The 41336-nt window shown below is 71.6% G+C and carries 31 protein-coding genes (1 of these 31 running past the window's edge); 17 read left to right on the top strand and 14 right to left on the bottom strand.

The window, feature by feature from the left end; translation table 11 throughout:
• Positions 1-520 precede the first annotated feature (520 nt).
• The 4 genes from MZC64_RS45825 to MZC64_RS49030 all read left to right on the top strand — a co-directional run bounded on the left by MZC64_RS45825 (position 521) and on the right by MZC64_RS49030 (position 9381).
• On the top strand, positions 521-2881 hold the full coding sequence (locus MZC64_RS45825) for a glycosyltransferase family 4 protein (protein ID WP_247765952.1): 2361 nt from the start codon (positions 521-523) through the stop codon (positions 2879-2881).
• Between the two features lie 108 nt (positions 2882-2989).
• Positions 2990-4246, top strand: coding sequence for a hypothetical protein (locus MZC64_RS45820; RefSeq protein WP_247765951.1), 1257 nt, complete (start codon positions 2990-2992; stop codon positions 4244-4246).
• On the top strand, positions 4243-5964 hold the full coding sequence (locus MZC64_RS45815; RefSeq protein WP_247765950.1) for a DUF2079 domain-containing protein: 1722 nt from the start codon (positions 4243-4245) through the stop codon (positions 5962-5964). Before MZC64_RS45820 ends, MZC64_RS45815 begins: the two co-directional genes overlap by 4 nt.
• Before the next feature lie 3 nt (positions 5965-5967).
• Positions 5968-9381: a glycosyltransferase gene (locus MZC64_RS49030; RefSeq protein WP_308301140.1), complete on the top strand. Its 3414-nt coding sequence runs from the start codon at positions 5968-5970 to the stop codon at positions 9379-9381.
• Here the strand turns inward: MZC64_RS49030 and MZC64_RS45805 are convergent.
• On the bottom strand, positions 9378-11291 hold the full coding sequence (locus MZC64_RS45805) for a glycosyltransferase (protein WP_247765949.1): 1914 nt from the start codon (positions 11289-11291) through the stop codon (positions 9378-9380). The genes MZC64_RS49030 and MZC64_RS45805 overlap by 4 nt on opposite strands.
• Positions 11288-12685, bottom strand: a complete 1398-nt coding sequence (locus tag MZC64_RS49025) for a hypothetical protein (protein WP_247765948.1) — start codon at positions 12683-12685, stop codon at positions 11288-11290. Before MZC64_RS49025 ends, MZC64_RS45805 begins: the two co-directional genes overlap by 4 nt.
• Before the next feature lie 80 nt (positions 12686-12765).
• Between MZC64_RS49025 and MZC64_RS45795 the strand changes: the two genes are divergently transcribed.
• The 4 genes from MZC64_RS45795 (at position 12766) to MZC64_RS45780 (ending at position 17379) form a co-directional block, all read left to right on the top strand.
• Positions 12766-14937 (top strand): hypothetical protein, encoded by a 2172-nt coding sequence (locus MZC64_RS45795; RefSeq protein WP_247765947.1) that lies wholly within the window; start codon positions 12766-12768, stop codon positions 14935-14937.
• Between the two features lie 87 nt (positions 14938-15024).
• Positions 15025-15303 carry a hypothetical protein gene (locus MZC64_RS45790; RefSeq protein ID WP_247765946.1) on the top strand — a complete coding sequence of 93 codons (279 nt, stop codon included), beginning with the start codon at positions 15025-15027 and terminating at the stop codon, positions 15301-15303.
• Positions 15296-16732 (top strand): cell wall metabolism sensor histidine kinase WalK, encoded by a 1437-nt coding sequence (locus tag MZC64_RS45785; RefSeq protein ID WP_247765945.1) that lies wholly within the window; start codon positions 15296-15298, stop codon positions 16730-16732. Before MZC64_RS45790 ends, MZC64_RS45785 begins: the two co-directional genes overlap by 8 nt.
• Complete coding sequence (locus MZC64_RS45780) at positions 16717-17379, top strand: response regulator transcription factor (RefSeq protein ID WP_247765944.1); 663 nt, start codon at positions 16717-16719, stop codon at positions 17377-17379. The genes MZC64_RS45785 and MZC64_RS45780 overlap by 16 nt, the downstream gene beginning before the upstream one ends.
• Here MZC64_RS45780 and MZC64_RS45775 read toward each other — a convergent pair whose 3' ends face one another.
• Complete coding sequence (locus MZC64_RS45775) at positions 17380-19320, bottom strand: multicopper oxidase family protein (RefSeq protein WP_247765943.1); 1941 nt, start codon at positions 19318-19320, stop codon at positions 17380-17382.
• A 173-nt stretch (positions 19321-19493) separates the two neighbouring features.
• On the opposite strand from MZC64_RS45775, the gene MZC64_RS45770 reads away from it, so the two are divergent.
• Complete coding sequence (locus tag MZC64_RS45770) at positions 19494-20906, top strand: alpha-amylase family protein (RefSeq protein ID WP_247765942.1); 1413 nt, start codon at positions 19494-19496, stop codon at positions 20904-20906.
• Here the strand turns inward: MZC64_RS45770 and MZC64_RS45765 are convergent.
• Positions 20887-23769: a BTAD domain-containing putative transcriptional regulator gene (locus MZC64_RS45765; RefSeq protein WP_247765941.1), complete on the bottom strand. Its 2883-nt coding sequence runs from the start codon at positions 23767-23769 to the stop codon at positions 20887-20889. The two genes, MZC64_RS45770 and MZC64_RS45765, sit on opposite strands and share 20 nt — an antisense overlap.
• A gap of 84 nt (positions 23770-23853) precedes the next feature.
• Here MZC64_RS45765 and MZC64_RS45760 point away from each other — a divergent pair, with 84 nt between their 5' ends.
• Genes MZC64_RS45760 through MZC64_RS45740 form a run of 5 tightly spaced genes read left to right on the top strand, consistent with a single transcriptional unit; the run spans position 23854 to position 28560 of the window.
• A complete protein-coding gene (locus MZC64_RS45760; protein ID WP_247765940.1) occupies positions 23854-24711 on the top strand; it encodes an NAD(P)-dependent oxidoreductase in 858 nt (285 codons plus the stop codon).
• Positions 24708-25463, top strand: coding sequence for an SDR family oxidoreductase (locus MZC64_RS45755; protein ID WP_247765939.1), 756 nt, complete (start codon positions 24708-24710; stop codon positions 25461-25463). Before MZC64_RS45760 ends, MZC64_RS45755 begins: the two co-directional genes overlap by 4 nt.
• 19 nt (positions 25464-25482) lie before the next feature.
• A complete protein-coding gene (locus MZC64_RS45750) occupies positions 25483-25839 on the top strand; it encodes a DoxX family protein (protein WP_247765938.1) in 357 nt (118 codons plus the stop codon).
• A gap of 43 nt (positions 25840-25882) precedes the next feature.
• Positions 25883-27352, top strand: coding sequence for an SLC13 family permease (locus MZC64_RS45745; protein ID WP_247765937.1), 1470 nt, complete (start codon positions 25883-25885; stop codon positions 27350-27352).
• 2 nt (positions 27353-27354) lie between these two features.
• Positions 27355-28560: a glycerate kinase gene (locus MZC64_RS45740; protein WP_247765936.1), complete on the top strand. Its 1206-nt coding sequence runs from the start codon at positions 27355-27357 to the stop codon at positions 28558-28560.
• Here MZC64_RS45740 and MZC64_RS45735 read toward each other — a convergent pair.
• The 3 genes from MZC64_RS45735 to MZC64_RS45725 are packed head-to-tail and all read right to left on the bottom strand — an operon-like array spanning position 28483 to position 32406.
• Complete coding sequence (locus tag MZC64_RS45735) at positions 28483-30261, bottom strand: gamma-glutamyltransferase family protein (RefSeq protein ID WP_247765935.1); 1779 nt, start codon at positions 30259-30261, stop codon at positions 28483-28485. The genes MZC64_RS45740 and MZC64_RS45735 overlap by 78 nt on opposite strands.
• A 10-nt stretch (positions 30262-30271) precedes the next feature.
• Positions 30272-31057: a siderophore-interacting protein gene (locus MZC64_RS45730; protein WP_247765934.1), complete on the bottom strand. Its 786-nt coding sequence runs from the start codon at positions 31055-31057 to the stop codon at positions 30272-30274.
• 50 nt (positions 31058-31107) lie between these two features.
• Positions 31108-32406: a UDP-glucose/GDP-mannose dehydrogenase family protein gene (locus tag MZC64_RS45725; protein WP_247765933.1), complete on the bottom strand. Its 1299-nt coding sequence runs from the start codon at positions 32404-32406 to the stop codon at positions 31108-31110.
• A 168-nt stretch (positions 32407-32574) separates the two neighbouring features.
• Here MZC64_RS45725 and MZC64_RS45720 point away from each other — a divergent pair, with 168 nt between their 5' ends.
• The gene (locus MZC64_RS45720) at positions 32575-33537 is read left to right on the top strand and encodes an aldo/keto reductase (RefSeq protein ID WP_247765932.1); all 963 of its coding nucleotides are present in this window, start codon (positions 32575-32577) and stop codon (positions 33535-33537) included.
• A 20-nt stretch (positions 33538-33557) separates the two neighbouring features.
• Positions 33558-34313: an SDR family NAD(P)-dependent oxidoreductase gene (locus MZC64_RS45715; protein ID WP_247765931.1), complete on the top strand. Its 756-nt coding sequence runs from the start codon at positions 33558-33560 to the stop codon at positions 34311-34313.
• A 34-nt stretch (positions 34314-34347) separates the two neighbouring features.
• Here the strand turns inward: MZC64_RS45715 and MZC64_RS45710 are convergent, their stop codons facing one another.
• Positions 34348-35988, bottom strand: a complete 1641-nt coding sequence (locus tag MZC64_RS45710; RefSeq protein ID WP_247765930.1) for a TM0106 family RecB-like putative nuclease — start codon at positions 35986-35988, stop codon at positions 34348-34350.
• Positions 35989-36098: 110 nt separating this feature from the next.
• Here MZC64_RS45710 and MZC64_RS45705 point away from each other — a divergent pair, with 110 nt between their 5' ends.
• The gene (locus MZC64_RS45705) at positions 36099-36536 is read left to right on the top strand and encodes a DUF6474 family protein (protein WP_247765929.1); all 438 of its coding nucleotides are present in this window, start codon (positions 36099-36101) and stop codon (positions 36534-36536) included.
• Here MZC64_RS45705 and MZC64_RS45700 read toward each other — a convergent pair whose 3' ends face one another.
• The 6 genes from MZC64_RS45700 to MZC64_RS45675 all read right to left on the bottom strand — a co-directional run.
• Positions 36537-36881, bottom strand: a complete 345-nt coding sequence (locus MZC64_RS45700) for a hypothetical protein (RefSeq protein ID WP_247765928.1) — start codon at positions 36879-36881, stop codon at positions 36537-36539.
• 109 nt (positions 36882-36990) lie between these two features.
• Positions 36991-37968 carry a glycine betaine ABC transporter substrate-binding protein gene (locus MZC64_RS45695; protein WP_374205906.1) on the bottom strand — a complete coding sequence of 326 codons (978 nt, stop codon included), beginning with the start codon at positions 37966-37968 and terminating at the stop codon, positions 36991-36993.
• Positions 37965-38711 carry an ABC transporter permease gene (locus tag MZC64_RS45690; protein WP_247765926.1) on the bottom strand — a complete coding sequence of 249 codons (747 nt, stop codon included), beginning with the start codon at positions 38709-38711 and terminating at the stop codon, positions 37965-37967. Before MZC64_RS45690 ends, MZC64_RS45695 begins: the two co-directional genes overlap by 4 nt.
• The gene (locus MZC64_RS45685; RefSeq protein WP_247765925.1) at positions 38708-39859 is read right to left on the bottom strand and encodes an ABC transporter ATP-binding protein; all 1152 of its coding nucleotides are present in this window, start codon (positions 39857-39859) and stop codon (positions 38708-38710) included. Before MZC64_RS45685 ends, MZC64_RS45690 begins: the two co-directional genes overlap by 4 nt.
• Positions 39852-40499: an ABC transporter permease gene (locus tag MZC64_RS45680; RefSeq protein WP_247765924.1), complete on the bottom strand. Its 648-nt coding sequence runs from the start codon at positions 40497-40499 to the stop codon at positions 39852-39854. The genes MZC64_RS45685 and MZC64_RS45680 overlap by 8 nt, the downstream gene beginning before the upstream one ends.
• Positions 40496-41336: the end of a BCCT family transporter gene (locus tag MZC64_RS45675; protein WP_374205904.1), read on the bottom strand. 911 nt of this gene lie beyond the right edge of the window; the window shows 841 of its 1752 coding nt (coding positions 912-1752); its start codon lies beyond the right edge, outside the window — the gene reads right to left on this strand; it ends in the stop codon at positions 40496-40498. The genes MZC64_RS45680 and MZC64_RS45675 overlap by 4 nt, the downstream gene beginning before the upstream one ends.

Below are 41336 nucleotides of genomic sequence, written 5' to 3'. Positions count from 1 at the left end.
GCTCTACTGGCTTACATCGGCACACTGTTGAGTTCTCAAAGAACACACGCACACCGCACAACCTATCAGCTACTCGCTGACAGCTTGTCCCGGGGCTTGATTGTCCTGGAAGCTAGTTTTTCCTTCGGGCGCCCACTCTACCACCTACTGGCGGGAGCTTGGTTCGCGGCCCTTCCGGCGGCCCGTTCCCGGTTATTTCCGGGGCCGTTCCGCGCTGGCAGAGAGAAAGTTACTCAGGGGCGAATGAGAAGTCAAATCGGCTGGTCAGGGGCGGTTTGGTGGATTACGGGAGGCTGCTGACCAGCAGTATCCGGCGGCAAAGTCAGGTGATGCCGAACGAGGACGGTTTCGGAGACCGCCAAGGCGGTGCAGATAGGCAGTGCGAGCCGCCAGTGCCGGCCGGTTCTGCCCTGCTGCCGAGTTACCGGTGGGAGCGCCCCAGCCCGCGGGTGCGTTCCGGACGTGCCGGCACTCGGTGGCCGATAGCATCCGGAGCAGGTTCGGCGAGGGGAAAGCTTCGATGAGCGAGAAGGCGGCGCGGCCGATCGCCTGCACCATCACCACCGCCGCCGGGATGCCCGCGGCGCGCGTGCTCGCCGGTTCCTATCTGGAGTGGAACCCGGGGCATGAGTTCGTCATCGCGGTGCTCGACGGGGACCGGGGCGCGCGGCAGGCCAACGGGGTCCGGGTGGTCGGCTGGGACGGGTTCGGGCTCGACGAGGACAGCTACCTGCGGCTGGCGACCGCGTTCCCGGCGGCCGAGCTGCGTACCGCGCTGGTGCCGTTCCTGCTGCGCGCGTTGCTGACCAGGACCGATCTGGTGACCAGCCTGAGCAGGGACAGCAAGGTGTTCGCGCCGTTCGTCCGGCTGGCCGATCTGACCAGGGCACACGGCGCGGTGCTGCTGCCCAGGTTGCTGGCGCCGCTGCCCGAGGACGGACGTTCGCCGAGTGAGGCCGAGGTGCTGGCCGGTGGCGTGTTCGACCCGGCGTTCCTCAGCGTGACCGGGCGGGCCGGGGCGATGCTGGACTACCTGTGCGAGCGGGTCGGGCGCAACGCGGTGAGCGGGGACGACCGGTGGCCGCGATGGACCGATGAGGTCGTGGCCTTGTTCCCGCACGTGGTGCTGCGTGATCCCGGGGTCGGGGTCGGGCACTGGAACGCCGGGCAGCGGCCGGTGACCGCGGATGTCAGCGGGACCGTGCGGGCCAGTGGCGAGGTGCTGCGCACGTTCGTCTTCAGCGGGTACCGGCCGGAGCGGCCGTGGCTGCTGGCCGATCTGCCGGGGCGGCCGCGGGTGCTGTTGTCGGAGCAGCCCGCGGTGCACGCGCTGTGCGAGACCTACCGGGGTGAGCTGCTGGCCGCGGGCTATCGGCCGGACACCCCTGAGCTGTGCAAGTTCGACGAGCTGCCGGACGGCACGCCGTTGACGCCGCTGGTCCGGGAGTTGTTCCGGGCGGAGTGGGGCAAGGCGGCGGCCAAGCAGTTGGCAGGCAAGGGGGCAGAGGTCCCGCCGCACGCGTTCGGGCCGGACAAGGGCGGCGCGTTCCGGGACTGGCTGGCTGGGCCGGGCAATCCGACCCAGGCGCACTCCGGGCTGAACCGCTGGGTGACCGCGATCTGGGACAGCCGGGTCGACCTGCGGGTGGTGTTCCCCCGGCCGACCGAGGGTGACAACGAGGCCTACCGGCAGTGGTGCCGGGGGGTGGCCACCGCCGAGCACGACCTGGCGGCGTGGGCGGTGCCGGAACCCGCGCTGGAGCGGCCGGCGCCGGTGGCCGAGTTCGGGGTGAACCTGCTGGGGCACCTGACCGCGGAGCTGGGGGTCGGCGAGCTGGGCCGGGCCCTGCACAAGGCGGTGCACGCGGCGGGGATTCCGACCGCGACCGTGGTCGAGGACTTCCTGGTGAACAACCGGACCGCGATCGAGCGGCCGACCTCGCTGGGCGCGCCGCGGTACCCGCTGAGCGTGCTGTGCATCAACGCCGACACCACCACGCTCGCGGTGGACCTCTACCCGCAGCTGTTCCACCAGCGGTACCGGATCGGCGTGTGGTCCTGGGAGCTGGACGAGTTCCCGCCGAGCATGCACAAGGCGTACGAGCTGGTCGACGAGATCTGGACGATCAGCGAGTTCTGCCGGGCGGCGATCAGCGCGCACACGGACAAGCCGGTGAAGGTGTTCCCGATCCCGATCAGCGACCCCGGTCCACCCAACCGCGGCCGCAGGCTGCCGGGTGCGCCGCTGCGGTTCCTGTTCGCCTTCGACTTCAACAGCATCGCGGCGCGGAAGAACCCGTGGGGGCTGGTGGCGGCGTTCCGGCTGGCCTTCCCGGCGGATCCGGACGTGCGCCTAGTGGTCAAGGCGATCAACGGCGAGCTGCACCCCGGTGCGGCGGAGCGGTTGCGCACGCTGATCGGCGACGACCCGCGGATCGAGCTGATCGAGCGGTATCTGTCGGTGGCCGAGCTGGCCGCGCTCTACGACGAGAGCGACTGCTACGTCTCGCTGCACCGCTCGGAGGGCTTCGGGTTCACCGTGGCCGAGGCGATGATCCGCGGGCTACCGGTGATCTCCACCGACTACTCGGGCACGGCCGAGTTCCTGGACGCGGTGACCGGCTTCCCGGTGCCGTTCGAGTTCACCCAGGTAGGTGAAGGCTGGGAGCCGTACCCGCCGACGGCGCGCTGGGCCGAGCCTGATCCGGCGGCCGCGGCGCGGGCCATGCGGCGGGTGGCGGATGATCCTGAGCACGCCGCTGCGGTGGGCCGGGCGGGGCGCGAGTACATTCTGCGTACCCGCACCGTGTCGGCCGCTGCGAACTGGGTGCGCGAGCAGCTCGAACAGGCGTACGGCGCTGCTCAGCGACGAGGCGCCTGATTCGCGCCGGTGGGCGCAGGGTCACGACTTGGCAGCGGCATACACCACTGACGATGGCATCGGCACAATATGCCGCGTCTTCTTTACCCAGTGGAAGGGGGTGCCAGGGTGACCTGGCATGACGAGCTCCGCAAGCTCGACGAGGGTCTGGCCGCCGGCCTGATCTCCGCCGAGGAGTACCGCGCTCGCCGCGATGAGTTGCTGTCGGCGGCGGCCGGGGCGGGTGGCTCACCCTCCTTCACCCCACCGGGTGGTCAGCAACAGAGCATCGACAGCACCCAGGTGATGCAGCCGATCCGGGACAACACCCCACCGCCGGGGAACCCGGAGGCCACCCAGGTGGTGGCCAACGGCGGCGCGGAGGCGACCCAGGTGGTGCGCGGCTGGCAGCCGCAGCAGCCCCCCGCTGGCGACGCCGACCGCACCCAGGTGGTGCCGAACGCGGGTGGGCAGCCGGGCTTCCCGCCGCCGCCCCAGCAGCAGCACCAGCAGCCGGGTTTCCCGGCCTCGCCGCCGAGCGGGTTCCCCCCGCCGCCGCAGCCGTTCCCGCAGCACCAGCAGCAGCCTCCGCAGCAGCAGCCGCAGACCCCGTGGGGCGATGAGTCCAACGCGGCCCCGCCGTGGGGTGGCGCCGGCGACCTGCCGCCGCTGCCGCCTGCCGGCAACGAGGCGTGGATCCGGCAGGGGCCGGAGGTGTTCGGCGCGCCCTCGGGCAAGTCCTCCAAGGTGCTGCCGATCATCGGCATCGTGGTGGTGCTGGCGCTGGTCGGCGCGGGGGTGTGGTTCTTCGGCTTCCGCGACTCCGGTGGCGGCGACCCGAGCAACACCGCCTCCTCGAACACCTCCAGCGCGGCGCCGACCACGACGACCACGCAGAAGCCGTTCGAGGCGCTGCCGCCGGGGCCGGGCGCACCGGACCCGAAGAGCCGGGTCTACGACGCGGGCGGCCTGCGCGCCGCCGAGCTGCTGGCACCCAAGGAGATGGACGCCATCGAGCCGCTGGCCGCCGGCGACATCAGCTACAAGGGCAGCACCAACGAGCCGTTCCAGTACTCCACCTTCGTGATCGAGACCAAGGACGCGGCCGCGGCCAAGGAGCTGCAGACCAAGCTGATCGACTTCGGCAAGGCCGACGGCCTGGTCAAGGGCGAGGTCGGCGGGCTGGCCAAGGGCGGCGAGATCCTGCAGTTCATCGACGACGCGCGGGCGCTGTACCGGATCGTGTGGACCTCGGGCAACAAGGTGATCCGGGTGAACGTGGCCCAGGTCCCGTCGCCGCCGCAGGGTCCGGACCGGGACGCGAAGCTGGTGCCGCAGTTCCACGCGCTCGCGGTGGCCGCGGCCGGCAAGTTCCCCGGCCAGTGAGTGACGAGGTAGCCACGGATCGGCGTGCGGAGCCGCGGGAACGCGGTGGCTTCACGCCGATCTCGCAGGTCGAGATGGCCGCACCGGAGTGGCTGCGCCGGATCAGCTGGCCCGCGGTGCTCATCGGGGTCTTCGGCGTGCTGCCGGTGCTCGGCGCGGTGCTGGAGATCGCGGGCGCGCCGCGGCTGCACTTCGTGGACTACTGGTACCTGCTGACGCAGATCACCAACGACGACGGTTCGCTGATCCCGCGGGCGATCCTGCAGTACCACAACGAGCACCCGATGTTCGTGCCCGCGCTGCTGTTCTGGCTGGACGCGAAGTTCCTCGGCGGCAGCAACCACGCGCTGGGGATCGTGACCGCGGTGTTCGCCGTGGGCATCGTGGTGGTGCTGAACCGGATGCTGCCGCGGTCGCTGGAGGTGGTGAAGCGGTCCGCGCTGACGGTGGCCTTCGCCTTCCTGGTGTTCTCCACCAACGCCACCGAGATGTTCGGCCAGGGCATGAGCGGGGTGTCCTGGATGCCGCAGTTCTTCTTCGCCACGCTGGCGGTGCTGCTGGCCCAGCGCGGCCGCCCGGTGTGGTCGGTGCTGGCGGCGCTGGCCGGATGCGCCTGTCACGGCACGGCGTTCGCGGTGTTCCCGGCGCTGGCGCTGGTGTTCTTCCTGCGCGGGGACAAGGCCCGCCGGGTGCTGTGGCCGCTGGCGATCGGGCTGGTCGTGGTGGTCGGCTGGGCGCTGACGGTGAACCGGAGCTGGAAGTCCTCCGGCTCGCTGCGGGCCGATGACTACCTGGCGATGGCGGCGGGCACGATCGGTCAGCTCTGGTCGGCCAAGACGCCGGAGATCGCGGTGGCGATGGGCGCGTTCACCGCGGCCGGGATCGTGACCGCGGTGATCCTGCTGCTGCGCAGGCGGGCCACGGGCGCGGTGGACGCGCCGGTGGCGGGCTGGGCCGGGCTGGGCACCTACATCCTGGCGGCGGCGATGATGATCGGGCTGTCCCGGGCGTTGCTGGGCATCGGGGTGTCGCTGGCCGGGCGGTACGCGGAGATCGCGGCGCTGGCCGCGGCCGCGTTGCTGACCCTGGCGGTGCTGTGGTTCCCCGGCTGGTCGGTGACCAGGGTGAGCGCGGTGGTGCTGGCGGTGGCCGCGGTGACCTACGTGATCGGCAATGGGCAGGCCGGGATCCAGCGGCACCTCTACGACGACCAGAAGGTCGCGGCGGTGGCGATGCGGGTGAACGCGCTGACCGAGCTGGCCCGGCTGCGGATTCCGGCCGCGGTTTTGCCCGCGGCCAAGGGCATCGGGGTCTACCCGTTCAACTCCGACTTCACGCTGGGCTGTGGGCCGGGCCGGGAGCTGGGTGACCAGGTGGCTGCGGACAAGATCGAGGAACTGGCCAATCCCGCCCCTGACCTGCCCAATGTCGGCAACATCGACAGCGGGCCGGTGCGCGGGGACGCGGCGATCAGCGGCTGGGCCCTGGTGGCCGAGCGGGCGGTGGACTGCGTGCTGGTACTGGACTCCTCGAACCGGATCGTCGGTGGCGGTGGAGTGGGCATCCGGCGGCCGGACATCGCGCAGGCGCTGCTGGTGGATGAGCAGAACAGCGGGTTCATCGCGGTGGCCGCGCCGGGGGCGAGCAATCCCCGGGTCGTGGTGTCATCGCGCGGCGCGCTGTTCCACGTCGGGGCTGTGACCGCGAAGGCGGGCTGAGTGGTGAGCGGGGACAACGAAGTGCTGTGGCGCGGGCTGCTGGCCCCGCTGCGGCTGACCGCGGAGGCGCGGCTGGTGCAGGTCGGCCCGGAGGGGCTGGCCGAGGGCGGGCCGTTCGATCTGGCGTTGCTGGACGGTTCGCTGGAGCACACCGCGGCTCCGGCCGGGCTGCTCGGCCAGGTGGCCGGGCAGTTGGCGGCCGAGGGCGTGCTGGTGCTGGCGGTGCACAACCAGCTCGGGCTGGGTCAGCTGCTGGGCAAGGCCGATCCGGTGCGGGAGCGGATGTGGCTGGGCGCGGCGGACTATCCGGGCCGTCCGGGGCCGCGGACCTGGAGCCGCCGGGTGCTGGCCGGGTTGCTGGACGGGGCCGGGCTGACCGCGCAGCGCTGGTTGCTGTGCTATCCGGACCACGTGCGGCCGCGGGTGCTGGTGGACGGCGCGGTGTTCGAGCGGGAGGACCGGCTGGAGCTGGTCGACAAGCTGGTGCGGGATCCGTTGCTGGGCGCCGCGGACGAGCAGCTGGCGGCGGCGCCTGGCCGGCGGTTGCACCAGTTGGCGCTGGCCGAGGGTTTCGCGGCGGCGGTGGCGCCCGCGTTCCTGGTGGTGGCCGGGCGGACGCCGGAGGCGGTGGCCAGGGTGGCCGCGCCGGGGCTGGCCTGGCTGGTGAACCCGAGCAGGCAGCCGCGGTGGCAGCGGGCCCGCCGGTTGAGCGCGGACCTGGTGCTGGAGACGATCGAGGGCACCGACAACACCGAGGGCTGGTTGCGGCAGCGGGTGGTGCCTGCCGAGCCGTGGTTGCCGGGGCGGTGCCTGGACACCGAGTTGCTGGCCGCGCTGGCCGCCGGTGATCTGGACCGGGCAGGCGGGCTGCTGGGTCTGTGGTGCCGGACCTGTCTGGCCCAGGCGCGGCCCTTGTCCGCCGAGGACCTGCGGCATCCGTTCCTGCCGGGCCGGGTCGGGGTGCCGGTGCTGCCGCCGGACTGCCTGGACGTGCACCCGGGGAACCTGGTGCTGAGTCCGGACCGGGAGGTGCGCCGGATCGACCTGGAGTGGGAGGCCGGGTCGGGGGTGGACGCGGAGCTGGCGTTGTTGCGCGGGCTGCGCGAGTTCGCCAGGGAGCTGCGGGATTCCGGGGCGCCGCATCCGTGGCCCGCGGAGACGAATCTGCAGAAGTTGTTGTTCCGGCTGGCTGATCTGTGCGGACTGGGTGGTCCGGCGCGGCAGCGATGGGTCGAGCTGACCTCGGCCGAGGCGTCGTTGCAGGAGCTGGTGTCGGGGGCGCCGCGGGATCAGGTGCTGGCGACGCTGGAGGCGGACGCGGTGCTGCCGGGCCGGCCGCGGGTGTGGGAGTTGCCGCCGGGGCTGGGCGAGGTGGGCCGGGCGCTAGCGGCCAAGGAGCAGGCGGAAAAGACGGCCCGCTCGCTGTGGACCGATGTGGAGGCGCTGCGCCAGCAGATCGCGCACCGGCAGGCCGAGCTGACCCAGGCGAGGGCGCAGGCCGAGGAGCTGCGGGCGGAGCTGACCAAGGAGCACCAGGCGGCCGAAGAGGCCTTGCGGGCCGCGGACGCCGAGCGGGAGTCGCTGCGGCAGGAGCTGGCGCGCACCCAGGACGAGCTGGTCGAACTGGACAACCGGGTGGGCAGCGCGTTCGCCGGGCTGGCCGAGGCGACCGAGGATTTCGAGCAGGTGCGCGCGGAGGCGGACGCGGCGCGGGCGGATGCGGCCGGGCAGGCCGGCGCCAGTCAGCAGCTGCGGGACCGGCTGGCCCGGACCCGGGCACGGCTGGACGCGCTGGAGGGGTCTTCGCTGGTGCGGGCCGGGCACCGGTACGTGTGGCCGGCGGCGCGGGCGGCCAGGGGTATGCGGGATCTGCTGCTGGGCCGGGGCGGGGCCGAGCCGGACAGCGTGTTGCGGCGGGCCAGCCGGTACGCGCCCGCGCTGACCCCGTTGCTGGCCAGGCGGTTGCGAGTGCGCGAGGGCGCGGCGCGGGAAGCCGGGCTGCGGTTCGCGGTGGACGTGCCGGGCGAGCCGGTGCACATCGGGCGTGGTCAGGTGGTGGATCTGGCCGGCTGGGCGGTGCACGCGGACCTGCCGGTGCGGGCGGTGTGGATCAAGGCTGACGGGCGGATGTGCCCGGCGAACCTGGGTTACCACCGGCCGGTGGTGCGCCGGGAGCTGGGCGCGGCCGGGTGGCATGTGCCGGAAGGCAGTGGGTTCCGGGCGCGGATTCCGTTGCCCGCCGGGCCGACCCGGCATGACCTGCCGCTGGAGCTGATCGTCGACCTCAGCGACGGCACGCGGTTGCACCGGGCGCTGCCGGGCCTGCGGACCAGGGCCGAGGTGGGGATCCGGCCGGTGCGGGTGGAGTGGCCGGGTACGGGTCCGCGGGTGGCGATCTGCCTGGCGACCTACCACCCGGAGCGGCGGTTCCTGGCCGAGCAGCTGGATTCGATTCGCAAGCAGACCCATGACAACTGGGTGTGCGTGATCTCCGACGACGGCACGGATCCGGCGGCGCGGAGTGTGCTGGCCGAACTGACCGAGGGCGATCCGCGGTTCGTTGTCGTCGAGCACGAACGGAACGTGGGCTTCTACCGGAACTTCGAGCGCGCGTTGCGGCTGGCGCCGTTGGACGCGGACGCGATCGCGTTGTCGGATCAGGACGATGTGTGGGATCCGGACAAGCTCGCGGTGCAGCTGGAGCGGCTGGCCGATCCCAAGGTGCAGCTCGTGTACTGCGATATGCGGCTGATCGACGATGACGGCAAGCTGATCGCCAAGACTTCGTGGGACAAGCGGCGCAACCAGTGGCGCGAGCTGGACGCGCTGCTGATGCTGAACACGGTGACCGGGGCGGCCTCGCTGGTCCGGGCGGACCTGGTGCGGGAGCGGGTGTTGCCGTTCCCACCGGGCACGCCGACGGCCTATCACGACCAGTGGATCGCGGCGACGGCGTTGTCGGTCGGCGCACTGTCCTTTGTGGACCGACCGTTGCAGTCCTACCGGCAGCACGGAGAGAACGTCAGCGGGTGGATGCTGCCGTGGTGGACCTCGGGTCTGCCGGGACCGGTGGGACTGGCCGAGCTGAGTCTGGGCATCGAGCGCGGGCTGACGCCGCAGCGGCGGGAGGAGCTGGAGCACGTCGTGGAGCACGAGCTGCGGCGGATCGCGCAGTTCGCGGCGGTGTTGCTGGCGCGCAACGGGGATCGGCTGGCTGCGGCGGATCGCGGTGAACTGGTGAAGCTGGCCGGGGTGGAGCGGCAGTTGTCGGTGCTGGTGGAGCTGGCGGCGCGCAATGGGAAGCGGCCGGAGACCGGTGGGACGGAGCGGTATTTCCTGACCGCGGCGTTGCGGTGGCATGCGTTGCGGCGGGCGCGGCGGCGGATGCCGGAGCGGACCGTGCCACCACTGGACTAGCGGGCGCAGGCGTAGGTCCTGGTGGGTGGGGCGATGCCGCAGTGGATGAGGACCTCGGCCATCGCGTTGCCGAACCGCGCTTCGGTGAAGTGGGTGGCGGCCAGTTCCAGCAGGGTGGCCTGGATGGCGGTCCACTTGGCGTCGTCGTCGAGCAGGCGCTGGGTCAGTTCGGCGAGTTCGGCCGGGGACTCGGCGATCAGGTGTCCGCGCAGGTCGCCGAGTGGAATGCCTTCGGCGCCCAGGGCCGTGGTGACGAAGGGCAGGCCGTGGGCCATGGCGTCCAGGAGTTTGGTCTGGGTGCCCGCGCCGCTGACGGCCGGGTTGACCAGGACTCGGGCGGTGCACAGGTAGGGGGCGGGGTCGGGGACCCAGCCGATGACGTCCACGCCGGGGGCACGCAGGGCGGCCGGGGCGTGTGCGCCGATGATGCGCAGGCGGGGGGCATCCAGCAGGGGCAGGACCTCGGTGATCAGGGTGCGCGCGGCCACCTCATTGGAGGTGGCGGTGGCGGCGAAGGCGCCGTAGAAGAGCAGGCCCTCGCGGCGGTCCGGGCCCGCGGGGGCCGGGGTGGGGTGCACCGGGTACGGGGCCAGGCGCAGGGTGGCCTGGGGGGCGTGGCGGGTGGCCCAGTCGAGTTCGGCGGTGCCGCCGACGGTGCTGAGTTCGGCCCAGGTCAGGGCTTTCTGTTCGGCTTCGCGCCAGGTAGCGGCCTCGGTGGCGCAGTGGCGGCGAGCGGAGGCGTCGGGGAGCACGGAGAAGCGGCGTTCGGCTTCGCGGTGCTGGAAGGTCTGGGTGTCGAACAGCCGGATGGCCTGCGGCTGGGTCCTGGCGACTTCCTCGGCCAGCGGGAAGCCGCGGGCGGAGAGGGCGACGATGACGTCGTAGAGTCCGGCGCGGTCGCGGCCCCAGGCGGTTGGATTGTCCACAATGGACACTTCGACGCCGGTGACGCGCAGGGCGGTGGCCTCGCCGTGGGTGGCCAGGACGGTGATCGCGGCCTCGGGGTTGGCCTGGCGCCAGTACTGGATGACCGCCCAGGCTCGTTGGGCGCCTTGGCCTTGGCTGGGGTCGGGGACCTGGTCGGCGGTGAGCAGGACCCGGTAGGGCGCTTGCTGGTCGCGTAGCCACCACAGGCGGTGCGGGTGTTCGTGCACGCCGACCGCGGGCGGTCGTGTGGCCAGGGCTTCCGGCCAGCGGCGGACGAAAACCTCGTGGTTGATGGTGGACAGCTCGATCGCACGCGGGGTGGTGCTGCTGCCGTGCCGGATGTGCCGGACCTGGGAGGCGGGTTCGACCCAGATCTGCCAGCCCAGTGAGCGCAGGTGGAACTGGAGGTCGGTGTCCTCGAAGTAGGCGATGTGGAACTCGGGGGAGAAACCGCCGGTCTCCCAGAACGCGCGCCGTCGCATGAGCAGGCAGGCGGCCGAGGAGTAGTCGGCCGAGCGCGGGTACAGCGGGGAGAGGTCAACGTCGCCGTCGCCCCAGCCGCGGCTCCAGCCGTCGCCGCCGATGACGCTGCCCGCTTCCTGCAGGCGGCCGTCCGGGAAGACCAGCACCGAGCCGACCGCGGCAGCTGCCGGGGTGGCGTCCAGGCGGGCGAGCAGCGGCTCGAACCAGCCGGGGGTGACCTCGACGTCGGCGTTGAGGAAGCAGATGAGTTCGGTGCGGGCGTGCTGGACGCCCAGGTTGCAGCCCGCACCGAAGCCCAGGTTCTCCGGCATCCGCAACACGGTCGCGCCGGTCAGGTTGGCTTCGAGCCATTCGCCGGTGCCGTCGGGGGAGGCGCTGTCGACCACCACGACCTCGTACGGGCCGGGAGTGTGCTCGGCGAGGGTGTCCAGGCAGCTGGTCAGCATGTCCTTGCCGTTGTAGCTGACCAGCACGAAGGTGACCCTGGGGATGGCGGTCACGGCTTGCGGAGCTTTCCGTAGGCGTCCCTGGCCGGCTGGGCCCAGCGCATGAGTTTGGTGTTGCGCAGTGCGGTGAGTTCCTTGCTGTCGGCGGCCAGCCGGTCGATCTCGGCGGCCAGCGCGCGGTGCCGCTCGGCGAGTTCGGCGTGCAGCCTGCGTTCCTCGGCGAGTTCGGCGCGCAAGGACTCCAGGTCCGCGTCCGGTTCGCTGTCCTGCCAGCTGTTGGTGAGCTGTTCGACCAGGCGCTGGCGTTCGATGAACATCCGTTCGCGCAGGGCGGCGTTGGCCGCGCGCAGCGCGCGGTTCTCCGCGGCGAGGTCGCGGGTCGGCGCCCGGCCGGCGGCGGCGCGCTGGGCGGTTTCGGCGATGGCGTCGAAGTGCTCGATCACCGCCTGCCGCCGGGAGGCGACCGGTTTGAGCGCGGCGTGCACCGCGTCCATCAGCTTGTTCGCCCGGTCCGCGATCTGCTTGGTGGCGCCGAACTCCAGCACCGGCCAGCGCTGTTCGCCGGTGGGGTCCAGCAGCACCCAGCGGCGGTCCAGACCGGCCGCGGCCGCGGCGGCGTGCTCGTCTGCGGCGACCACCAGGCTCGCCCCGGCCAGCACCGCGATCCGGTCCTCCAGGACCAGGTCGGCGGGCAGCCGGTGACCGTCGAGGGCGGGCGCGTCCGGGCCGGTGGGCAGCAGCACGATGTGCTCGATGGCCAGGAAGTCCTGGATCTTCTCCAGCACCGCGGGCAGCGCGGCCAGCTCGCCTGCCAGGTCGGGGGTGAGTTGCAGGACCAGGTAGCTGCCCTCGGCGGGCAGGATGCGCAGCTTGCGCAGATCGCCCTGCCGGGTGGCCAGCGCGCCCGGACTGACCAGGCTGTCGGCCAGCAGTGCCGGGTGCGGCACCACGGCGACGTCCCATTGCAGCCCGGCGTCGGCGAGCCGGTCCCTGGACCGGATGTCCCGCACCGACGGGTAGGGCTGACCGGCGAAGGCCGAGATCAGTTGCGCGCTGGGCTTCTCGGCCACGCGCACCGCGCTGACCAGCACCGGGTGCTCACCGAGGGCGTGGGTGAAGAACTCCGCGCCGGGCACCGGAGCGCCGTAGAGACCGGTCAGGTCGGCGCCGAGCGGGAAGGCCGGGGTGATCACGGTGAGATCGGCGGCGGCCAGCGCGGAGACGCGGCGCGGCCGGTACTCGCCGAGCGGTTCGGCCACCAGTCCGCCGTCGGTGCGCAGCGGGCGGGTCCAGCCGAAGGGGGCGTGGAAGGAGATCCGCCAGTCGGGCAGCCGGGTGGACAGGTGGTACTCGGTGAGCCGGGGCAGCAGTTGGTCGCCGAGCCCCGGGAGGTCGGAGCTGCTCCACACCGCAAGCGCACCGATCGTTGGCGACGTGGGCTCCTGCACGTCCCGCACTTTATCCGAGTTGTGCCGGGCAGCCGGGCGAACCGGCAACTACCCTCCCGGACCGGGACAGGGGAGGTCCGATGAGACGACGTAAGTCGCTGTTGGTGGCATTGACCGTGGCGCTGGTCGCCGGTGGCGGGCTGGCCGGGGTGGCGGTGGCCGCGCCGGGGAGCACCTATTACGTGGACAACCGGCCGGGGTGCAGCAACACCGGTCCGGGTCAGCAGATCGCCACCCCGTGGTGTGATTTCACCCCGGTCAACGCGCGCGAGTACGGGCCGGGCGACCGGATCCTGCTGGCCAGGGGCGCGCGGTGGAACCAGCAGCTGAACCTGCGGGGCAAGGGCACCGCGACGGATCCGGTGGTGCTCGACGCCTACGGCAGCGGGCCGCGGCCGCACATCCGGCGGGACGGCCGGCCTGCGGACCGGGGTGTGCGGCTGGCGAACCCCTCGCACTGGCGGGTCGGCAACCTGGAGGTCAGCCACGCGGGCGCGGGCATCGTGGCCTACTTCGACCAGCTGGGCAACGAGGGCCTGACCATCAGCGACATCTTCGTGCACGACATCTCGGGTGTGCTGACCCAGCCGTGGCCGTGCAAGGACAGTGACGGGATCTTCAGCTCGGCCGGGATCGCGATCACCGGTCCGGCGCTGAGGTTCACCGCGGCGGAGTACGCGCTGAAGGACGTGCTGATCCGCAACATCGAGGGCACCCGGAACCTGGGCAGCGTCTCCTTCGACTGGTGCAACGGCCAGTCCGGTTCGGACGGACACGACGGCAACAGCCTGGTGCGCAACGTGGTGCTGGACGGGCTGAACCTGCACGACGACGCCGGTGCGGGCCAGGGCTGCCACGACAGCCTGCGGCTGGTGAACCTGCGGCAGGTCGTGGTGCTGAACTCGGTGTTGCGGCGTGAGGCGGGCTGCCCGATCCCGTCCGGGACGGCGGCGGTGTTCCTGGGCCGGGTCCTGGACATCCGGTTCCTGAACTCGATCGTGGCCGAGGTGCCGGACACCGGTTCGCCGGACCAGACCGGCTTCGACCACGAGATCGTCACCGATTCGGTGCGGCTGCAGAACAACCTGATCGCCTCGAACGCCGGTCCAGGGGTGGAGTATCTGGCCATCCACGGCCCGGCCGATCACAGCCGCGGGCACGAGATCTCCGGCAACCTGTTCCTGGACAACGCCAAGGCGAACCAGCCGGCGCACCTGGGTGGGATCGCCCGGATCCACCACATGATCAGGCCGACCGGGACCATCCGCGGCAACCTCTTCCACGAGCCGACCGGGTTCACCCGCAGCGCCGATGGCGGGAACTTCGACGGGTTCGACATCAGGGACAACGTCGAACTGCACTCGATCGGCGATTCCTTCCACGCCCCGTCCGCCTTCGCCGCGACCTCACGGGACGGCTGGTCCTACCAGCAGAGCGCGGACGGGTCGACCTGGCGCGAACTGCCCTTTGACCAGGTCAGCGGGCAATATCGCGGGACGGGCGGGGCCGCGGTGGAACGGTTCACCCAGACCCCGCCGGACTGCGCGGGCTGCTGGACCGCACGCACCTGGACCGCGCCGAAGGCGGGCACGATCAGCCTGCGCAGCCGGGCGCTGAAGGCCGAGGCCGGTGGGGACGGCGTGCGGGTGCGGCTCACCGTCAACGGCCGGGAGCTGGTGCAGCGGCAGGTCGGGCCGGCGGACCTGCACGGGGTGGAGCTGAACGCGGACCGGCTGGTGGTGGCGCCGGGTGACGTGCTGCGGTTCGAGGTCAACCCGGACGGGTCGAGCACGGCCGACCGGACCAGCTGGGCGCCCGCGCTCGGTTACCTCGCTGAGCCCTCGCGCTGGTGGCGGTTCGACCAGGACACCGAGGGCTGGCGGTTGTGGCACCAGCTGACCGGGTCGGTGCGGGACGGGGTGCTGACCATGGAGTCCGCCGGGAACGACCCGTTCCTGTTCTCCCCGGACAACCTCGGCCTGGACGCGGCGAGTCAGCGATTCGTGGAACTGCGGCTGCGCAACGGCACCCGGGGCACGGCCGCACAGATCTACTTCATCACCGAGGACGACCGGACCTGGTCGGAGGACAAGCAGGTCACCCTGCGGGTCGCGGCGACCGAGCGCACCTTCGAGGTGCACCGGCTGGATCTGGGCGCGCATCCGAAGTGGCGGGGACGGATCAAGCAGTTGCGGATCGATCCGAGTGTGGCGGCCGGGAAGGTCGAGCTGGACTACGTCCGGGTGGGCTGACCTCGGGTGGCGGCACCCCGGACGTAGATGAAGACTTCCTCATCTACGGCTCATCTGCGTCTGGGTGGCGTGGGAGAGGGTGGTGGCATGAGGTGGTCGGGGATCGGGGTGGCCGCTGCGGTGGCTGCCGCGGTGGCCGGCGCGGCGCTGGCGTTGTTCACGCTGGTGGGTGGGGTGCAGCCGCCGAACATCCAGCCTGAGGTGTCGGTGAGCGTGCCCGCCTATCTGCCGACCACCGGGCCGCCCCCGCCGACGCCGGGACCGCCCACCTCGGGACCGCCGACGACCCAGCCACCGCCGCCACGGACGAGTGTGGTGCCGCCGCCACCACCGGATGACGACGATGACGATGACGACGATGGCTAGGCCCGGGATGCCCGCGCGGGTGCAGATCATGGGCTGGCTGCTCGCGTTCATGGCGCTGGTGCTGGCCGTGGTGGTGGTCGTGGTGTGGCGGCTGCTGACCTCCGATGTGGAGAACCGGGTGAACCGGGGGCTGGAGCAGGAGACCAAGGAGTTCGCCGAATTCGCCAGGGCCGGGCGGGATCCACGGCCGGGCAGGGTGATCACCGATGCCAACGGGTTGCTGAAGGCGCACCTGCACAACAACCAGTACCCAGAGGACAACGAGGTGCATCTCGGCCTGACGGTGGAGGACACCGGCAGGGTGCACGTGGCCACCTACGGCGAGCCGCCGGTGAACCTGGCCGCGGATGAGCCGCTGCTGCGCGGGATCGTGGACGCGCCGGAGAGCTTCGGGTCAGTGCCGACTGCCGCGGGTGAGCTGCGCTGGGCCAAGGTGAAGCTGGCCGCGGCCGGACCGCACCGGGCCGCGTTTGTCACCGCGTTCTTCGTGGACCGGATGCGGGCCGGGGCGGACCAGACGATCCGGTTGCTGTTACTGGTGTCGGTGATCGGGTTCCTGTTGGCGGCCGGGGTGTCCTGGGTGGTGGCCGGGCGGATCCTGGCGCCGATCCGGACGGTGCGGCAGGCCGCGGCGGCGATCACCGAGCATGACCTGACCCGGCGGATCCCGGTGCACGGCAAGGACGACATCGCCGCGCTGGCCGAGCAGTTCAACGCGATGCTGGACCGGCTGGATCAGGCGTTCCGGACGCAGCGGCAGTTCCTGGACGATGCCAGTCACGAGTTGCGGACGCCGATCACGATCGTGTCCGGGCATCTGGAGCTGATGGGTGATGATCCGCGGGAGCGGGCCGAGGTGGTGCGGTTGTGCACCGATGAGCTGGACCGGATGAACCGGATCGTGCAGGACCTGTTGTTGCTGGCCAAGGCGGAGCGGCCGGACTTCCTGCGGCCGGCCCCGGTGTCCCTGCCCGAGCTGACCAGCGATATCGACGCCAAGGTGCGGGCGCTGGCGCCGCGGCGCTGGGTGCTGGAGTCGATGGCTGAGGAGGAAGTGGTGCTGGACGCGCACCGGGTCACCCAGGCGGTGGTGCAGTTGGCGCAGAACGCGGTGCAGCACACGGCCGAGGGCGATGAGATCCGGCTCGGGTCGGCGGTGCACGGGGAGAACGTGTCGTTCTGGGTCACCGATTCGGGGCCGGGTATCGCGGCGGCGGACCGGGCGGCGATTTTCGACCGGTTCGCGCGGGGTAGTTCTGGACGGAGTGACCGCAGTGGCGCCGGGCTGGGTCTGGCGATCGTGAAGGCGATCGCGGAGGCGCATCACGGGGTGGTGCGGGTGTTGTCCGAACCGGGGTCGGGGGCGACCTTCGGTGTCGAGCTGCCGTTGGTGGCCGTGGATGGGGAGGCGTCGTGGGGCGGATCCTGATTGCCGAGGACGAGCAGCGGATCGCCTCGTTCGTGGAGAAGGGGTTGCGGGCCAACGGGTTCAGCACCAGCACGGTCGGCGACGGCAATACCGCGCTGGACTACGCGCTGACCGGGGACTTCGACCTGGTGGTGCTCGACCTCGGGCTGCCCGGCCGGGACGGGTTCGCGGTGCTGCACGCGTTGCGGCAGGCGCGGGTGACCACGCCGGTGATCATCCTGACCGCGCGGGACTCGGTGCACGACACCGTGGCCGGCCTGGAGGGTGGCGCCGATGACTACATGACCAAGCCATTCCGGTTCGAGGAGTTGCTGGCCAGGGTGCGCCTGCGGTTGCGCGCCCCGGAGCGGGCGCCGGAGGTCACCGTGTTGCGTCAGGACGAGCTTTCGCTGGACCTGCGCACCCGGCGGGCGCAGATCCAGGGCCGGACGGTGGACCTGACCGCGCGGGAGTTCTCGCTGCTGGAGCTGTTCCTGCGGCATCCGGGGCAGGTGCTCACCCGCGAGCAGATCCTCTCGCACGTGTGGGGTTATGACTTCGATCCTGGCTCGAACGTGGTGGATGTGTACGTGCGAGCGTTGCGCCGCAAGCTTGGCGCGGAGTGCATCCACACCGTGCGGGGCATGGGTTACCGGCTGGGTGACTAGCTACTCCGGCTTGTTGCCGGTGGCGCTGCCGACAGTGAACGGGGTGCGGACCCCCTCGTAGCCCAGGTGCAGGGTCATCCCGTTGCTGGCGTGCAGCAGGTCGTGGCAATGGTCCATCCAGATGCCGGGGTTGTCCGCCTTGAACGCGACCTCCCAGGTCTCGCCGGGACGCACCAGCACGGTGTCCAGCCACAGCGGGCTGCCGGTGAACGGGGCGCCGTCGCGGCTCAGCGCGAGCACGTGGTGGCCGTGCAGGTGCATGGGATGGTCGTTCATGCCCTTGTTGCGGAAGGTCATCCGGACCAGGTCGCCCTCGCGGACCATCAGCATCGGCGCGTCCGGGAACACCCGGCCGTCCACCGTCCACAGGAAGCCGGGACGACCGGCGTGGAAGCCGACACCCTGGTCCAGGTCGACGGTGAAGTGCTTGGTGTAGGCCGAATCCGGGCCGAACGGGGTGGCCTTCGGCTTGCCGTAGCCGCTCAGGTCCAGTTCGGGCGCGTGTCTTGGCTGGTCCACTGTGGACACTCCGTCCGGGCTGAGCACCAGTGCGGTGCGGGTGCCGGGGCCACCGATGCGCACCGGGTGCGCCGGCATGGTGAAGTCCAGGTCGGCGCGGCCGCCACCGCCGAGGGTGATGGACCGGTCGCTGATCTCGCCGGGTTCGTTGAGGTCCTGGCCGTCCACCGCGGCCACCCGGAACGGGGCGCCGGCGAGGGTGAGGCGTTCGGTGCCGGAGTTGGCGTTGACCACGCGCAGCCGCACCCGGCGGCCGGGCTCGGCCTTGCGCACGTCCAGGCGGTCGTTCCAGTGGTGCACCAGCAGGGTTTCGTCGATCTCGGCGACCGGCCCGGTGGCGGGCTCGACCACCAGCGAGCCGAACAGACCGCGGGTGACCTGCTCGTTGGCCACCTGGTGCGAGTGGTACCAGTAGGTGCCGGGTTTCTCGGCGCGGAAGCGGTAGGTGAACTCGCCGCCGGGTTTGACCGCGTCCTGGGTGACCCCGGCGACGCCGTCCATCGCGTTGGGCACGTCCACGCCGTGCCAGTGGATGGTGGTCGGGGTGGCTTCGAGCCGGTTGACCAGCTTCAGCTCGATGGTCTCGCCCTGCTTCACCCGCAGCGGCAGGCCGGGCAGGGTGCCGCCGAAGGTCCAGGCGTCGACGAGTTGCCCGGAAGCCAGTGGAATGCGGGTTTCGTCGGCGACCACGGTGAACTGCCGGACTGGACCGGGGTACGGCCCGCCGATGAGGTCCTTGACGCTGCGGGTCGGGCCCGTGCTCGCGCCGTGGTGGGCGTGCGCGTTCATGGACAGCCGATCCGGGAAGGCGGACATGGTGCTGCCCACCGCACCGCAGCCGGCGGCCGCGACCACCAGCACCAGCGGGGCGGCCAGCCGGGCCCACGGCGACCAGCGGATGGTGCCGACCTGCCCGGTCAGCCGCCGGTGCCGCTGGTTGACGTCGATCACCACCACCAGTGCGACCAGCGCGAACACCAGTCCGGTGAGCCAGAGCGTGATCGTCTCCTGCACCACCAGGTTCAGCACCACCAGCAGTCCCCCGCTGACCGCGGCCAGCCGGGCGGGCAGCACCACGCCGGGTGCGGTGACCGCGAGTCGCAGGTCCGGAGTGGGTTCGACCGCGCGGATCGCCTGGTTGAGCACGGGCAGCGTGCCGCGGGCCGCCATGATCATCGGCACCCCGAGCAGGACCAGGGTGCGCAGCGGGCGGATGCCGAAGGCCAGGCCGTGGCCGAGCAGCAGGGCCGCGGGCAGCAGTTTCAGCGCCAGCAGCGCGAGCACGTAGTAGTAGCGGCGGCGGGCCGCGCGGGCGGTGCGGCGCCAGTTCCGCGCGTCCGGGAGCCGGCGCACGGCGCGGGCCCACAGCAGCAGCGGCGGCAACAGCAGCAGCGAAGTGGCGAACTCGAGCAGGAATCCCAAGGCGTACACGGTAATTGATGGTGGGCATCTGACCAGCGGAAATCGTCCGCCTGGGAGCGACACTGCGCCGTACGTCGAGGCGCTTACGGGGAAATCCCCACCGTGCCCCTAGTGGTCACCCCGAGCCGCTGCCACGATCAAGACCCCTGCCCTTTCAGCGTTGAGAGGTCACCATGCGTCGCTGTGTGCTGCTTGTCTGCGTCCTGCTGGGCGCGTTGCTGACCCCGACGGCCCAGGCCGCGCCGCCGGGCAACAAGGACGTGCTCGTGCACCTGTTCTCCTGGAACTGGAACTCGGTGGCGCGGGAATGCCGGGACTTCCTGGGTCCGCGCGGGTTCGGTGGGGTGCAGGTCTCGCCGCCGCAGGAACACGTGGTGGTCAACGGATTCCCGTGGTGGCAGGACTACCAGCCGGTGAGCTACGGGCTGAACACCAGGCGCGGCAACGAGTCCGAGTTCAAGGCCATGGTGGACTCCTGTCACACGGCCGGGGTCAAGGTGTACGCGGACGCGGTGATCAACCACATGTCCGGGCAGGACGGCGGTGGCACCGGCAGCGGCGGCTCCCGGTTCGGGCACTACGACTACCCGGGGATCTACCAGCACCAGGACTTCAACCACTGCGGCCGCAACGGCAACGACGACATCCAGAACTACCGGGACGCCTACGAGGTGCAGTTCTGCGAGCTGGTGAACCTGGCCGACCTGAAATCCGGCTCGGACTACGTGCGGGACCGGATCGCCGGGTACCTGAACAAGTTGCTGGCCCTGGGCGTGGACGGGTTCCGGATCGACGCGGCCAAACACATGCCGCCGGGGGACATCGCCGCGATCAAGGCCCGGCTGTCCCGGCCTGCCTACCTGTACCAGGAGGTGATCCCGGGCGCGGGCGAGCCGATCCGGCCGGAGCAGTACGCGGGCAACGGGGATCTGCTGGAGTTCCACTACGGCGAGGACCTGGCCCGGATTTTCAACCAGGAGAAGCTGTCCTACCTGCGCACCTTCGGGTCCACCCTGCCCAGTGGCAGTGCGGTGGTCTTCACCGACAACCACGACACCCAGCGCGGCTCCGGGGTGCTGACCTACCGGGACAACGCGCGGTACGCGCTGGCGAACGCGTTCATGCTGGCCTGGCCGTACGGCTCGCCGAAGCTGATGAGCAGTTACGAGTTCGGCAACAAGGATGAGGGCCCACCGGCGGAGGCGTCCGGGCGCACCAGGGACAGCGCGTGTTTCACCGACCGCTGGCGGTGCGAGCACCGCTGGCAGGTGATCGCGAACCTGGTCGAGTTCCGCAACGCGGTACGCGGCACCGGCGTGAACAACTGGTGGGACAACGGAAACGACGTGATCGGGTTCGGCCGCGGGGACAAGGGTTACCTGGTGCTCAACGACGAGAGCCCGGTGATCGGGCGCTCGTTCCAGACCGGGCTGCCCGCCGGCCGGTACTGCGATGTGGTGCACGGCAACTTCAGCGGCGGTTCGTGCAGCGGGCCGGTGTACACGGTGGACGGCGGCGGCTGGTTCCGCGCGGACGTGGCCGCGCAGGACGGGATCGCCTTGCACGTCAACGCGAAGCTGCCCTGATGATCCGCTCGATGCGCTCCACGTCACCGCGTTCGGCGGGCGGCAGTGGGGCGCCCAGCGCGGCCCTGGTCGCGGCGGCCCGGCCGAGCAGGGTCGCGGCCAGCTCCGGATCGGTGGCCGCGTGCGCCCCGGCCAGGCCCTCCTCGGTGAGCGCGACGGCGCGCGGATCGCCGATTTTCTGGGCCAGCTGGTGGCTTTCGGTGTGCAGGGCCAGTGCGGACGCGAGACCGCCGCGTTGTTCGGCGATGAAGCCGAGTTCGGTGAGGATCAGGGCCAGGCCGGGGCCGCCGTCCACCTCGCGGCACCAGTCGACCCAGCGCCGCAGGTGCGCCTCGGCCTCGTCCAGACGGCCCTGACGGCGGGCCAGCAGACCGAGGCCGACCTCGGCGAACTGCTCTCCCGCGGTGTTGCCGTGCCGCACCGCGACTTCGAGCGCGCGCCGGTGCAGGTCGGCGGCTTCGGCCAGGTCGCCGGTGAGCAGGGCGATCCGGCCGAGTCCGGCGAGTTTGGCGGTGACCGCGGTCCACAGGCCCAGTTCCTCGGCCGAGCGCAGGCCTTCGCGGTGCAGCCGGGCGGCGGCCGGGTAGTCGCCGGTGATCTCGGCCAGCTGGGCGAGTTCGCCGGTGGCCTGCGCCTGACCCCAGTGGTCGCCGAGCTGGGCGAACAGTTCGGCGCTGCGGGTGGCGTCCCGGCACATCGCGGCCAGGTCGCCCTGCAGCAACGCCTGGGCGGCGCGGGTGCTGAGCGCGGCGGCCTCGCCCCAGCGGTCACCGGTGGCCTCGAACTCGGCCAGGGCGGCCGCGTTGAGGCATTCGCTGATCGCGGGTTCGCCCTTGCCGAGCATGGCGTACCCGAGAAACCAGGCGGTTCGACTGTCCGAAGTGGACAGATCGGGTTGCGGAACCCCCGCGAGCGACTGGAATCCAGTGCGCCAGGACTGGATCCGGCTGCGCCGCACCGAGTCTCCGCCGGAGGCGCTGAGCGCGAGGTCGAAGGCGCGGACGGCCTCGGTGAAGCGGCCGCGCAGGAACCAGTACCAGGCCAGCGCGTCGGTGAGCCGCAGCGCTAGGTCGGCCTCGGCGCCGGCCAGGGCGCGGTGCAGGTTGGCGGTCTCCCGGTCCAGTCCGTCCAGCCAGCAGCGCTGACCCGGCCCGTGCAGCTCGGCCTGTTCGGCCAGGGCGAGGTAGTAGACCCGGTGCCGCTGCCGGACCGCGTCCAGCTCACCGGATTCGGCCAGTTTCTCCAGGCAGTACGCGGCCACGGATTCGAGCAGCCGGTAGCGCGGCCCGCCGGTGACCAGGGATCGGTCGACCAGCCGGGACAGCAGGTCCAGGACTTCCTCCGGGCGCACGCCGTCGCCAGCGCACACCGCCTCGGCTGCGGCCAGCGTGCAGCCTTCGGCGTGCACGGCCAGCCGGCTCAGCACCAGGCGTTCGGCCGCGGTGAGCAGCTCCCAGCTCCAGTCGATCATCGCGCGCAGCGTCCGCTGGCGGGTCGGTGCGCCGCGGTGACCGGTGTTGAGCAGCCGGAACCGGTCGTCCAGCCGGGCGGCGAGTTCGTCGACGCCGAGCACCCGGACCCGGGTGGCGGCCAGTTCCACGGCCAGCGGCAGGCCGTCCAGCCGGGCGCAGATCGCGGCGACCGTGCCGGTGTTGTCCGGGGTGAGTCGGAAGCCGGGCGCGCGGGCGGCGAAAAGTTCCACCGCGTGCTCGGTGGCCAAAGGCTGAACCAGGTGCTGGGTTTCCCCGGCCAGGCCGAGCGCTTCCCGGCTGGTGGCCAGGATGCGCAGGTCCGGGGCGGCACGCAGCAGCCGCTGGGCGAGCGCGGCGGCGGATTCGAGCACGTGCTCGCAGTTGTCCAGCACCAGCAGCATCCGCTTGCCGCGCACCGCGTCCAGCAGCCGGTCCGCGCTGGGCACGTCCTCGCGCACGCCGAGTGCCACGCTGACCGCCTCCTCGACGGCGGGTCCGTGCCCGGCCAGCTCGACCAGCCACACACCGTCCACAAAGGACTCAGAAGCGGCGGTGGCCAAGGCCAGGGTGGTCTTGCCGACCCCACCCGGCCCGGTCAGCGTGACCAGCCGCGCCGATCGCAGCAACGCGCTGACCTCGGCGCGGTCGGTGTCCCGGCCGATCAGGCCGGTGAGCGGGGCAGGCAGGTTGCCACGGCGGGTGAGTCCGGGGTCCTGGCGCAGGATCGCCTGGTGCACCGCGGCCAGCTCGGGGCCGGGGTCGGCGCCCAGTTCCTCGGCCAGCCGTTCGCGTAGTTCGGCGTAGCTGGTCAGCGCCTCGGCCTGGCGACCGGCCAGGTAGAGGGCGCGCAGGTGCAGGGCACGCAGCCGTTCCCGCAGCGGGTGTTCCCGCACCAGCGGGGTCAACTCGGCCAGCACCGGCTCCCCCGCACTCAGCCGGGCCTGCGCCAGGTCCTCGATCGCGGTCAGCCGGGCCTCGGCGAGCCGGTCGGCGTAGCCGCGGGCGAATCCGGCGTCCGGGAAATCGGCCAGCACCGGCCCGCGCCACAACGCCAGCGCCCCGGCCGGGTCACCGCGGTCGAGCAGGCCGGTGAACCGGTCCGCGTCCAGCGCTCCCGGTTCGACCCGCAGCAGGTAGCCGGGCGGGCGGGACTCGACCAGCTCCGCGCCGATCGCCCGCCGCAGCTGCCAGACCTTGTGCTGCACCGCCGCGGCCGGATTCGCCGGCGGCCGCTCGCCCCACAGGTCCTCGACCAGCCGGTCCGCCGAGACCACCCGGCCGGCGTGCACGAGCAGCACCGCCAGCAGCGCGCGGACCTTGGCCTCGGGCACTCGCAGCGGCGTGCCCTCCGCCGTCCACACCGCCAGCGGACCCAGCACCCCGAAACGCACAGCTCACGGTAACCCGCGAGGTGATCGAGAGAAGACCGAGAGTGCGACCCGGCACGGTGGCGGCACATCGACGAAAGGACCGGAATGACCAACCCCACCAGCGTCGCGGTGCTCGGCCTCGGCAACATGGGCACTGCCCTGGCCGCCGCCTTCCTGGCCGCGGGCCACCCCACCACGGTGTGGAACCGCACCGCGAGCAAGGCCGAGCCGCTGGCCGCCCAGGGCGCGGCCGTGGCCAACACGGTGGCCGAGGCGGTCGGCGCCGCCGAGGTCACGGTGATCTGCCTGTCCGTCTACGACACCGTGCTGGCCCGGCTGGACGGCGTCGACCTGCGCGGCAAGGCGATCGTCAACCTCACCAACGGCACTCCGCGCCAGGCCAGGGAAGCCGCCAAGATCGTCACCGACCGCGGCGCGTCCTATGTGGACGGCGGGATCATGGCCATCCCGGAGATGATCGGCCAGCCCAGCGCGCTGCTGTTCTACAGCGGCGCGACCGAAACCTTCCAGGCGCACCAGGAGCTGCTGGCCCTGCTCGGCCCGGCCAAGTTCCTCGGCGCCGACCCGGGACTGGCCTCGCTCTACGACCTCGCGCTGCTCAGCGGCATGTACGGCACCTTCGCCGGGGCCTTCCACGCGATCGCGCTGGCTGGCACCGAGGGCGTGCCCGCGGCGGAAATCACCGAGCTGGTCGTGCCCTGGGTGACCGCGATGGCCGCGGTGCTGCCCTCGATGGCCGCGGACTTCGACAAGGGCGGCTTCTTCGGCGAGGCGTCCGGCCTGCAGGTCAACAAGGACGGTCTGGACAACATCCTCACCGCGAGCTGGCAGCAGGGCATCTCCGCCGATCTGCTGACGCCGTTCCACACCCTCATCGCCCGCAAGCTGGCCACCATCGACGGCTCGGGCAGCGTGAACTCGGTCGCGGAGCTGCTCAAGTGACGTACGCGGGTAAGAAGGCCGTGGTCACCGGCGGCACCCACGGCATCGGCCTGGCCGTGGTCAAGGCGCTGCTCGACGGCGGCGCGGAGGTGGTGCTGACCGGCCGCAACGAGCGCAACATCGAGGCCGCCCGCACCGAACTGGCCGGGCGGGCCGCGCACGTGGTGCGCTCGGACGCGGCCAGCCTGGCCGATATCACCGCCCTCGGCGACCTGGTGGAACGCACCCTCGGCGCGGTCGACCTGGTGTTCGTCAACCACGGCTACGCCGAGACCGGCCCGCTCGCCTCGGTCACCGAAGCGGCCTACGACCGGATGCTCGACATCAACGCCAAGGGCGCCTTCTTCACCGCGCAACGCCTGGCCCCGCTGATCGCGCCGGGCGGTGCGCTGGTGTTCACCGGCGCGGTGCTGGTCGGCATGGGCTGGCCGGACAGCAGTGTGGCCACCATGGCCAAGGCCGCGGTGCACGCACTGGCCCAGTCGCTGGCCGCCGAACTGCTGCCGCGCGGAATCCGGGTGAACACGGTCAGCCCCGGCTTCACCCTGACCCCGACCATGGGTTTCGCCACCATGACCGCGGCCGAACAGGCGGCCAACCTGGACGCGGGCAACGCGGTGACGCCGATGGGCAGGCACGGCAGCGCCGAGGAGATCGCGGCGGCGGTGCTGTTCCTGGCCTTCACCGCGACCTTCAGCACCGGGATCGTGCTGGCCGCCGACGGCGGGCTCGGCCATGTAGAGAAGACGTGACCGGCTCCGACCAGGGGGCATGACCAAGAACCGCAACATCGCCCTCTGGATCGGCCAGGGCCTGATCGCCGCCCTGTTCCTCTTCGGCGCCTACGCCAAGCTCACCGGCGACCCCATGGTGGTCGCGGGCTTCGCGGCGATGGGCCTGGGCGGGGGCATGGTGGTCTTCGTCGGCCTGTGCGAACTGGCGGGCGGGGTCGGCATCCTGATCCCCGCGCTGACCAGGTGGGCCGCGCTCGGCCTGATCGCGCTGCTGATCGGCGCGGTGATCCTGGGGGTCGGCGCCGGTGGGCTGGTGGCCGCGGTGTTCCCGGGCGTGACCCTGCTGCTGGTGGCCGCGGTGGCCTGGGGCCGCTGGATGAGAGTCGTTTCATGAACGACTCACGAACGGCTCAGCTCGGCGGCACAGGCTGTTCCCCATGTCCGGCACCCTCGAACTCGCCCCGCCCTGGCAGCGGGTCCCACTGGCCGAAGCGGCCACCACGCCGTTGCGCCGCCGCAGGCGCTGGTGGCCGCTGCTGCTGGCGGTGCTCGCGCTGGGCGGGCTGGCCGGGGCACTGCACTTCGGCGGGACCGGGTTGTCGCTGCCGGGGCAGGCCACGCTGCTGGTGTTCACCGCCGCGGTGGCCGCCTGGACGCTGACCCGGATCGACGACACCTACGTCGCACTGGCCGCCGCGCTGGTGCTGGTGTTGCTCGGGGTGCTCAGCGGCGACCAGCTCTTCGCCACCCTGGGCGGTGAGACCATCTGGCTGCTGATCGCCGCGTTCGTGCTGGCCGCGGGGGTGGGCGCGAGTGGGTTGCCGACCAGGGTGGCGGTGGCGCTGATCGGGCGGGCCCGCTCGGTGCGCGGCCTGGCGCACCTGGTCACCGCGGCACTGCTGCTCAGCGCGTTCGCCATCCCGGCGACCTCAGGACGGGCCGCGCTGGCGGTGCCGGTGTTCGTGGCGCTGGCCGGGACGCTGCGCACGCGGCCACGAGTGGTGCGGGCACTGGCGATCCTGTTTCCCACGGTGATCCTGCTGTCCGCGGTGGCCACCCTGATGGGCGCCGGGGCGCACCTGGTGACCAGTCAGCTGCTCACCGCGGCGACCGGGTCCGGCATCGGGTTCGGGCAGTGGCTGCTGCTCGGCCTGCCGCTGGCCCTGGTCAGCTCGCATCTGGCGGCCGAGCTGGTGCTGTTCCTGTTCACCCGGCGCCGGGATCGCCGCGGCGGATTCACCCTGGACCTCAACGAGATCCGGCCGCCCAAGGGCCTGACGAAGCCGGAGCGCCGGGCCGCGTTGCTACTGGCCGGAGTCTCGCTGGCGTGGGCGAGCGAACCACTGCACGGTGTCTCCCCCGCGGTGGTGGCGCTGATCGGCGCGCTGCTGATCAGCTCACCGCGATTCGGCACGGTGCAACTGAACAAGGCACTGGCCGGGGTGCCCTGGTCGCTGCTGGTGTTCATGGCGGCCACCGCGGCCCTGGGCGCGGCGCTGATCTCCTCCGGCGCGGCCGCCTGGCTGGCCACCGCGCTGCTCGGGCCGGTGCACAGCCCAGTCATATTCCTGGTGGTGGTCGTGCTGGTCAGCACCGCCGCACACCTGGTCATCCAGTCCCGCTCGGCCCGGTCCTCGGTGCTGGTGCCGCTGGTGATCCCGGCCGCGCTCGCGCTCGGCCTCAACCCGGTGGCAGTGGCCTTCGCCTCCACCGCGGCAGCAGGCTTCTGCCACACGCTGTCCTCCTCGGCCAAGCCGGTGGCCATGTTCGCTCACCTGGACGGCACCCCCACCTACGGCCGCGCGGACCTGCTGCGCCTGTCGCTGTTCCTCGGTCCGCTCACCGCCGGACTGGTCCTGTTCTTCGCGCTCTCGGTGTGGCCGTTGCTCGGCCTGAACTGGAGGTAGTCATGCGTTTTGTCGTCGCTCCCAGTGGGTTCAAGGAAAGCCTGGACGCGGAGGCCGTCGCGGCTGCCATCACCGCCGGGATCCGCCGGGTGGTGCCGGGCGCGATCGTCGACCCGGTGCCGCTGGTGGATGGCGGGGAGGGCTCGGCCCGCACGCTGGCCGCCGCCGGTGGCGGGGAACTCATCCCGCTCACCGTGACCGGCCCGGTCGGCAAGCCGGTGCGCGCGCACCTCGCGGTGATCGGCAAGACCGCGGTGGTGGAGATGGCCGCCGCGGCCGGATTGCGCCTGGTGCCCGCGGATCTGCGTCAGCCAGGGGCCACCACGACCTACGGCGTCGGCGAGCTGATCAAGGCCGCGCTGGACACCGGATGCGAGCGGATCCTGGTCGGCTGCGGGGATTCCGGCACCTGCGACGGCGGCGCCGGCGCGTTGCAGGCACTGGGCGCGCGGCTGCTCGACGGCGACGGCGTGGAGCTAGGCCGGGGCGGCGACGCGCTGGCCGAGGTGAAGGACATCGACGTCACCGGCCTGGACCGCAGGCTCGCCGACGTGCGCATCACGCTGGCCTGCAACCCGCACAACGTGCTCTGCGGCGATCAGGGCGTGGCCCGTGTCTTCGGTCCGCAGAAGGGAGCCACACCCCGTGACGTGGAAAGACTCGCCGCCGCACTGGATCGCTGGGCCGTGGTGCTGCAGGAGAAATTCGGCCGCGATCTGGCCACCGCACCCGGCAGCGGCGCCTCCGGTGGCCTGGGCGCAGGGCTCGCCGGCGTGCTCGGCGCGGAGCTGCTGCCGCGCTTCGACGTGCTGCTGGAACACCTGGACCTGGACCGCAGGCTGGCCGCCGCCGACCTGGTGATCACCGCCGAGGGCGCGATCGACTTCCAGACCCCGCGCGGCAAGATCCCGTCCGAGGTGGCCCGGCGGGCCAAGCGATTCGGCAAGCCGGTGATCGCGCTGGCCGGGACCATCGGCAAGGGCGCCAGGCGCAACTACGACATCGGCATCGACGCCTACGCGGGCATCCTGGCCGCCCCGGTCCCGCTGGCCGAGGCCATCGACCGGGCCGCCGAACTGCTCACCGACGCCACCGAGCGCACCCTGCGCCTGGTGCTCGTCGGCGCGGCGCTAGCGACCGACCGCGTACCCCTGGGCGCCGCGGGCGTTGGCGGCCCCGCGGAGCAGGCCGGTGTCCGGATCTCGTGACACCGCGGACAACCGGCCCAGCGCCCACGGCCCGGCGTCGAGCACCGAGTGCCCGCGCCGGGCCAGTTCGGCGAAGGTCGCCGCACCCAGCCGGGATTCGGCGACCAGTTCGCCGGGCTGCCAGTTGCGCGGGTAGAAGGAGGCAGGGAACGCGGTGGAGTGCCAGGCCGGGGCGTCGATGGCTTCCTGCAGGTTCAGCCCGGCCCTGGTGTGCGCCAGCCAGAAGCAGAGCTGCCACTGGTCCTGCTGGTCCCCGCCAGGAGTGCCGAAGGCCAGCACCGGCTCGCCGTGGCGGCTGGCCAGCGAAGGGGTCAGCGTGATGCGTGGTCGCTTACCGGGGGCCAGCACATTGGGGTGGCCTTCATCCAGCCAGAACATCTGCGCCCTGGTGCCCAGGTTGAAGCCCAGCGCCGGGATGTGCGGCGAGGACTGCAACCAGCCGCCGGACGGAGTGGCCGAGATCAGGTTGCCCCAGCGGTCCAGCACATCGACGTGCACGGTGTCACCCCTGGTCAGCCCGGTGCGGGCGACCGTGGGCTCGCCAACGCCCATCGCGGTGTCCATCTCCCCCGCGGTGTTGCCGATCCCCCGGCCCTGCGCCACGAACGCGGGCAGCCTGCCATCCAGTCCCGGCCGCAGTTCCAGGGACGCGGTCTCGCCGATGAGCGCCCGACGCTGGTTCGCGTACTCCGCGGAGAGCAAGCGATCCAGTGGCACGTCCGCGCTGTCGCCGTACCAGGCTTCCCGGTCCGCGAAAGCGAGCTTCGCCGCCTCCACCGCCTGATGCACGGTGTCCACACTGGCCACACCGTCCACATAGGACAGATCAGCGCCGTCGAGCAGCCGGAGTTGCTGGGCCAGCACCGGTCCCTGGCTCCACCGCCCGATCTTGTGCAGCGTCCAGTCATCGGCGAGATCAACGCTGATGGGGGTGTCATAGCTCGCCGACCACCCGGCCAAGTCTGCCGCGGTCAGCACGCCGGCGTGGCTGCGTCCGGAGTCGTCACGGAAGGCTTGCCGAGCGAAGCTGTCGATCTCCTCCGCGACAAAGCCCTGGTACCAGGCCCGCCGCGCGGCTTCGATCTGCGCTTCACGGTCCGAGCCAATGGCTTCGGCTTCAGCGAGCAAGCGTTCCAGCGTGTCGGCCAGCGCCGGATTGCGCAGCCGGGCGCCGGGCCGGGCCGCGGGCAGCCACTGCGCGGCCGAGGTGGGCCAGTGCTCGCGAAAGAGCCGCTCCACTACCTCGATGGTCGCGGTGATCCGCTCCACCACCGGAAACCCGTTGCGGGCGTAGCCGATCGCGTAGTCCAGCACCTGCCGCAGGGTCCGGGTGCCGTGGTCCCGCAGCAGCAACAGCCAGCCGTCCCACGCGCCAGGAATGGTCGCGGCGAGCAAGCCGGTGCCGGGCACCAGCTCCAAGCCAAGACCGCGGTAGTGCGTCAGTGTCGCCCCAGCAGGCGCGACGCCCTGACCGCACAGCACCTGTGGCTGCCCACCCGCGGTCGCGAAGATCGCCGGGACCTCGCCACCGGGGCCGTTCAGGTGTGGCTCCACCACCTGAAGGGTGAAGCCCGCGGCCACCGCCGCGTCGAAGGCGTTGCCGCCGTCCTCCAGCACCGCCATCCCGGCCGCGGAGGCCAGCCAGTGCGTGGAGGCGACCATGCCGTGGGTGCCGATGAGTTCCGGCCGCGTGGTGAACACGCCCCTGAACCTAGTAAGTGGGCGCCGAATGCTTCCAGTAACCGCAGAAGTAGATCGATTCCTTGGGCACGCCCCGGTCCCGCACCAGGTGCCGCCGGACCGCGGTGACCATGCCGGACTCCCCGGCCACCCAGGCGTAGACCGCACCGCCGGGCAGGTCGGCCGCACGCAGCGTGCGGGCCACGATGTCGCTGGTGCCCGCGTGCTGGCCGGCCCGGTGCAGCCAGTTCAGCTCCACATCGGCCGCGGTGTCGAAGCCCTGTTCCTCGGCGTCGTTGGCGATCTCCACGAAGACCTTGGCCCTGGTGCCGGCGGGCATGGACTCCACGATCGCGCCGATCGCGGGCAGCGCGGTCTCGTCGCCGATGATCAGCTGCCAGTCCGCGCCCGGGGTCGGCTGGTACCCGGAGCGTTCGCTGCGCAGGCCGATCAGCTGACCCGGTTCGGCCCGGTTGGCCCAGCGTGCGGCCGGTCCGGCCTCACCGTGCAGCACGAAGTCGATGTCCAGCTCGCGGCGTTCCGGGTCGTAGCGGCGCACGGTGTAGTTGCGCACCACCGGCCGGATCTCCTCGGGCATGCTCTGCACCTCGGTCCACCAGTCCGGCGTGCTGGGCAGCACCGGGGCGTCCTGGCCGGAGGCGGGGAAGAAGGTGCGCACCAGATGATCAGGACCGTCGTAGCCGAAGCGGTCCAGTTCCGGGGCGGCGAGCGTCACCCGGGCCAGCCCTGGGCTGGGGCGACGCACCTGGGAGACCTCCGCCAGCAGGGCGGGTCGCTCCTTTTCCTCTGCGAGCATAGGTAAGGCTAACCTGCTCACCTGGACGCCGCAGTCGGGCGTGACATGCGTCACGCAACCGGGCTACGACCCACCCCGTGCCAGGCCAGTCCGGCCCGTCGGACCACGTCCGCGTCCAGCAGATTCCTGGTGTCCACCACGGCCTTCCCGGCCAGCAGTCCCGCCACCCGCGGCCAGTCCAGGGTGCGGAACTCCGGCCACTCGGTGAGCAGCACCAGACCCAGCGCGCCCTCGGCCGCCTGGTACGGATCGCTGACCACCCGCACCGCGTCGGTCAGGCCCGGCACCGCGGCCGGGATGCCAGGGTCGAAGGCGACCAGCTCGGCGCCCTCGGCCCGCAGCTTCTCCGCCACCGCCAGCGCCGGCGAGTCCCGCAGGTCGTTGGTGCCCGCCTTGAACGCCAGGCCCAGCACGGCCAGCCGCACCCCGTCCAGCACACCGCCGACCGCGTCCCGGATCTTGTCCACCATCCGGTCCCGCTGCCGGGTGTTGGTGTCGATGGAGGCCCGCAGCAGCATGAAGTCGAAGTCCACCGCCTCGGCCACCTGCACCAGCGCGTGGGTGTCCTTGGGCAGGCAGGAGCCGCCCCAGCCGGGACCGGGCTGCAGGAAGGACTGGCCGATCCGGCGGTCGTAGCCCATGCCCTCGGTGACATCGCCGACATCGGCGCCCAGCCGCTCGCACAGCTCGGCCATCGCGTTGACGTAGGACAGCTTCATCGCCAGGAAGCAGTTCGCCGCGTACTTGACCATCTCCGCGCTGGGCGCGTCGGTGAACACCGTCGGCGCGCCGAGCTTGGCGTAGAGCGCGGCCACCCGCTCGGCCGCGTCCTGGGCGCTGGAGCCGACCACGATCCGGTCCGGGTTGAGAAAGTCGTGCACCGCGGTGCCCTCGCGCAGGAACTCCGGGTTGCTGACCACGGCCACATCGGCCCGGTCCAGCAACTCGTGCACCCTGGCCGCGGTGCCCACCGGCACGGTCGACTTGTTGACCACCACGCAGCCACTGGGCAGCAGCTCACGCACCTCGGCGATCACCGACTCCACCGCGGCCAGGTCCGCCGCGCCGCCCGAGCCCATTGGCGTGGGCACGCACAGGAAGACCACCTCGGCATCGGCCACCGCGTGCCGCGCGCCGAGCACGAACTCCAGCCGGCCCGCGGCCAGTCCCTCGGCGACCAGCTCGGCCAGCCGCGGCTCCAGGATGGTGACCTCGCCCGCCTTGAGCCGGGCGACCTTGGCGGCGTCCACATCGGCGCAGATGACCTTGTGGCCCAGCGACGCGAGACAGGCGCCGGTGGTCAGGCCCACGTACCCGGAGCCGACGACGACGATTCGCCGTGCGAACACACTCCACCCCCGCGTTGGGTTGGTCTTTTGTCGTCGGGCTGACTTGCCCCGTTCGGCCGCATCCTGACACCGCTAGGCGGCGATAGCCAGCCAACCGGTCGGTGGCTCCGGTCACGAAGATGAACGGGCAGTGACTGGGACGTCACTCAACACGTAGGGTGCACGCTCGTGGACCAACGACGGTTGGGTGATTCTGGGCTGGTGGTCAGCGCGGTCGGGCTCGGCTGCAACAACCTCGGGCGGCCGGGGACCGCCACCGAGACGCTGGCCGGTTCCAGGTCGGTTGTCGATGCCGCGCTGGAGGCGGGCATCACCTTCTTCGACGTCGCCGACGTCTACGGCGCCCCGCGCGGGCGCAGCGAGGAGCTGCTCGGACAGGCCCTCTCCGGCCGGCGCGAGCACGCGGTGATCGCGACCAAATTCGGCATGGACATGCAGGGCGGCAACGGGCCGGACTTCGGCGCCCGCGGCTCCCGGCGCTACGTCCGGCGTGCGGTGGAGTCCTCGCTGCGGCGGCTGGGCACCGACTGGATCGACGTCTACCAGCTGCACCGGCCGGACCAGCAGACTCCGCTGGAGGAGACGCTGTCGGTGCTGGACGACCTGGTGCACGAGGGCAAGATCCGCTACGTCGGGCACTGCAACCTGGCCGGCTGGCAGATCGCGGACGCGGCCTGGAGCGCGAGCACCGCGAACCTGACCGCGCCGGTGTCCGCGGAGAACCACTACTCGCTGCTGGAACGCGAGTCCGAACGCGAGATCATCCCGGCCTGCCTGCGCTTCGGCCTGGGCCTGCTGCCGTACTTCCCGCTGGCCAACGGCCTGCTCACGGGCAAGTACGAGCGGGACACCAAGCCGCCGGAGGGCAGTCGGCTGGCCGGCCGGGACCGGCTGCTCGCGGACGCGCCGTGGGACCGGATCGACCGGCTGCGCCGCTTCGCCGAGGAGCGGGATCTGAGCCTGGTGGAACTGGCCATCGGCTGGCTGGCCGCGCAGCCCGCGGTGGCCTCGGTGATCGCCGGCGCGACCAGCGCGGAACAGGTCGCGCAGAACGCCACCGCCGCGGAATGGTCGCCCACTGCGGCCGACCTCACTGAGATCGACGCCATCTGCCCGCCAGGACGACGTTAACGACGGCTAACCTACCCGGCATGCAGATCACCGACACCGCTGCCATCGTCACCGGTGGCGCGTCCGGCCTCGGCGGGGCCACCAGCCGCGCGCTGGCCGCCAAGGGTGCCCACGTCTTCGCCCTGGACCTGCCGCAGGGCATCGAGAAGGCCGAGGCGGTCGACGGCGTCACCTACGTGCCCGCCGACGTCACCGACGCGGCGCAGGTCCAGGCCGCCGTGGAGCAGGCCGCCGCGTTCGCGCCGCTGCGCACCGTGGTCAACTGCGCCGGCGTCGGCTGGGCCGGACGGATCGTCAACAAGCAGGGCGAGCCGCACGACTACGACCTGTTCCGCAAGGTCGTGGAGATCAACCTGATCGGCACCTTCAACGTGCTGCGACTGGCCGCGGCCGCGATGGCCAAGACCGAGGCCGTGGACGGGCAGCGCGGCGTGGTGGTCAACACCGCCTCGGTGGCCGCCTTCGACGGCCAGATCGGCCAGATCGCCTACGCCGCCTCCAAGGGCGGGGTGGTCGGCCTGACCCTGTCCGCGGCCCGCGACCTGGCCACCTTCGGCATCCGGGTGATGACCATCGCGCCCGGCATCATCGACACCCCGATGCTGGCCGGGGTCACCGAGGAGTTCCGCGCCGGCCTGTCCGCCGGGGTGCCCTTCCCCAAGCGCCTGGGCACGCCCGCGGAGTACGCCCAGCTCGCGCTCATGATCGTCGAGCACGACTACCTCAACGGCGAGGTCATCCGGATGGACGGCTCGCTGCGGATGGCGCCCCGCTAGCCGGAGTGGACGGTGCGGCTACTCGGCCGCACCGTCACAGCTCACCGGCGTACGGCAGTTCGTACACCGCCGGCGAGTCCATCCAGCGGCGCAGCGTCCAGGTCGCGCGGACATCGTCCTCGTTGTACTCCAGCAGCCGTTCCCGCTGGTCGGGCAGTGGTTCGCCGCCGTCCATGCCGACCGCGTCCCGGTACCAGCGCATCGAGTTCTCGCCACCGGCCTCCGGGTCCCGCCAGCTGAACCCGGCCGCCGGGGCGATCATCTTCAGCCCCTTGCCCTTGGCGCACAGGAACTGGTCGCGCACGATGCCGAACAGGTCCACCCACTGCGGCGAGCCGATGAAGTCCTGCACGGTCTGCAGGGTCGGGATGTCCGGCTTCCCGGCGAAGCGCTCGGCCGAGCCGAGCATCCACCGGTTCTCCGCGAGTTCGTTGTAGCAGTAGGCCCGGAAGCTCAGCCCGCGCGCGCTGGCCCGCAGCCGCACGTGCGTGAGATAGGACCAGAACTCGCCGAAGGAGCGCGCCTCGTCCGCGCAGGGCAATGGATCCCAGGTGACGAAGGCCCGGTAGCCCTGGGGTTCGCCGATGTCCGCGCCGGAGAGATGGCAGCCCCACATGTAGGCCCCGGCGTCGCCGAAGCTCTCCATGTCCACGTCCAGTTCCACATCGGCCCTGGGCACCAGCACCCGCTCCTCGCGGCGCACCAGCGAGGCCCCGCGCAGCCAGGCCCTGGCCAGCAGCACCGCGTCGCCGAAGGGCATGCCCACCATCTGCGCAGGCGCCTCCACCGCGGTCTCCTGGGCCGCCAGCTGGTCCACAGTGGACACTCCGATGCCGCGCAGGGACACCGCGTCCTCACCGCGCACCACCAGGCTGACGTCCCGCCGCTCGATCAGCGCGGCCTCGCAGGTCGGCCACCACGGGCAACTGCGGCACTCCAGGATCCGGGACGGCCGGGCCAGCGCGTCCCGCTCACCGGCCGCCGCGGCCGCCACCGCGAGCCGGTCGGCGAAGCGAGCGTCGTACTCCTTGAGCGCGGTCCGGCCATTCGGCCAGGTCGGCGCGTCCAGGTCGTGCCAGAGCACCACATCGGCGTCCAGGCCGATCACCCCGCCCATCGCCCGGCCACGCGCGGCCAGTCCGGCGGCCTGCAGCAGCCGGTGCGCGTGCGCCAGCCGGAGCTGGTCCCTGGGCTGCGGCCGGACCTTGCGGATCGGGTCGACCCTGGCGCTGCCCGGGTAGAGCTGGCCGAACGGCGTGGTGCGCGCCCCGGTGCCAGGGTCGGTGATCTTGTGCCGGACCACCAGCACCGGGATGTACCCACCGTTACCGTCCCGCACCAGCAGGTCGATGCCGCCGCGCCGCCCGCCGGAGCGGTCCGAGGGCAGCAGACCACCCCACACGAACCGGGCGCCGGCGCCCAGCACCGCGGTGGTGATTCGTTCCCGGTCGGCCGGGCCCTCACCAGCGGGCACCTCGGTCCACTCCGCGCCCACCTGCCGGGCCAACCGGTCGGCCACCGCGCGCCGGTGCGCGGCCGCGTCGCTCATCCGCTGCTCGGCCGCCGGATCCGGCGGCGCCTTGGGCGAGTTGACCATGGTCGGGTCGTGTTCGAGGTGCACGCGGCGCCGGCACCGGGTCACCACCCCGGCATCAAGTAGCACCGCAGACGTCACTCATGCAGGGTAAGTGGCCGGAGAGCGCTCCGTGTCGGCAACCCGGTTGATCTCGGCTGCTCGCGCGCCGGAACCGCCAAGAAACCCCCGAGCGGCCTAGGCTGACGAGCATGGCCCGCATCCGGCGAGGACTGCCCAAGCTGACTCCCGCCCGTGCCAAGCACCTGATCGGCATCGGCAAGGTGGTGCTGCCACTGCTCGCGCCGGTCGCGCTCAAGGCCGCCGCGGCGGCCAGGGACGGCTACGACCGGATGCGCGCCCGCAAGCTGGGCATCCCGGTGGAGCACCTGGCCACCTACAGCGGCCGCGGTGGTTCGCTGCACGCCCGGATCGCCGGCATCGCCAACGCGCTGACCGAGCTTCGGGTCAACGCCAGCGAGGAGATCGTGGCCTTCGCCAGGGACGGCGAGTCCCGGCTGGTCGAACTGGCCGCGGTGGTGCGGGCCGCCGAGCGGATGCCGACCCCTCGGCGCAAGGCCGCGCACCGCGCGGTGTCCACCGAACTCGACCGGCTCGAGTCCCACCTGCTGCACCACCTGGGCGTCTGATCAGGCGGTGGTCTGCCGGTAGCGCAGCGGCAGCTGGAACGGCCGCAGCAGCAGGGTGAAGGCGACCGCCGCGAGCACCGCCCCGGCCAGCGCGGACACCGAGAGTGCGGACAGCGCCAGGTTCAGCGGGATGAGGATCGCGGTGAACCACAGCCCGCTGGTGCGCAGCTGCTGGGAGTAGCCGGGCAGCAGCAGCGCGAGCACCAGCCCGACCGCGCCGGTCATCACCGTGGCCATGGCGAACGGGAACTCGAACGCGCTCCCCGCCCACAGCACCCCAGCCGTCAGCCAGGCCACCAGGGTGTGACCGAGCAGCACATACCGAACCGAATCCAGTCCCCGCATGACATCCCCTCCCGGAAAGATCGTCAGGGACCATCCTGGCCTGGGGTACCGACAGTCACCATGGGGCAAACCCCCGAGTCGACCCTGAGGTCGCCTTCCGTAGTTCTACTCAGGGCAGCCGCACGAAGCCCTCGCGCACCAGCCAGTCCCTGGCCACCTCGGCCGGGTCCCTGCCGTCCACGTCGACCTCGGCGTTGAGCTTGAGCACCACCTCGTTGGTCAGCTTGGCCGCCACCGGCCGCAGCACCTCGGCGATCTGCGGGTGCGCGCCCGCGGTCTCCTTGCGCAGGGTGACCGAGGCGTTGTAGCGCGGGAAGAAGTTCCGGTCATCGGCCAGCACCACCAGGTCAAGGGCCAGCACCCGCCCGTCGGTGGTGAAGACTTCGCCGAAGTTGCAGGTCCCGCCGTTGGCCACGGCCTGGTAGATCGGCCCGATGCCGAGCAGTTTGATGTTGCCCGGCGCCGGCTCGAACCCGTAGGTCTTCTGCACCCCCGGCATGCCGTCGTTGCGGCTGGCGAACTCGCTCTCCAGGCAGAAGGTCCCCTCCTGCGGCTTCTCCTTGATGAGTTTCGCCAGCTCGGACATGGTCCGGATGCCCAGCCGCTCGGCGTTCTTGCGACTCATCGCGAACGCGTAGGTGTTGTTCAGCGGCGCCATCAGGCTCCACACGATCCCGTTGCGCGCCAGGTCTTCCTTGCGCACCGCCTCGAACTGCGCGGCGTCGTCCGGGATCGGGTCCTCCTTGCCGAGGTAGCTGATCCACCCGGTGCCGGTGTACTCCCACATCAGGTCGACCTGCCCGGTCAGCAGCGCGTCCCGCCCGCTGTTGGACCCGGCGATGTTGGACAGGTCCCGCACCTTGGCCCCGGCCGCGCTCAGCGCGAATTCGGCCAGATAGGCCAGAACCAGCTGCTCACTGAAGTCCTTGGACCCCACGGTCAGCTCGACCCCGGCCAGTTCGGACACCGGCTGAATCGATCCCGGTTTCACGTGAAGCGGCGGCGCTCCACCCGCCGAAAGCCCGCAACCCGCGAGCAGACTGCCGGTCATCAGCAGGGCGACTGTCCATAGTGGACGATTCCTCATCGAAGTCCCTTCGGGCCGAGTCGCCGTTCGGCCAGGCCGCCCAGCCAGTCCACCAGCAGGGCCAATGCCGCCGCCAGCACCGCGCCGACCACCAGGATCGAGGTGCGGCGCAGCTTGTAGCCGGTGTCGATCATCGAGCCGAGGCCGCCGCCGTTGACGAACATGGCCAGCGTGGCCACGCCCACCGCGAGCACCAGCGCGGTCCGCATGCCGGCCAGCACGTGCGGGATGGCCAGCGGGAACTCGATCCGGCGGAGCACGGTGAAGGCGGACATGCCGATGCCGCGGCCTGCCTCCACCAGGGTGCGGTCCACCTGTTGCAGGCCGACCAGGGTGTTGCGCAGCACCGGGAGCAGCGCGTAGACCGCCATCGGCAGCACCGCGATCCAGAACCCGGTCTGGCCGGTGAGCAGGAAGAACAGCACCAGCACACCGACCGCGGGCGCGGCCTGGCCGATGGTGGCCAGGCCCAGCACCAGCGGGGCGATGTGCCGGGCCCAGCGGCGGCTGACCAGCACGCCCAGTGGCACGCCGGCCAGCAGCACGATCACCGAGATGGCCGCGGTGAGCTGGAGGTGTTCCCAGGTCAGGGTGAGGATGTTGGCGAAGGTGATGTTGCGCTGCTCGATCGAGTCCAGTTCACCGGTGAAGGCCCACACCAGCACCGCGGCCACGATCAGCAGCACCGCGATGGGTTCGGCGAACAGCTGCAGGCGTCCGGCCTGGCGGACCGGCGAACTCACGCCGTCTCCAGCTCATCGCGCATCGCCCGCACCGCGGCCATCAGCGTGTCCATGGTGACCACGCCGATGTACTCGCCGCGGGAGCCGGTCACCACGGCCAGCCCGTCGTCGTCGGTGAGCACCGCCTCCAGCGCGTCGTGCAGGGTGGAGGCCATCGCCACGGTGTCCTCCACCGCGCGCCCTGCCCGGTCCAGGGCGAACCCGGTGGTCAGGTCCGGTGGGGTCACCCAGCGCAGCGGCCGGCGCCGGTTGTCCAGCACCAGGCCGACCGCGCCGCGCCGCCTGCCGAGCCGTTCGGCCAGCTCAGCCGCTGAATCACCGGCCCCGGCGGTGGGCACCTCGGACAGTTCCACCTCGCGCACCCGGCGCAGGGTGAGCTGCTTGAGCGAGGCGCCGGCGCCGACAAAACCGGCCACCGTGTCATCGGCCGGGTTGGCCAGGATGGCCTCCGGAGTGTCGTACTGCAGGATCCGGGACCGCTCACCGAGCACCGCGATCCGGTCGCCGAGCTTGACCGCCTCGTCGAAGTCGTGCGTGACGAACACGATCGTCTTGCCCAGTTCGGCCTGCAGCCGGAGCAGCTCGTCCTGCAGGTTTCCCCTGGTGATCGGGTCCACCGCGCCGAAGGGCTCGTCCATCAGCAGCACCGGCGGGTCCGCGGCCAGCGCCCTGGCCACCCCGACCCGCTGCTGCTGCCCGCCGGAGAGCTGCCGCGGGTACCGGTCGGCGAACTCGCCCGGGTCCAGCCCGACCAGGTCGAGCATTTCCTCGACCCGGTCCGCGACCCGTTTCTTCTCCCATTTCAGCAGGCCAGGCACCATGCCAACGTTCTGCGCCACGGTCAGGTGCGGGAACAGCCCGGCCTGCTGGATGGCGTAACCGATCCGCCGCCGCAGCTCGTCCGGGTCCAGCCCCAGCGCGTCCTGCCCGCCGATGGTGATCCGCCCGCTGGTCGGTTCGATCAGCCGGTTGATCATCTTCATGGTGGTGGTCTTGCCGCACCCGGAGGGCCCGACGAAGACCACCGTCTCCCCGGCCGGGATGGTCATCGACACCGACTCCACCGCCGCTGCCTTCTGCCCGGAATAACGCTTGGTGACCTCGGTCAGCTCGATCTCGACGCCGCTGACCTTGCTGTGCTCAGACACGGATCCCCCTGGAGGTGGTCAGCCGGCCGATGATCAGGAACACGCCGTCGAGCAGCAGCGCCAGCACGATGACGCCCAGTGTCCCGGCCAGCGCCGAGTTGATCGCGTTCGCGCTGCCCACCCTGGTCAGCCCGCTGAAGATGAGGTTGCCCAGGCCGGGGCCCTTGGCGTAGGCGGCGATCGCGGCGATGCCCATCAGCAGCTGGGCGCTGACCCGCATGCCGGTGAGGATGGTCGGCCAGGCCAGCCGCAGCTCGACCAGGGTGAGCACCCGCCACCGGGCCATCCCGATGCCACGGGCCGCGTCCACCACCGCCGGGTCCACCCCGGACATGCCGACGATGGTGTTGCGCACGATCGGCAGCAGCGCGTACAGCACCAGCGCGGTCACCGTCGGCGCCACGCCAAGGCCCAGCACCGGGATCAGCAACCCGAGCAGCGCGAAGGACGGGATGGTGAGGATCGCGCTGGTCAGCGCGGTGGCGATGGCCGAGCCCAGCCGGCTGTGATACACCGCCACCCCGAGCAGCACGCCGAGCGCGGTGGCGATCAGCGTGCACTGCACCACCACGCTCGCGTGCAGCGAGGAGTCCAGCAGCAGCGACTCCCAGCGGGCGGTGACGAACTCCCAGAAACTCACGGCTTGCCGCTCACCGGGGTGTCGTCGTGACCGTTGCCGTTTCCGTTGCCAGGGCTGACCTCCAGCTGGAAGTCATGGCCGTACTGCTCGGTGCCGCTGATCACCGCGGCCTCGACCACCTCGACGCCCTTGTTCTCCCGCCGGATCATCGGGTCCTGCCGCAGGTCCTTGGCCAGCGAGACGCACATCAGCACCATGACCACGGTGAAGGGCACCGCGGCGATGATGGTGAGTTGTTGCAGCCCGCTGAGCGCGTTCTGCCCGCCCACGGTGAGCATCACCGCGGCCACCGCGCCGGTCAGCGCGCCCCAGAAGATCACCACGGATTTCTTCGGCGCGATCGACCCGCGCTGGGACAGCGTGCCCATCACGATCGAGGCCGCGTCCGCGCCGGAGACGAAGAAGATCGCCACCAGCAGCATCACGATCACACTGGCCACCCCGGCCAGCGGGAACTGTTTGAGCACGCCGAAAAGCTGGGCTTCCTGCCCGGCCGCGCCCGCCAGGTCGACCCCGTTGCGCTGCAGGTTGAGCGCGGTGCCGCCGAGCACGGAGAACCACACCAGGCTGACCAGGCTGGGCACCAGGATCACGCCGGTGATGAACTGCCGGATGGTGCGGCCGCGGCTGATCCGGGCCACGAACATGCCCACGAACGGCGTCCAGGAGATCCACCAGGCCCAGTAGAAGACCGTCCACCCGGTCAGCCAGGTGTTCATCGCGTCGCCGCCGGTCGCGGCGGTGCGCGCGGACATCTCCGCCAGGTCGGCGAAGTAGTGGCCGATCGAGGTGGGCACCAGGTTGAGGATCAGCACGGTCGGGCCGACCACGAACAGG

Source organism: Crossiella sp. S99.2, assembly GCF_023094165.1.
Taxonomy (GTDB): Bacteria; Actinomycetota; Actinomycetes; order Mycobacteriales; family Pseudonocardiaceae; genus Crossiella.
The sequence above is the reverse complement of the archived record's forward strand: the minus strand, read 5'-3'. Positions and strand labels throughout refer to the sequence as shown.

Bases quoted from the DNA above. Each gene is read 5' to 3' on its own strand.
- MZC64_RS45825 (WP_247765952.1), top strand. From the start codon at position 521: ATGAGCGAGAAGGCGGCGCGGCCGATCGCCTGCACCATCACCACCGCC.
- MZC64_RS45795 (WP_247765947.1), top strand. From the start codon at position 12,766: ATGAGACGACGTAAGTCGCTGTTGGTGGCATTGACCGTGGCGCTGGTC.
- MZC64_RS45790 (WP_247765946.1), top strand. From the start codon at position 15,025: ATGAGGTGGTCGGGGATCGGGGTGGCCGCTGCGGTGGCTGCCGCGGTG.
- MZC64_RS45785 (WP_247765945.1), top strand. From the start codon at position 15,296: ATGGCTAGGCCCGGGATGCCCGCGCGGGTGCAGATCATGGGCTGGCTG.
- MZC64_RS45770 (WP_247765942.1), top strand. From the start codon at position 19,494: ATGCGTCGCTGTGTGCTGCTTGTCTGCGTCCTGCTGGGCGCGTTGCTG.
- MZC64_RS45760 (WP_247765940.1), top strand. From the start codon at position 23,854: ATGACCAACCCCACCAGCGTCGCGGTGCTCGGCCTCGGCAACATGGGC.
- MZC64_RS45750 (WP_247765938.1), top strand. From the start codon at position 25,483: ATGACCAAGAACCGCAACATCGCCCTCTGGATCGGCCAGGGCCTGATC.
- MZC64_RS45745 (WP_247765937.1), top strand. From the start codon at position 25,883: ATGTCCGGCACCCTCGAACTCGCCCCGCCCTGGCAGCGGGTCCCACTG.
- MZC64_RS45740 (WP_247765936.1), top strand. From the start codon at position 27,355: ATGCGTTTTGTCGTCGCTCCCAGTGGGTTCAAGGAAAGCCTGGACGCG.
- MZC64_RS45730 (WP_247765934.1), bottom strand. From the start codon at position 31,057: ATGCTCGCAGAGGAAAAGGAGCGACCCGCCCTGCTGGCGGAGGTCTCC.
- MZC64_RS45715 (WP_247765931.1), top strand. From the start codon at position 33,558: ATGCAGATCACCGACACCGCTGCCATCGTCACCGGTGGCGCGTCCGGC.
- MZC64_RS45705 (WP_247765929.1), top strand. From the start codon at position 36,099: ATGGCCCGCATCCGGCGAGGACTGCCCAAGCTGACTCCCGCCCGTGCC.
- MZC64_RS45700 (WP_247765928.1), bottom strand. From the start codon at position 36,881: ATGCGGGGACTGGATTCGGTTCGGTATGTGCTGCTCGGTCACACCCTG.
- MZC64_RS45695 (WP_374205906.1), bottom strand. From the start codon at position 37,968: ATGAGGAATCGTCCACTATGGACAGTCGCCCTGCTGATGACCGGCAGT.